General features: G+C 67.0%; 41 protein-coding genes, 1 pseudogene and 1 riboswitch. Of the genes and pseudogenes, 23 read left to right on the top strand and 19 right to left on the bottom strand.

Annotation, left to right across the window (positions count from 1 at the left end; all coding sequences use genetic code 11):
• Positions 1-35: 35 nt before the first annotated feature.
• Entirely contained in the window at positions 36-812 is a 777-nt protein-coding gene (locus ACIGKQ_RS18595; protein ID WP_396574649.1) for a crotonase/enoyl-CoA hydratase family protein, read from the bottom strand.
• A gap of 70 nt (positions 813-882) precedes the next feature.
• Here ACIGKQ_RS18595 and ACIGKQ_RS18590 point away from each other — a divergent pair, with 70 nt between their 5' ends.
• The gene (locus ACIGKQ_RS18590) at positions 883-2,166 is read left to right on the top strand and encodes an aspartate aminotransferase family protein (protein WP_396574648.1); all 1,284 of its coding nucleotides are present in this window, start codon (positions 883-885) and stop codon (positions 2,164-2,166) included.
• Positions 2,167-2,170: 4 nt separating this feature from the next.
• Here ACIGKQ_RS18590 and ACIGKQ_RS18585 read toward each other — a convergent pair whose 3' ends face one another.
• Positions 2,171-4,189 carry an OPT family oligopeptide transporter gene (locus tag ACIGKQ_RS18585; RefSeq protein ID WP_396574647.1) on the bottom strand — a complete coding sequence of 673 codons (2,019 nt, stop codon included), beginning with the start codon at positions 4,187-4,189 and terminating at the stop codon, positions 2,171-2,173.
• 207 nt (positions 4,190-4,396) lie between these two features.
• Complete coding sequence (locus ACIGKQ_RS18580) at positions 4,397-5,116, bottom strand: DsbA family oxidoreductase (protein ID WP_396574646.1); 720 nt, start codon at positions 5,114-5,116, stop codon at positions 4,397-4,399.
• A gap of 192 nt (positions 5,117-5,308) precedes the next feature.
• Here ACIGKQ_RS18580 and ACIGKQ_RS18575 point away from each other — a divergent pair, with 192 nt between their 5' ends.
• Positions 5,309-5,764 carry a MarR family winged helix-turn-helix transcriptional regulator gene (locus ACIGKQ_RS18575; RefSeq protein WP_287015856.1) on the top strand — a complete coding sequence of 152 codons (456 nt, stop codon included), beginning with the start codon at positions 5,309-5,311 and terminating at the stop codon, positions 5,762-5,764.
• Between the two features lie 120 nt (positions 5,765-5,884).
• The gene (locus tag ACIGKQ_RS18570; protein ID WP_396574645.1) at positions 5,885-7,432 is read left to right on the top strand and encodes an MFS transporter; all 1,548 of its coding nucleotides are present in this window, start codon (positions 5,885-5,887) and stop codon (positions 7,430-7,432) included.
• A gap of 15 nt (positions 7,433-7,447) precedes the next feature.
• Here ACIGKQ_RS18570 and ACIGKQ_RS18565 read toward each other — a convergent pair whose 3' ends face one another.
• On the bottom strand, positions 7,448-8,446 hold the full coding sequence (locus tag ACIGKQ_RS18565) for a LacI family DNA-binding transcriptional regulator (protein WP_396574674.1): 999 nt from the start codon (positions 8,444-8,446) through the stop codon (positions 7,448-7,450).
• 185 nt (positions 8,447-8,631) lie between these two features.
• On the opposite strand from ACIGKQ_RS18565, the gene ACIGKQ_RS18560 reads away from it, so the two are divergent.
• The 4 genes from ACIGKQ_RS18560 (at position 8,632) to ACIGKQ_RS18545 (ending at position 12,726) form a co-directional block, all read left to right on the top strand.
• A complete protein-coding gene (locus tag ACIGKQ_RS18560) occupies positions 8,632-9,813 on the top strand; it encodes a Gfo/Idh/MocA family protein (RefSeq protein ID WP_235722996.1) in 1,182 nt (393 codons plus the stop codon).
• 41 nt (positions 9,814-9,854) lie between these two features.
• On the top strand, positions 9,855-10,856 hold the full coding sequence (locus ACIGKQ_RS18555; RefSeq protein ID WP_328715552.1) for a sugar phosphate isomerase/epimerase: 1,002 nt from the start codon (positions 9,855-9,857) through the stop codon (positions 10,854-10,856).
• 30 nt (positions 10,857-10,886) lie between these two features.
• Entirely contained in the window at positions 10,887-11,759 is an 873-nt protein-coding gene (locus ACIGKQ_RS18550) for a sugar phosphate isomerase/epimerase family protein (protein ID WP_235722998.1), read from the top strand.
• Positions 11,760-11,853: 94 nt separating this feature from the next.
• Positions 11,854-12,726: an SDR family NAD(P)-dependent oxidoreductase gene (locus ACIGKQ_RS18545; RefSeq protein ID WP_396574644.1), complete on the top strand. Its 873-nt coding sequence runs from the start codon at positions 11,854-11,856 to the stop codon at positions 12,724-12,726.
• Between the two features lie 7 nt (positions 12,727-12,733).
• Here ACIGKQ_RS18545 and ACIGKQ_RS18540 read toward each other — a convergent pair whose 3' ends face one another.
• Both ACIGKQ_RS18540 and ACIGKQ_RS18535 read right to left on the bottom strand, forming a co-directional pair.
• Positions 12,734-13,960: a sulfotransferase family protein gene (locus ACIGKQ_RS18540; RefSeq protein ID WP_396574643.1), complete on the bottom strand. Its 1,227-nt coding sequence runs from the start codon at positions 13,958-13,960 to the stop codon at positions 12,734-12,736.
• Positions 13,961-13,964: 4 nt separating this feature from the next.
• Positions 13,965-15,044 carry a DUF1214 domain-containing protein gene (locus ACIGKQ_RS18535; protein WP_396574642.1) on the bottom strand — a complete coding sequence of 360 codons (1,080 nt, stop codon included), beginning with the start codon at positions 15,042-15,044 and terminating at the stop codon, positions 13,965-13,967.
• Positions 15,045-15,227: 183 nt separating this feature from the next.
• Here ACIGKQ_RS18535 and ACIGKQ_RS18530 point away from each other — a divergent pair, with 183 nt between their 5' ends.
• Both ACIGKQ_RS18530 and ACIGKQ_RS18525 read left to right on the top strand, forming a co-directional pair.
• Entirely contained in the window at positions 15,228-16,379 is a 1,152-nt protein-coding gene (locus tag ACIGKQ_RS18530) for an acyl-CoA dehydrogenase family protein (protein WP_396574641.1), read from the top strand.
• Positions 16,379-17,407 (top strand): acyl-CoA dehydrogenase family protein, encoded by a 1,029-nt coding sequence (locus tag ACIGKQ_RS18525; RefSeq protein ID WP_396574640.1) that lies wholly within the window; start codon positions 16,379-16,381, stop codon positions 17,405-17,407. The genes ACIGKQ_RS18530 and ACIGKQ_RS18525 overlap by 1 nt, the downstream gene beginning before the upstream one ends.
• Positions 17,408-17,428: 21 nt before the next feature.
• Here the strand turns inward: ACIGKQ_RS18525 and ACIGKQ_RS18520 are convergent, their stop codons facing one another.
• Positions 17,429-18,613 carry an MFS transporter gene (locus ACIGKQ_RS18520; protein ID WP_396574639.1) on the bottom strand — a complete coding sequence of 395 codons (1,185 nt, stop codon included), beginning with the start codon at positions 18,611-18,613 and terminating at the stop codon, positions 17,429-17,431.
• A 51-nt stretch (positions 18,614-18,664) separates the two neighbouring features.
• Here ACIGKQ_RS18520 and ACIGKQ_RS18515 point away from each other — a divergent pair, with 51 nt between their 5' ends.
• Positions 18,665-19,858, top strand: a complete 1,194-nt coding sequence (locus tag ACIGKQ_RS18515; RefSeq protein ID WP_396574638.1) for an ROK family protein — start codon at positions 18,665-18,667, stop codon at positions 19,856-19,858.
• 44 nt (positions 19,859-19,902) lie between these two features.
• Here the strand turns inward: ACIGKQ_RS18515 and ACIGKQ_RS18510 are convergent, their stop codons facing one another.
• The 4 genes from ACIGKQ_RS18510 to ACIGKQ_RS18495 form a co-directional block, all read right to left on the bottom strand.
• Complete coding sequence (locus tag ACIGKQ_RS18510) at positions 19,903-21,450, bottom strand: DUF222 domain-containing protein (protein ID WP_396574637.1); 1,548 nt, start codon at positions 21,448-21,450, stop codon at positions 19,903-19,905.
• Positions 21,451-21,665: 215 nt separating this feature from the next.
• A complete protein-coding gene (locus ACIGKQ_RS18505; protein WP_396574636.1) occupies positions 21,666-22,157 on the bottom strand; it encodes a glutathione peroxidase in 492 nt (163 codons plus the stop codon).
• 23 nt (positions 22,158-22,180) lie between these two features.
• Positions 22,181-22,909, bottom strand: a complete 729-nt coding sequence (locus ACIGKQ_RS18500) for a hypothetical protein (protein ID WP_396574635.1) — start codon at positions 22,907-22,909, stop codon at positions 22,181-22,183.
• Between the two features lie 24 nt (positions 22,910-22,933).
• Positions 22,934-23,626 carry a TetR/AcrR family transcriptional regulator gene (locus ACIGKQ_RS18495; RefSeq protein WP_396574634.1) on the bottom strand — a complete coding sequence of 231 codons (693 nt, stop codon included), beginning with the start codon at positions 23,624-23,626 and terminating at the stop codon, positions 22,934-22,936.
• A gap of 207 nt (positions 23,627-23,833) precedes the next feature.
• Between ACIGKQ_RS18495 and ACIGKQ_RS18490 the strand changes: the two genes are divergently transcribed.
• The 13 genes and pseudogenes from ACIGKQ_RS18490 (at position 23,834) to ACIGKQ_RS18430 (ending at position 37,756) form a co-directional block, all read left to right on the top strand.
• On the top strand, positions 23,834-25,057 hold the full coding sequence (locus ACIGKQ_RS18490; RefSeq protein ID WP_396574633.1) for an oxygenase MpaB family protein: 1,224 nt from the start codon (positions 23,834-23,836) through the stop codon (positions 25,055-25,057).
• Positions 25,058-25,099: 42 nt separating this feature from the next.
• Positions 25,100-26,005: a cutinase family protein gene (locus ACIGKQ_RS18485; protein ID WP_396574632.1), complete on the top strand. Its 906-nt coding sequence runs from the start codon at positions 25,100-25,102 to the stop codon at positions 26,003-26,005.
• Positions 26,006-26,028: 23 nt separating this feature from the next.
• Positions 26,029-26,430, top strand: a complete 402-nt coding sequence (locus ACIGKQ_RS18480) for a globin domain-containing protein (protein WP_396574631.1) — start codon at positions 26,029-26,031, stop codon at positions 26,428-26,430.
• Between the two features lie 69 nt (positions 26,431-26,499).
• A pseudogene (locus tag ACIGKQ_RS18475) lies at positions 26,500-27,542 on the top strand (NAD(P)-dependent alcohol dehydrogenase).
• 39 nt (positions 27,543-27,581) lie between these two features.
• The gene (locus ACIGKQ_RS18470; RefSeq protein WP_235723014.1) at positions 27,582-28,436 is read left to right on the top strand and encodes an LLM class flavin-dependent oxidoreductase; all 855 of its coding nucleotides are present in this window, start codon (positions 27,582-27,584) and stop codon (positions 28,434-28,436) included.
• 41 nt (positions 28,437-28,477) lie between these two features.
• Entirely contained in the window at positions 28,478-29,761 is a 1,284-nt protein-coding gene (locus ACIGKQ_RS18465; protein WP_235723015.1) for a competence/damage-inducible protein A, read from the top strand.
• Positions 29,762-29,829: 68 nt separating this feature from the next.
• A riboswitch (cobalamin riboswitch) is annotated at positions 29,830-29,974 on the top strand.
• Positions 29,975-30,105: 131 nt separating this feature from the next.
• Positions 30,106-31,143: a FecCD family ABC transporter permease gene (locus ACIGKQ_RS18460; protein WP_396574673.1), complete on the top strand. Its 1,038-nt coding sequence runs from the start codon at positions 30,106-30,108 to the stop codon at positions 31,141-31,143.
• On the top strand, positions 31,140-31,970 hold the full coding sequence (locus tag ACIGKQ_RS18455; protein WP_235723017.1) for an ABC transporter ATP-binding protein: 831 nt from the start codon (positions 31,140-31,142) through the stop codon (positions 31,968-31,970). The genes ACIGKQ_RS18460 and ACIGKQ_RS18455 overlap by 4 nt, the downstream gene beginning before the upstream one ends.
• Positions 31,967-33,055, top strand: coding sequence for an ABC transporter substrate-binding protein (locus ACIGKQ_RS18450; RefSeq protein WP_235723018.1), 1,089 nt, complete (start codon positions 31,967-31,969; stop codon positions 33,053-33,055). Before ACIGKQ_RS18455 ends, ACIGKQ_RS18450 begins: the two co-directional genes overlap by 4 nt.
• Positions 33,056-33,115: 60 nt before the next feature.
• A complete protein-coding gene (locus tag ACIGKQ_RS18445) occupies positions 33,116-34,249 on the top strand; it encodes a polyprenyl synthetase family protein (RefSeq protein ID WP_235723019.1) in 1,134 nt (377 codons plus the stop codon).
• Between the two features lie 54 nt (positions 34,250-34,303).
• Positions 34,304-35,146 carry a carotenoid biosynthesis protein gene (locus ACIGKQ_RS18440; protein WP_235723020.1) on the top strand — a complete coding sequence of 281 codons (843 nt, stop codon included), beginning with the start codon at positions 34,304-34,306 and terminating at the stop codon, positions 35,144-35,146.
• A complete protein-coding gene (locus ACIGKQ_RS18435) occupies positions 35,133-36,269 on the top strand; it encodes a glycosyltransferase family 2 protein (RefSeq protein ID WP_235723021.1) in 1,137 nt (378 codons plus the stop codon). The genes ACIGKQ_RS18440 and ACIGKQ_RS18435 overlap by 14 nt, the downstream gene beginning before the upstream one ends.
• Positions 36,266-37,756: an NAD(P)/FAD-dependent oxidoreductase gene (locus ACIGKQ_RS18430; protein WP_235723022.1), complete on the top strand. Its 1,491-nt coding sequence runs from the start codon at positions 36,266-36,268 to the stop codon at positions 37,754-37,756. The genes ACIGKQ_RS18435 and ACIGKQ_RS18430 overlap by 4 nt, the downstream gene beginning before the upstream one ends.
• A gap of 10 nt (positions 37,757-37,766) precedes the next feature.
• On the opposite strand, the gene crtI is transcribed toward ACIGKQ_RS18430, so the two are convergent.
• The 8 genes from crtI to ACIGKQ_RS18390 all read right to left on the bottom strand — a co-directional run bounded on the left by crtI (position 37,767) and on the right by ACIGKQ_RS18390 (position 44,798).
• The gene (gene crtI, locus ACIGKQ_RS18425) at positions 37,767-39,356 is read right to left on the bottom strand and encodes a phytoene desaturase family protein (protein WP_235723023.1); all 1,590 of its coding nucleotides are present in this window, start codon (positions 39,354-39,356) and stop codon (positions 37,767-37,769) included.
• On the bottom strand, positions 39,353-40,267 hold the full coding sequence (locus ACIGKQ_RS18420) for a phytoene/squalene synthase family protein (protein WP_235723024.1): 915 nt from the start codon (positions 40,265-40,267) through the stop codon (positions 39,353-39,355). Before ACIGKQ_RS18420 ends, crtI begins: the two co-directional genes overlap by 4 nt.
• A 5-nt stretch (positions 40,268-40,272) precedes the next feature.
• Positions 40,273-40,812 carry an isopentenyl-diphosphate Delta-isomerase gene (gene idi / locus ACIGKQ_RS18415; protein ID WP_235723025.1) on the bottom strand — a complete coding sequence of 180 codons (540 nt, stop codon included), beginning with the start codon at positions 40,810-40,812 and terminating at the stop codon, positions 40,273-40,275.
• A 124-nt stretch (positions 40,813-40,936) separates the two neighbouring features.
• Positions 40,937-41,092, bottom strand: coding sequence for a DUF6131 family protein (locus ACIGKQ_RS18410; protein ID WP_235723053.1), 156 nt, complete (start codon positions 41,090-41,092; stop codon positions 40,937-40,939).
• 103 nt (positions 41,093-41,195) lie between these two features.
• On the bottom strand, positions 41,196-41,630 hold the full coding sequence (locus ACIGKQ_RS18405; protein WP_235723026.1) for a nitroreductase family deazaflavin-dependent oxidoreductase: 435 nt from the start codon (positions 41,628-41,630) through the stop codon (positions 41,196-41,198).
• A gap of 32 nt (positions 41,631-41,662) precedes the next feature.
• Positions 41,663-42,385, bottom strand: a complete 723-nt coding sequence (locus tag ACIGKQ_RS18400) for a crotonase/enoyl-CoA hydratase family protein (protein WP_396574672.1) — start codon at positions 42,383-42,385, stop codon at positions 41,663-41,665.
• Positions 42,386-42,713: 328 nt separating this feature from the next.
• Positions 42,714-43,961 (bottom strand): HNH endonuclease signature motif containing protein, encoded by a 1,248-nt coding sequence (locus tag ACIGKQ_RS18395; protein ID WP_235723027.1) that lies wholly within the window; start codon positions 43,959-43,961, stop codon positions 42,714-42,716.
• Positions 43,962-44,309: 348 nt separating this feature from the next.
• Positions 44,310-44,798, bottom strand: a complete 489-nt coding sequence (locus ACIGKQ_RS18390; RefSeq protein ID WP_396574630.1) for an EamA family transporter — start codon at positions 44,796-44,798, stop codon at positions 44,310-44,312.
• Between the last annotated feature and the right edge of the window lie 123 nt (positions 44,799-44,921).

The raw sequence follows: 44,921 nt of genomic DNA, 5'->3' as shown, positions 1-44,921 counted from the left end.
TAGTAGCGGCGAACGGAGTGAGTGGCGTATCGAGATCACCGTTTCGCCCACCGCGCGACCCGCTCCTTGTGCTCGGTCGTCTGGTGCGCCAGCGGTTGCATCGCGGCGGCCAGATTGAGCGTCGAATCCAAGGAGCCGGTGCGCGACTCGGTGAGCAGCCGCTTCGCCATCCGCAGCGCATGCGGCGGGTTCTTGGCGATGCGTCGGGCGAGTGCGGTCGCCTCGTCGAGCAGGACGTCGTCGGAAACGACCCGGCCCACGAGGCCCCAGTCGAGGGCGGTCGCCGCATCCACTCGGTCGCCGGTGAAGGTCATCTCGGCGGCCCGTTCGTAGCCGATGGCGCGGTGCAGGAACCAAGAGCCGCCGTCACCTGGGATCAGCCCCAGCTGCACGAAGCTCTCCGCGAAGAACGCGGATTCGGCCGCCACCCGCATATCGCACATCATCGCCAGGTCGCATCCCGCGCCCACCGCTGCGCCGTTGATCGCCCCGATGACCGGGACCTCGCACCGATGTAGCGCCCGCGGGATACGTTGGATGCCATCGGCATAGCCATGACGTTGATCCACGGCCTCGAGGCCGAACAATCCCTGACCGTCGGCCATCTCCCGCACGTTGCCGCCCGCCGAGAAGATGTGTCCCGCCCCGGTGAGGATCACCACGCGCACCGCGGGGTCCGCGTTCGCCTCGTCCACGGCCCGTTCGAAGGCCGTGATCACCTCGGCTCCGGTGATCGCGTTGCCGACCTGCGGCAGGTTGATGGTCCAGACGGCCACGCCGTCGGCGATGTCGATGTCGAGGGGTTCGGGCACGTTGTCGGCCTTTCTGCGTCGAATGGTCTCGCTTGCAGCCTACGACCCGGCCGGCCGTACGGTGGGTGGCATGTCGAGCAACCCCACCCGCCACCTCGTCCGGTACGGCGGTTCGTTCTCTCCCGACCTGATCTCGCGCGCCGAGGGCTCGTACGTGTACACCGAATCCGGGCGGGCCTTGCTCGACTTCACGTCGGGACAGATGTCGGCGATCCTGGGCCACTCACATCCCGACATCGTCGCGACCGTCCGCGAGCAGGTCGGCACGCTGGATCACCTGTTCAGCGGCATGCTCTCGACACCCGTCGTGCAACTGGCACAACGCTTGGCCGAGTCGCTCCCGGAACCCCTCGAGAAGGTCCTGTTGCTCACCACCGGCGCCGAGTCGAACGAGGCGGCGGTCCGGATGGCGAAACTGGTGACCGGCAAGCACGAGATCGTGTCGTTCACCCGGTCTTGGCATGGCATGACCCACGCCGCCGCAGCCGCCACCTACAGTTCCGGCCGACGGGGCTACGGGCCGGTCGCCGCGGGAAACCTCGCACTACCCACCCCGAACGCCTACCGCCCGGACTTCACCCACCCCGACGGCTCGCTGGACTGGCAGCGTCAACTCGACTTCGGTTTCGAGATGATCGACGCGCAGTCGGTCGGGTCGTTGGCCGCCTGCATCGTCGAACCGATTCTCTCCTCCGGTGGTGTGATCGACCTACCGCCGGGGTATCTGCGTGCGCTGAAAGACAAGTGCGAGCAGCGCGACATGCTGTTGATCCTGGATGAGGCGCAGACAGGGCTGTGCCGGACGGGTGATTGGTATGCGTTCCAACGGGATCAGGTGGTCCCCGACATCCTGACGCTGTCGAAGACTCTCGGCGCGGGATTGCCTCTCGCCGCGACGATCACGTCGACCGAGATCGAGGCCATGGCCCACGAACGCGGGTTCCTATTCTTCACCACACACGTCTCCGATCCGCTCGTGGCAGCCGTCGGCAACACCGTGCTCGACGTACTGATCCGCGACGAACTCGATGATCGCGCCCGCCGCGCCGGCGCCTTGCTGCGCGACGGTCTGCTGTCCATCGCCGGGCGCCACGACGTGGTCGGCGACGTCCGCGGTCGCGGCCTGATGCAGGGCATCGAACTGGTCACCGATCGCGACAACAAGACCGGCGCAGACGAACTCGGCGCTGCGGTGACGCGCCGCTGCTACGACCTCGGCCTGCACATGAATGTCGTCCAGCTACCGGGCATGGGCGGCATCTTCCGTATCGCACCACCCCTGACCGCCACCGACGACGAGTTGCACTCCGGGCTCGAGATGCTCGATCAGTCCATCGCAGAGTGCGCTCACTAGGAACTCACGACGAGGATTGCTTCGCCGCGTCGGGTCCCGGCGTCTCCTTTGCCGCCCACTGACGCGTCCACCGGTAGAGCCAGGCGATCACGGCGACGAAGGCGACCACACCGAGGATCTCCGAGCCGGTCTCCCATCCGTCGCCGATGAACGGCAACGCCAGAATGGTGTCATCGCCGGTGGACGCGACGATGGCCGCGAACACCACATTCCACAGACTCTCGCCGACGATGAGGCCCGTAGCGAGTAACACGCCCATGCGCTTCTTGCGCTCGACGTTGCTGCCGGTCCCCTCGGCCCACTTGTTGTAGGCGCGCCCGATGAATGCGCCGATCGGGATGATCAGCGTCACCGACATCGGCAGGTACATGCCCATGCCCACCGCCAGTGGCGGAACGCTGAATCTGCTTCCGGTGCGGGTCAACACCTCGTCGACAATGATCACCACCGCGCCGATGAGGACGCCCACCCCGATCAACGCCCAGTCGAGGTCGCCGCCGAACACCCCCTCGGCCAGTGACGAGATCAATCCGGCCTGCGGCGCGGGCAACGCGTCCTCGCCGGCTCCCGGCGCACCGACGAACCCGAACGCGGTCTGCATCAGCTGCAGCACCGGCGGGATCACCACGGAGCCGAAGATGACGCCGATCACCAACGCCACCTGCTGTTTCCACGGTGTCGCACCGACCAGCTGACCGGTCTTGAGATCTTGCAGGTTGTCGTTGGAAATGGTGGCCACGCCGAACACTATGGCGGCGGTGAACAATGTGTAGGCGACCAGCGCCGCGGACTGTTCGTCATTCGCGCTACCGAAGGTGATCTTGATGACGACGGCCGCAACGAGCACCACAACGATCCCGACACCCGAGATCGGGCTGTTCGACGACCCGATCAGACCGGCCATGTACCCGCAGACCGATGCCACGATCAAGCCGATGAGGAACACGAAGATGATGCTCGCGGTGATGATCCCGGCCGCGCTGCCGTGTAACACGGTGTTGGCCGCGAAGTCCCACAGCATGAAACCGATCGGGATCAACGACGCCAACACGACACCGGAGACGATGGTGATCGGGATGTCCTGCTCGGTGAGGTCCACCGTCGAACCGGCGCGACGGGCGCGGGTGGAGACCAGCGCATCCTTGATACCGCGCACGATCGGCCCGATGATCTTGAGCAGCGTCCAGATCGCCGCGATCGCGATCGCTCCGGCCCCGATGAACCGCACATCGTTGGTGAAGACGTTGTCCACGACGTCGGCGATCGAGCCGGACGGGGGAAGATCGCCCCACGTCCGGATCGGCAGCAGCACACCGTAGGAGATGAACAGTCCGATCAGCATCGAGATACCGACGGTGATGCCGACCAGATGTCCGACACCGATCAACGAGAACAGCAGACCCGCACCGAATGTGGTGCCACCCTGACCGATCCGCACATACCCCGAGATGGTCCCGGCGATGAGCTTGGTCTGGGTGAGGATCGAGAAGACCGCAGACACAACGCCGCCCACCACGATCACACGCAGGCCGCGGCGGTTCTCCTCGGCACCCTGCGCGGTGTCACCGACCTTGAGGACCTCGGCGGCGGCCGCACCCTCCGGATAGGGCAGATCAGATCCCGTGACGAGCGCGCGGCGCAACGGGATCGAGTACATCACGCCGAGGATGCCGCCGATCAGACACACCGCGACCGTCGTCCAGTACGGGAACCCGGTCCACCACCCGATCATGATCAAGCCCGGCAGCACGAAGATGATCGCCGAGAGAGTTCCGGCCGCCGACGCGATCGTCTGCACGATGTTGTTCTCGACGACGGAGTGATCGGCGAAGTACCGCAGGATGCTCATCGAGATGACCGCGGCGGGAATCGCGGTGGCGAAGGTCAGGCCCACCTTGAGGCCCAGATAGACGTTCGCGGCGGTGAACACCAGGGTGATCAGACCACCGAGAATGATGCCCCTGATGGTGAGTTCACGCAGGCTCGCCGACGAACCCTTCACAGTGGAGCCTGGCGTGGACATGACAGCGACCCCTTACCCGACCGTGCTCGGCTGGCGACTCGCGCGAGATGGGATCCCGGCGAGTCTGCGGACTGGAGCTAACTCTAGGAGCGCCATGTTCGATCCGCAGGGATTCGTCGAGGCCCATTTCCGCACGTGTCGCGGCATTTGTCGTACTTGCCGGAATCATCGCCCGGGCCCCGGCCGTGCTGTCAGTGGCCCGCGGTCTCAGCTTGGGCTGGGTACGGCGCAACCGTCCGGACCGCATGCGGCGGCGTCTTGATCACCGACGATCGTGACGGGCCGCTCCTCCCACGCCAGTTGCAGTGCGCGCGCAAAGGTTTCGGTCGGCTGGGCGCCGGACACCGCATACTTTCCGCCGAATACGAAGAACGGCACACCGGTGACCCCGAGTTCGCGGGCCTGCTGCTCGTCGCGGCGGACATCGTCGGCGTAGGCCTCCGGGTCATCGAGCGTGGACCGCACCTCCGACTCGTCGAGGCCCGCGGACACCGCGATCGCGACGAGCCGCTCCCGGTCGCCGAAGACGGGGGTCGGGTCGGCGAAGTTGCCCGCATACAGGCCATCGAGCATGACATCCTGTTTGCCGTGCGCGGCAGCGAGATGTAGCAGGCGATGCATGTCGAAACTGTTGCCGTAGTCCCGGCCGCTGGCCTGGTAGGGCAGATCGATCTCGGCGGCCTGGGCTGCGATGCCGCGTTCGTTTGCCTGCGCCTGCTCCACCGGGATGCCGTACTTGTGCGCGATGTGTTCTTCGACGGTTCCGCTGGTGCCGGCGGGGATCGTCGGATCGAGTTCGAAGGACCGGTGCACCACGGTGATCTCGTCGCGATGAGCGAATTCGGCCAGGGCCAACTCGAAACGACGCTTTCCGAGGTAGCAGAACGGACAGTTGATGTCGGTCCAGATGTCGACGGCGACGGTCATGGTGGCGATGGTCCTCTCCGGTCGGCGCCTCTCGACCGACCACCGAGGTCCAACGCGGTATCGCTGCGTCGTGTTCCATTCCGTGTGCCATTGCGCTGCGGTCGGCGCCCAGACGCAGGGTCGGTAGTGTGTGATCGGTCGGGGTTCCACCACAACACCGATCACAATTCGCGGGGAAGGACCACGGCGCCGATGGGATCGGATCCGATCACCGACCTGGAAGCCGAGTTCGCCGACATCTGGCGCCGCGGCCGCATCCAGATGCGCGCACGTGCCCGTGCAATCCATCCTCGACTCGACCCGACCTGCTACCCGTTGCTGGTGCTGCTGTCCCGCCACGACGCGATCCGGATGTCGGACCTGCTCTCCGACCTCGGGTTGGAGAAATCGACCCTGACCCGGCAGATCGACTCGGTGGTTCGGCTACGTCTGGTCGAGCGCCATCCCGACCCGAACGACGCTCGCGCTCGCCTGGTCGCGTTGACCGACGAGGGGCGCTCACGGCTCGACGAGGTGGCCACCACCGCGACCGCGGTTTGGCGTGAGCGTCTGTCCCGTTGGAACCCGGACGATGTCCGTCAACTCGCTGACCTGCTACATCGCCTCGCCGTCGACACCGCTGACGTCTCCTCCGACCCCGAGGAATAACCCCAGATAGTTGAAGGTTGCAAGTACCAGCTAGATAGTTGCGGTACTCAACTATTCGTTGCGCGCCGCACTTCGGCGCACTCTCGCCCGCATCTCGCACTGATCGGCCTGCTGCTCGGGATGTTCGTAGCCTTCCTGTCCTCGACGATCGTGTCCAATGCGCTACCCGTCATCATCACCGACCTGCACGGCACGCAAGACCAGTACACCTGGGTGGTCACGGCGACGCTGCTGGCGTCCACGGCCACCACCCCCATCTGGGGCAAGACGTCGGATCTGGTGAACAAGAAGCTGCTCGTGCAGCTCTCACTGGTGCTGTTCACCCTCGGCTCGATCCTGGCCGGACTTTCTCAATCGGTCGGCATGCTGATCGGTTTCCGCGTCATCCAGGGCCTGGGCCTCGGTGGCCTGCAGGCACTGGTGGTGATCGTCATCGCGTCGATGTTCAGCCCGCGTGAACGCGGTCGCTACCAGGGGCCCATCGCCGCGGTCATGTCGGTCGCGACCGTTGCCGGACCGCTGATCGGCGGCGTCATCGTCGACACCAGCTGGCTCGGCTGGCGGTGGACCTTCTACGTCTGCGTCCCTCTCGCGGTGATCGCGCTGTTCGTCATCCAGCGCACCCTCGATTTGCCCCACGTCCGCAAAGACGTCCGCATCGACTACGTGGGCGCCGCACTGATCGCCGCCGGGGTCAGCACCCTGCTGATCTGGGTGACACTGGCCGGCAAAAGCTTCGACTGGGCATCTGGCTTCTCGTATGGCCTGGTGGCGCTCGGCGTAATCCTCCTGGCCGTCGCGGTGTGGACCGAGACCAGGGTCGCCGATCCGATCATCCCGCTCTACCTGTTCCGCGACCGCACCATCACCCTGGCCACCGTGGCCAGCGTCGCCGTCGGCGTCGCCCTGTTCGGTGGGGCGGTATTCCTCGGTCAGTATTTCCAGATCGCGCGTGGCTATTCGCCCACCGCTGCCGGCCTGCTGACCTTGCCGATGGTCATCGGGTCGATGGTGTCCGCATCGGTGTCCGGCTCGCTGATCACCCGCTACGGGCGATGGAAGATCTACCTCGTGGTCGGCGCGGCGATGATGACGCTGGGCTTCGGCCTGTTGTCGACGATCGACGCCCACACCAACATGGTGCTGCTGGGTGGGTTCCTGTTCATCCTCGGCGTCGGCATGGGCATGACCATGCAGAATCTGGTCCTTGCCGTGCAGAACAATGTGCGGCCCGACGATCTCGGCTCGGCCACGTCAACCGTCGCGTTCTTCCGCTCCCTCGGCGGCGCCGCCGGTGTGTCCGTGCTGGGCGCTGTGTTGTCGAATCACGTCACCGATCTGATCGCCCGAGGGTTGTCGGCGCTGGGGGTCGGCGCCGGCCAGTCAGATGGTGCCACGGCCGGGCTCGCCAACCTCAACGAGTTGCCCACACCGATCGCCGATATCGTCCGCGGCGCCTACGGCGACGGCACCGCACGCATCTTCTTGGTTGCCGCGGTGATGGCGGGCCTGAGTCTCATCGCCATCCTGTTCATCAAGGAGGTCGCGCTGAACACGCTCAGCGCCGATCAGCAGCGGATGGTCGATTCCCGTAATGCAGCAGACGTCGACGATGAGACCGTCGATCCAAGCTCGGGTCTGCCGGAGAGGGCTGCCGGCGCGACGTGAACGAGCCGGTAAACGTCATGGCACGCCGAGTTCGGACAAACGTGCCGGGCCACTGGTCGACCGCACGACGAGCTTGGGTACGAGCACTGACGACGCGCGGCGGGCGCGCCGGCCGTCGAGGCGCTCGACCACGGCCGCGACGGCCTGCTCGGCTTGCGCGCCAGGCTGCTGACTCACCGTGGTCAAGTCCACATTCGCGAGCCTCGCCAGGGCAGAGTCGTCGTATCCGGTGATCGACACCTCCCCCGGTACGTCGTAGCCGGCGCGTCGCACCACATCGAGCACCCCGACGGCGAGCCGGTCATTGGCACAGACGATCGCGGTGGGCATCGCAGCGCCGACCATGTCACGAGCGGCCGCCATCCCCGCGTCCTCGGTGTAGCCGCCGGCGTCGATTACGGCGCCACGGGGATCAAGCTGATGCCGTTGCATGGCGCGCAGAAAGCCGGTTCGCCGATCGCTCGCGATCACACCGGGCCCCGCCGCCACATGCGCGATCCGGCGGTGACCGAGACCGACCAGGTGATCGACGACCGCACCGATGCCGCGACCGTCGTTGGCGCGCACCACGTCGATCGACGCCGAGCTCATCCGTCGACCGACCACCGCAGTCGGCAGCTGTTCACCCAGTCCGACGATGTCTTTGGTCTCCAGCTCCGGACCGATGAGAAGCATTCCCTCACAGCGAAAGTCGATCAGCGTCTCGATGACCCGGCGCTCGTCGTGGGTGGGCGTGACCGCCCCCAGCACGGTCTCGTATCCGACCAGATCCGCCGCGGACACGATACTCTCGACGATCTCGGCGTGAAAACTGTTGCGAATCTGCACCACCACACCGAGCAGATGGGACCGGCGAGCAGTCATCAGCGCGGCCGCACGGTTCATCCGGTAGCCGAGGGCGTCGGCCGCAGCCAGCACGTCCTCGCGCGTTTTGTCGCCGACCCCTGGCGCCTTCCGGAAGACCAGCGACACGGTCGCTTTGGAGACACCGACACGATCCGCGACGTCCTGCATCGTCGGTCGGCTCGACCCGTTCGCCACCTCTGCACACTCCCATCCGATTGCTTCAGACCCGGGGGCTTGACACACCCCTGTGACTGGGCTCATAGTAGCGGAACTAGACCGGTTTAGTAGACCGGACAAGTTGAGACTTCGACCACCCGGCGAGGGAGCCGGAATCAGCACGAAGGAGCTGGCCAGTGACTGACAGAACGATCGGCGTCGCCGTTATCGGCGGCGGTATGGCAGGCCGCGCGCACGCCGCGGGCTACCGGATGGCGAGCACCCTGTTCGGCACCCACCGCCCCGACGTGCGGTTGGTGGCCATCGCCGACGCCAACAAGGCCGTCGCCGACGACACCGCCAAGCGCTACGGCTACGAACGCGCCGAATACGACTGGCAGGCCATCGCCGAGGCGTCGGACATCGACGTGGTCAGCGTCGTCGTCGCCAATCACTTGCACCGTGAGATGGTCGAGGGCCTGCTGGCCGCCGGCAAACACGTTCTGTGCGAGAAGCCCCTGGCCGGCTCGGCTGCCGATGCCGAGGCGATGCTGCTCGCGGCCGAGCGCGCCGACAGCCTGGCCGTGGTCGGTTACACCTACCGTCGCTCGCCCGCCGTGGAGCAGATCCGTCGTGAACTGGCCGCCGGTACCGTCGGCGAGTTGGTTCATTTCAACGGCCACTACTGGTGCGACTACGGCCTCGACCCGTCGTCGCCGATCACCTGGCGCCATCGCGGCGGACCCGGCACCGGGGCGCTGGCTGACGTCGGCAGCCACCTGATCGATCTCTCGGAGTTCGTGTGCGGACCGATCACCGAGGTCAGCGGCGCCACGTTCCACACGCTGATCACCGAGCGTCCGGTCCCGGTCGGCACCACCTACGGCCACACCAAAGCCGAGGTCACCGGCGAGATGGCACCGGTGGAGAACGAGGATGTCGCCACCTTCACCGCCACCTTCGCCAACGGTGCCGTGGGCACGTTCTCCGCATCCCGCGTCGCCCACGCGTTGCCCGACGGTCTCGGTTTCGAGCTCTTCGGCTCGCAGGGCTCGGCGTCATGGCAGCTGTTCCGGGCGAGCGAGTACGAGATCTCCGTGGTCGGCGACCGCCCCGAGCTCTCCGGTCCGCGTCGCGTGATCATCGGCCCTGATCACCCCTACATCCGTGGCGGTCTGCCGATGGATGCCGGCGGCGTCGGACACGGCAAGGCCGAGTTCTTCGCCTATCAGGCACGCGCCTTCCTCGACCAGGTCGCCGGAATCGACGGCGGCCTCGCCCCGGTCCCCGACTTCGCCACCGGCGTGCACAGCATGCGCACCGTCGCGGCGATCACCGAATCGGCCCTCGGTGGTGGCGCCACCGTCAAGGTCTCCTGAAATCCACTCGCTTCACACACTTTTCGAAAGGTTCTTGAACAATGAAACTCGGCGTCTACACCGCGATCTTGCACGACAAGCCCCTGCGTGAGGCCCTGGAGACCATCGGCTCCCTCGGTCTGACGGGCGCGGAGATCAATGCTGGCGGATTCCTGCCGACCCCGCACCTGCCGGTCGACGATCTGCTGTCCGGCGCGGTCTCCCCGCAGGAGTATCTGGCCACCTTCGACGGCACCGGCGTGTCGATCGCCGGACTCAACTGCAACGGCAACCCGCTGCACCCCGACCCCGAGGTCGGCCCCGAGGACGCCGAAGACCTGCGCAAGGCCATCCGTGTCGCGGGATTGCTGGGCGTGGACCGAGTGGTCACCATGTCCGGTCTGCCACAGGCCCATCCGGGCGGGCAGTGGCCGGCCTGGCACGTCAACACCTGGGATTCGGGCTATCTGGATTCGCTGGACTACCAGTGGGATGAGGTGGCCGTGCCGTTCTGGAAAGAGATCGACGCCCTGGCCCGCGAACACGACGTCAAGGTCGCCATCGAAATGCATCCGCAGAACCTGGTGTTCAACCCGCCGACGCTCAAGCGCCTCGTCGACAAGGTCGGCGCCACCAATGTCGGCGCCGAGATGGACCCGTCACATCTGTTCTGGCAGGGCATCGACCCCGTCGCCGCCATCGAGTGGCTGGGGCCGCTGGTGTTCCACGCCGCCGCCAAGGACACCCGGATCAACAAGAACTGCGAGATCTACGGTGTGCTGGACGAGCGGTTCACCCGTATCCCGATGTCGCAGAATCCGACCGGTCTCGGTGGCAAGCACGTGGTGAACAAGTGGCCGGAGGACTCGGCGTGGGATTTCGTCGCCGTCGGCCGCGGGCACGACGTCGACTTCTGGGCCCGTTTCCTGCAAGCGCTGGAGAAGGTCGATCCCGACATGTGGGTCAACATCGAACACGAAGATGTCGAATTCGGTGCGCTGGAAGGCCTACAGGTGGCCGCCGAGAGTCTGAAGTCGGCCAATTCCGTCGGCACCGCCCGCTGACACGCCGCCGAACAGTCAAGGAACCCGCTGATGAAACTCGCCCTCGACCCGACTCCGTTTCACCACAGCCACGAATTGTTGGAGTTCCCGGCACTGGTCGCCGAGCTCGGCTACGAGTATCTGCAGTTGACCCCGCACCGTGACTTCATCCCGTTCTTCAACCACCCGCGCGCCGACGACGATCTCGTCGCGAAGTTCCGCAAGGCCTGTGCGGATGCGGGGGTGGGTGTCGCCTCGGTGCTGCCGGTGCTGCGCTGGTCGGGACCCGACGAGGACGCCCGGGAAGCCGCGGTGCGCAACTGGAAACGCGCCATCCAGATCACCGTCGACCTCGGGGTGAACGTGATGAACACCGAGTTCTCCGGCCGTCCGGAACGTGCCGAGGAATCCGAGCGCGCGTTCTTCCGCTCGATGGAAGAGTTGATGCCGATCATCGAACGCGAGGGCATCGACGTCCGCATCGACCCGCACCCCGACGACTTCGTCGAGGACGGACTGGAGGCGGTCCGCATCATCCGCGGGGTGAACTCACCGAACCTCGGCATGGTGTACGTCGCCTGCCACACTTTCCATATGGGCGGCAACATGTCCGAGATCATGACCGCCGCCGGCGACAAGCTCCGCCTGGTTCACGTCGCCGACTCGATGGACCACCACCGGTCACACGGCTTGCGCTACATCACCAATCCGCCCGGCAACGCCGTGCGCGTGCATCAGCACCTCAAGATCGGCGACGGTGACGTCGACTGGGACGAGTTCTTCGGCGGTTTGGGGCGTCTCGGCTTCTACGATCGCGACGATACGGTGATGGTGTCATCGGTGTTCGCCGAGAACGAGAACGCCGCGGAAGTGTCGCGCTACCAACGCGACACGATGCTCGCCTACATGGGCAAGCACAGTTGATCGGTCTGGCCGCAGTTTCGGAGTCCGGCTTGGGGCCGGAACTGCGGCCAGAACTTGCAAGTGCGGCCAGAACTGTCAGCGCTACGCTCGTGGCATGAATGACCGACTCACGGCTCTCGCCGGACGACGTGTGGTCGTCACCGGCGCCACCAACGGACTGGGGATGGCCACCGCGCGGGCACTCGCACAGGCAGGGCTGCGCGTGGTGTTGGCAGTGCGCGACACCGACCTCGGCATGCAGCGCGCCGACCAGTTCGGCGGCGACTGCGAGGTGCTGCCGCTCGATCTCGCCGACCTGTCGTCGGTACGGGCGTTCGCCGACACTCTCGATGGTCCGATCGACTACCTGATCAACAATGCCGGAGTGTTCCCGCACCAGCATCGCCGCACCACCGACGGCTTCGAATTGGGTATCGGTACCAACTTCCTCGGCCCGTTCGCATTGACAAATCTGTTACTGCCACGCATCGAGCGGCGGATCGTGTCGGTGGCCTCCGACGCTCATCGCGGCGCGAAGTCCATCGATCCCGATGACCTCAACCTCACCCGGTCGCGGTGGAGCCCGCCGCGTGCCTACGCACGGTCCAAGTTGGCGGTGATGCTGTGGGGCCTGGAACTCGACCGGAGGCTCCGGACAAGTGGCTCACCGGTGAGCGCGATGCTGACCACGCCGGGCTGGGTGGCCTCGAACATCTCCAACAAACCGCACCTCGGTATGGCACACAAGGTGGTGCAGGGCGCCGCCGCTCGGTTCGCCAACGATGTCGATGCCGGCGCACAGACCACCCTGTACTGTCTCACCCATCCGATCGCACCGGGCAGCTACGTCGGCGTGGACGGCATATGGGCCCTGCGCGGCGAGCCCGTGCTGTTCGGACGATCTACCGCTGCATGCGATTTCGAGTCCGCCGCCCGACTGTGGGCCAAGGCCGAAACACTGACCGGCATCCCCTTCCCGATCTACTGAACGCGCGTCACAGGTCGAAGGCGGTGCGATAACGCGCGTATGCGGCGTTCACCTCATCCTCGGCGAGACCGAAATCGGCGAGCGCGTAGGTGTGGACGCCGTGGGCGTGCTGGGTGTGGCCGGCCCGGTGACGCTCCATCTGTGCCCGCGTGCCGTCGGTGAGGTCGACGCCCGCCGCGGAGTAGATCCGTGCGACCTGCGCCAGCGGATCGTCGACGAGGTCGTCGTAGAAGACGTCGACGAACACCTCGGGCCGTTGCCGGCGCACCTCGAGGGCGCGGTCGACCATCGCCGCGTTGCGTGCCAGCCAGTGCCGCGCGACACCTTCGGCGTCCACCTGGTCGCTGAACATGGAGTGCCCGTGAGCGAGCATGCTGGAGAACGACGCCGTGGTCCGCAGCGGGTCGCGGTGGGTCTGCACGATCACCGCGACCGGGAACACATCGAGCAGGGAGTCGAGATGTTCGAGATGAGCCGGCGTCTTGAGCACCCAGCGCGGTCGCGGATTCTGGGCGTGCAGGATCTGCAGCAGAGTTCTGAGGTATCGATAGGACGCGTGCATGTCCTGCTGCTGCAGCCACGCCGCGTAGGAGGGCACGTGCAGCATCGCCTCCGGCACCTGCGACAGAAGTGAATACTCTTGCAGCAGAACATCTTCCTCGGGTCCGTCCGCCTCCACCGCGTGGATGGCGAAGAATTGCGGATTCAGATAGCGCAGCGACCATTCGGCGACCCTTGTCTGCGCCACGCGCATCCTCGGCCGACCGGGCCTCTCCCGCCTGCGTGGTAGGAGGTGGACGACCTCCCAGGATCCGACCGCCCGCATGTCCGGGTCGGCCGCGATCAGCCTGTGCAGCATGGTGGTTCCGCTCCGTTGCAGCCCGGCGATGACGATGGGCGGCGTGATGGGCGTCTGCTCGATCGTCGGGTCGCGCCGCAGCAGGTCGGCCACCCGCAACCGGGTGGTGAGGATGCCGTGCAGCCGCGCCCGGATCACCAACGCGCCGAACAGACTCAGCCGGGCTTCATCGATGATCGAGGAACACAACATATCGAGAGCCTCGTCTGCTTGCGGATCGGCATCCCAGGGCAGGCCGGTGGCCCGTTGTGCGCGTCGTCGCAAGGTGTCCGCCGACAGGTCGACCACCGAGACGTCACGCGCCTGCAACATCTCGCCGATGCGGTTGGCCGCGCGAACCGGACGCCGACGAAACGGCTCGAAAGTACTCGACACGGGATCAATCCAGTTGCGCCAGGGCTGACAGCGTCACCACACGAGTCCGCGGCTGCGGATGGGTGGCTGCTTTTATCCAGCGAAACGTCATCGCGCCGCACTCGTGGCCGGCGGTGTCGATCCAATTGGGCAGCCCCGGGTCTCGGTGGGCGACGACGATCCGTACACTCCCGTCGTCGCGGTAGGTCGCTGTGTGCTTGTTGACGTGGATCTGGTGGTAGCGGTAGTCCAGCGACTCCAGCCAGTGATTGTCGAGCTGGAAGTTCCAGCCGTCGCACGAGGGGATCTCAGCGTCGATGACGAGCGCCTCGTCGGGGCCGAGCCGCCAATAACTGTGGTAGTAGATGATGTTCGGGTCGCCACCGGCCTTCGTGGACCGTTCGGGATCGAACATCGGCAATTCGTTGGTATGTTGGGCGAAGTCACGCGCCCACTTCGCGAACAGCATCGACGCCCCGGCCACGAGCAGGCTCGCCTTGCCGAGCCCCGCGTCGAGTTGGGCGGCGGTCAGCGGCGTCGGTGGAGTCGCACCATCGAGGAGTTCGATGTGCAGTTCGGCGGGAACCTCGGCGGTCCGGTCGGCAAAGGTCTGTCGCACGATCAGCAATCCGGTCTGCGGAGTCATCGGCAACCAGTTGCCCGGGTGTTCGGTGGCCGACAGGATGAGTTCGAATCGACCGTCGTCGTCGATGGCGAGCTCGGTGGCCTCGACGTATCCGGTGGTCGGCATTTGGCCGCCCTCACCGTAATTGCCTTCCTGGGTGCCGAATCCCAGATAGTCGACGGTGCCGCGGGTTCCGGTGATGCGGTACTCCAGCGATCCGTCGATGGTGGCGTTGAGATAGTGGTTGTCGGGATTGTCCGATCCCATCTTGGCGGTCTCGTGAATCATCCGACGCAATACCGGCGCGGTGGGATCGGCGTACTCGACGAAGGCCTCGAGGCCGGCCCGGGTGAGCCGGCTGAGGTATCGATAGCCCTCGGCCTGCGTGACGGGGTCGGTCGGCGTGCCAGGGAAGACGATTGCCGCCCCGGCTGCTTTGAGCGTGTCGCAGAACTCGTCCCACGACGTCCCGCTCGCCACGCGTTTTTTCGGCGACGCTGTCGGGCGTCTGACCGCGTAACCGCAGATACGCCACGCGCGCCTTGGTGAACTGCCTCAGTGCTGCCGTCGCGATCGTCCGCCCGTTCATCGTCCACCTCTCCACGCCGTCGGTCTCCATGAGACCACCGCACTCGCACTCCCCGACGGGTTATGGTGCAGGTCATGCCCGATCTCCGACTGGTCCCGCCGATCACCGACGATCCCGCACAGTTCGAACCCCTACGCAGCGAGGTCCGCGCCTTCGTCGCCGAGCAGCGCGCTGCCGGACACATCGGGCGTGAGGTCGACACCTGGCTGACCGGGTGGGACGAGGACTTCACCCAAGCGCTGGCGCAACGCGGCTGGCTGGGTATGACGGTGCCGGTCGAATACGGTGGCCGCGGGCGCGGGCATGTCGAACGGTTCGTGGTCACCGAAGAGTTGCTCGCCGCAGGCGCCCCGGTGGCCGCCCACTGGATCGCAGACCGGCAGGTCGTCCCGTCGCTGCTGAATTACGGCACGGAACAACAGAAACAGCGGTACCTTCCGCGGATCGCCGACGGCACCTGCTTTTTCGCGATCGGCATGAGCGAACCCGATTCCGGCTCCGACCTGGCCAGCGTGCGCACCCGCGCTACACGTGTCGACGGAGGGTGGTCGCTGTCGGGAACCAAGGTGTGGACCTCCGGCGCCCACCGGGCCGAGGCGTTCATCTGTCTGGCCCGGTCACAGGCCCTGGACACCGCGCACCGCCATGCCGGACTGAGCCAGTTCATCGTCGACCTCGACAGCACCGGGGTCGATGTCCGCCCGATTCGGTCGATGGACGGAAGGCACCATTTCAACGAGGTGATCCTGGACAATGTCTTCGTCCCCGACGAGATGGTCTTCGGCACCATCGGCGACGGGTGGACCCAGGTCACCTCCGAACTCGCCTTCGAACGCAGTGGCCCCGAGCGGTTCCTGTCCACCCTGCCGCTGCTCGCCGAGACCGCAGAACAGACGCGGGCGCACATGATTCCGCACCATCCGGACCTGGGACGCTACGTGGCCCGGCTCGCCGGGTTGCATCAGATGTCCACCGCGGTCGCCGGTGCGTTGGCGCGCCACGAGTCTGCCGACACCGCAGCCGCAGTGGTGAAGGTGCTGGGCACCAGCACCGAGGGCAACATCGCCGCGTTCGTCGACACGCTGAGCGACGGGCTCGACCCAGCCCTGGCCGAGCACACCCGTCTGACCCGGACCGCTTTGGTGCAGCGTCCGGGTTTCACCTTGCGCGGCGGCACCAACGAGGTTTTGCGCGGCGTCATCGCCCGCGGTCTGGGGCTGCGGTGATGATCGAGGTGGATCAAGGACTCGCCGAACTGATGTCGGCGGTGTTCGTCGAGCACCGCAGGAAGCGGTCCACAGCACCGGACCGCACCACGGTGCCGACCTGGGACTTGGCACTCTGGGAGCAGCTCGACGAGGTCGGACTGGCCCGATTGACCGGTTCCGAGGCCAGCGGAGGTAGCGGTGCCACCTGGTTCGCCGCCACCGAATTGCTGGATGCCGCAGCCCGGTTCGGCGTACCGACACCCGTCGTCGAGCATGATCTGCTGGCCGGCTGGCTCCTGGACGAGGCCGCCCTGCCGGTAGACGACGCGCGACGATCCGCGTGTGTCACCGACGAACACGGCATCGCGCGGGGAGTCGGTTGGGCGTCCGGCGCCGAGAAACTCGTCGTTGCCTGGCCGCACGCGGGTGGCCATCGGGTCGCCGACGTCGACATCGCCGATGTCGATGTGACCGCCGGCGTCAACATGGCGGGCGAGCCGCGTGACGTCGTCGCAGTTGCCGTTGATCGTCTCGCCGGCGTCGACGTCCCGCCGGGCGTGATCGACCGGTTCGGCCTGCGCGGCGCACTGGCCCGCGCGGTGCAATCTTGCGGGGCTCTCGATGGGGCTGTCGCCCTGAGTGTTTCCCATGCCTGTGCCCGGGAACAGTTCGGCCGACCGCTGGCGCGATTCCAGGCGGTGGCGGCGCTGGTCGCCGACGCCGCGGCCGAAGCCGCACTCGCGCGCGCGGCGACCGAGGCCGCGCTGGCCGCGGCGGTACACAGCGAGTGGTCGGCGCCGAACCTGGCGTTCCTGATCGCGGTGGCCCGGTCATGTGCGGGGCGAGCCACATCGACGGTGGTGCGCAACGCTCATCAGGTTCACGGGGCCATCGGGACAACACAGGAACACGGCCTGCATGAATTCACGCTGCCCGCGTTGGCGTGGTGTTCGGAGTTCGGCTCGGTGCACGCTTGGGAGCAGCGGATCACCGACGCCGCCGTGGACGCGGGCGCCGACGGACTCTGGCCGCTCATCGTCGGGTGAGGCGTGTCGGCGCTCCGCTCCTCAGGGCGCGAAACCCCGCCTCCCCATCACCGCAACCGTGAGCCCCGCGACCACCAGCGCGGCTGCCGTCACGCTCAACGCCAGGATGGCCGGCGACGACCCGAGGAACAGTCCGCCGAGCACGGCCCCGAGCGCGATGCCGAGATTGGAGGTGCCGTTGATCCATGCACCCGCCACCTCGGGCGCCTCATGGAACACGCGCACCGCAGCCGTCTGATACATCGACGGAACGCCGCCGAACAACCCGTTCCACAGGGCGATCGCCACGACGAGACCGACGAACCACGCGTGGGTGAGGCCGACCGCGAGGATGGTGGCGGCCAACAGCGCCAGCACGGTCAGCACCGTCGTGCGCGGGTGTCGGTCGATGGTGCGCCCGACGCAGGCGAGACCGGCCAGGCCGCACACTCCGCACACCAGCAGCAGCGGGCCGATCCAGGATTCGCCGGCGCCGCCGGTCAGCAGGATCACGCTGATGTAGGTGTACACCGTGTACTGGCCGATGAACGTGAGCGTGTTGGAAGTGACCACCACACCGAGCGCCGAGCGGGCGCCGGAGGTTTGGATGCGGCGGCCGGCGGGTGTGCCAGACACCGCCGGTAGGAACCGCAGGATCGCGACCAGGACACCGGCCGCGATCACCGCGAGCACCGCGAACGATCCCCGCCAACCAATCGCGGCGCCCAGTGCCGTCGACAACGGCACACCCAGTACGAATCCCGCGGTGGTGCCACCGGCGACGAGTGCCAGCCCTCGGCCCACCTGTCCACGTTCGACCAATCGCGGGACATAGCCGATGCACACCGAGAAGAAGAGCGCGTGCGCCACGCCGCCGACGACCCGGCCCGCGGCCACCACTGCAAAACTGGGCGCGAACGCGATGAGCAGGTTGCTGATCAGGTAGCCCGCCACCGTGATGAGGATCAGCGGCTTGCGGGGATATCGGCGCGTCGCCACGGTCAGCGGAACCGCGAACACGGCGACCATCACCGCGAACACCGTCACGAGCAGGCCGGTGACGGCGTCGTCGACCCCGAACGCGCCGCCGATCGCCGGGAGCAGGCCCACGGGCAGCATCTCGGTGGTGACCGCGAGGAACCCGGCCATCGCGAGTGCGGCCAGCGCAGGCATGCGTTGCCGAACGCCCTGGCGGCCGTCGGGCGCAGCGGTCGGGGTCGTGAGCATCTCACGAATATAATCGGTGTTCGAGTTTAATGTAAATGCCACAATGTCCCGGTGTCACTCCCGTCTCCCGGCCCGGGCGCCGCGCGTTGGTCGACACCGGCACGGTTGATCGATCTGGTGCGTTCACGCCCCGGCGTCACCCGCGCGGTGGCGGCGCAGGAGTTGGGCATCGGCAGTGGGGCGGCCACCGATCTGATGGCTCGGATGCGCCGACTGGACCTACTCGACGAATCACCCGCGCCGGCGCAGGGTCGCGGACGCCCCACGACGATCCTCGAACCACATCCCGCTGGGCCGCTGGTGGTGATCGCGGAGTTGAGCCCGACCGGGTGGCGGGTGGCCACTGCGGATCTCAGTGGCGAACCCCGGATCGAGGCCGCGGCGGGCCGGTTACGGGGTGGGCCGGATCGGGTGCTCGCCGACATGGCAGACGCGATCGGCGCCGTCGTTCAACGCGACCCGTCACGGGTTCGGGCAGTGTCGGTGTCGGTGGCCGGTGCGGTACTCGACGACCGACTGGTCCAGTTCACGCCGCTGGGCTGGACCGACGTCGACCTCACCCCATTGACCGCGAACCTGTTGGCAGACAGCGACATCCCGATGCTGGTGGCCAACGATGCGACCCTGGCCGGGCTGGCCGAGGCCCGCACCGGGTCGGCGCGCGGTGTCGGCACGGCGTTGCACCTGATCATCGCAGTGGGCTTGGGTGGCGCCCTGGTCGTGGACGGCGTACCGGTTGTCGGCGCACATGGCGGCGCCGGTGAGTACGGGCACGTACCCTTCGGCGATCCGGCCAAGCAGTGTCCGTGCGGTGCGCACGGCTGCTGGGATCTCACCATCGACGGGCGCGCATTGGCCGAGCACCTGGGAGAACCGCCGCCGGACAATGCTTTTGACTATGCCCATGAGCTTCTTCGGCAGCATTCGGCCGGCGCGTCCGACGAACGCCACCAGCGAGCATTCGACCGCGTGGCCGCCGCACTCGGCCGCGGCATTGCCGGCCTCGTCTCGATACACGACCCCGACATGGTCACCCTCGGCGGGCTCGCGACCCCCCTGAGGGCGGCCGCCCCCGAACCTTTCGAGGCGGCCTACCGAGCCGGGTTGATGTCGTTTCGCAAGCACCTGCCGTCACCGGTCGTCGATGGAATCCACGGCGATGACGGGCCGCTGCACGGCGCCGCCCTTCGGGGCGTCGACCACGTCACCACTGTCGACGCGTTGGCCCAATGGGCGCAACGCTGAGCAAGACTCGCTCTTGACGACGCCACTTGGTGCGTCTGCCCGCGTTAGAACGGTGGTGGGCCGGCGTCGGTGACGCGTTTGCGGTTGCGGGCGCGTTCGGCGCGTCTGCGGGCGTGTTTGTTCGCCACCCGTGTGTTGACGCGGGTGCTGCGTTCGATCGTGGAGCCGGTGTGCGGGGGTGGAGCCTGCGCGGGTGCGGTGAACCGGATACGGCGCAGCCCAGGGAACAGATCCTCCTGGGTTTCGGCTTCGCCGGGCACCACCAGGCCTTCGGGGGTGATGTATTCGGTGACCAGCCGCCCGTCGGCATCACGCCACTGATCATCCACCCAGTCGCCGAACGTTTTCAGCAAGTGTCCGGGACGGCATTTCGCGTTCAACCCGACCTCAGTGGTCTGCCCACCGTTGTGCGGACACGCGTGGTCGTACTCATCGACATGGTCGAGGTCGCCACGCCACGCCGAGGTCAGGCATCCAGGTTCGGTGCAATAGCCGTCGCGCAACCGGATGAAGGTGTCCAACGCGGCCGACGGCCGATACGGATCCGACGGCAGATGCGCCGGCAACGTGAACGTGCCATCGGGTTCCGGTTGCGTGTTCGGCGCCACCAGATAGGAGACCTTGGTGTCGGCACGAGCGGCGATGTCGCGCACATGCTCGCCCGAGATCACGCCATGGCCGTCCATGAAACCGGCGTTGTTCGCCATCCCTTTCACGGTGGCCTCGTCGGCGACCACATGCAGCACCGCCCGGCTGTCCACCGGCGGCACCACCCCGGGCTCCGGGATGACCGCGGTGCAATCCTCACTACCGCAGTCGCATTCGAACATGGTGCCCGACAACAGGCAGAACATCGCATCGGATTGTCGTTGCGGCTTGGTGCGCGGATCGTAATCACACACACTGTCGGCCAATGCGGCGACCGCGGCGGCGGCGATGCGTACGTTCTCCGCCGACATCACCCCGGTGATCTCGGCGGTGCCGTCCTCGCGCGGGTGGGTCCACATCCGGCGGTCATCGAGCGCCTGCTGGCGACGTTCACGCACCGCGTCGGGGTCATGACGAAACACGATGCGGTCTATCATGTCGCGGAACCTGGCTTTGCTCCACGTCCCGCGTTTGGTGCGTAGTGTTCGGGCGATGTCGGCATCCACCGCCGGGGCGGCTGATGATTCGGCCAGCAGGTCGGTACGGCTGACCGCCTTCTGGGCGTGCCACGGCCCGATCACGCCGTCACGCAAACATTCCGACACCTCCGGCAGCCGGTCCCGCAACGCGACCGCATCATTGAGCAGTGTTTCCGCGGCGCCACGAGACGTTCCGCGGAGCTTGGCGATACGTGCCGCGGCGTCCGCGAAGCCATCCACCACGAAACCGTCGGTGTCGTCACGCGCAGCGACAAGACGGTCGTAGAGTGCGGCCACCGAACGGTATTCGGCGTAGGCGAGGTACGCACGGCCGCGGTCGAGCTCGGCCATCCCGAGCAAGATGTCGTTGGTGGGGTCCTCATCCGGGTAGGCCGCATCCACACCACCGAGATAGTCACGCGGCAACTGCGGCCACGGCGACGGCGAGGACAACACGGACGACACGAAAGACCCTTCACGGACTCGACACTGATCACAACCAACCGATGCAGGATCTTCTTCGATATGCCACCCGCCATGAACGACACCGACCCCGAGGCCGAATGTCAGCGAGTTCGCGCCCACCCGTTTCGCATCAACTCATCCTGCTGCAACCACGCTACGACACAGCACCGACAAATTTATCTGCGCAGGCCAGAGTGCCTATTTTCGACCGGAAGTCAGAGCACTTTCCCGATGGCGCCGGTCAGCTTCTCCGGCTTGGTCGTTGGGGCGAACCGGTCCACCACGTTGCCATCGCGGTCGATCAGGAACTTGGTGAAGTTCCACTGAATTCGGCCGCCGAGCAGACCGCGCTTCTGTGCCCGCAGCCACTCGTAGAGGGGATGTGCGTCGGAGCCGTTGACGTCGATCTTGGCGAACATCGGGAACGTCACGTCGTAGGTCAGCGAGCAGAAGTTCTTGATCTCCTCGGCATCGCCGGGCTCTTGATGAGCGAACTGGTCGCAGGGAAAGCCCAGCACCCGCAACCCTTTGTCCGCGAACTCGCGGTTGAGTTGTTCGAGGCCCTCGTACTGCGGAGTGAAGCCACACTTCGACGCCGTGTTGACGATGAGCAGCGGCAGCCCCGCGTACGTGGACAACGGCACCGGAGTGCCGTCGATGTCGGTGGCGGTGAAGTCGTAGGCGGTCGTCTTGTCGGAGCTGGTCATCGGTACCCCCCTGTCGATGCCGGTCAGGTGTAGGCCGGCGTGCCGAGAATCTGGTCACATGCGGTGACACCTTCGACAATGCCACGTTCAAAGGCCGCGCCGCGCTCGGACCCACTGCCATGCGACGTCCGCTCTGGCAGCGAGTACATGAACGCCGTCGCCTCATCGCGTTCGGCAGCGGTCATCTCGCCGCGCCGCACGAACCACGACCACGCCGCCCCCGACCAGCAATCGCTGGCCCACTCGAGTCGCCGCAGCGCGTCGGGGGGACCGAAAACGGTCACCGACACCGGCTTCAGACCGATGGCCTCCTGCACGCCGTGGCTGGACTCGTGTACGAACGTGGTCAACGCCCGCGCCGGCGTCCGGATCAGCGCCGCATCGGTGACCCAGTTGACGAAGGTGATGGTGTTGCAGTGGTGCAGACCGAGATTGAGCACCGTACCGACTTCGGCGTAGACGCACACATCCCGGTTCTGCGGATTCCACGAACCGCCCAGTGCTGGATTGCTCACCGCCACCGTCCGACGGACCGCCGTGGATCGTCCGGTGTGATCGAGCCACTCGCGGGTCAGTGCGACCGCACAGGCCACGTTGTCTCGCGGCAGTTGCGCATTCCGGCACAACGAGCGGTCGCCGTTTATGGTCACCGTCCCGGCGGGTGCGGGCGCCGCGGAAACGCCGGGCGCACCGCTCATCCCCGTGAGCACGAACGCCCCGACCACCACCAGGAGAAGTTTGCGCCCGACCATGTCGTCACCGGTGTCCGGACGTGTTCACGGTTTCGGTGGATTCAGCATCGGTACCAGGTACCGGCGCGCAATGGCCGCCAACTGCTCGTCGTCGTGCACGTCGACGAGTTGACTGGGCACGGTGAGGAACGAGTTCGAGAATCGGACCATCATCTCCGCGGTCAGCTCGGTGTCGAGGTCGGCGGCGATGTTGCCGGCCGATTGCTCCTTGCGCAGTTGCTGGGCGAGGAACTGGCGGACCGCTGCGAGCATGCGGCCGTCGTCGGCGCCGATCGAACCGGCGAGCAGGGTCGGTTCGGTCTCGATGAGGCCACCGATGAGGGGGTTGCCGAGGATCGATCGCAGCGAACTGACGAAGCCGAACACCACGCGTTCCTCCGCCGTGTCCGCCTCGCCGATGTCGGCGAGAAAGCGCAGGAAATACCGCCGAAACTCGCGCAGGATGACCTGCTCGACCAGCGCATCCTTCGTGTCGAACTTCCGATAGATGGTCACCCGGGACAACCCGGCCCGCCGGGCGACCTCATCCATCGACGATCGCTGGATGCCCATGCGGCAGAACTGGTCGAAGGCGGCGTCGAGCAACCGGGCCCGGGTGGGGTCGTCGGGCTCGTCGAAATCGCCACCCACCACCGCCACATAGGCCCGCTGCAGCAGGGATGGGGATTGCGGAGGCGACTGGATGCCCGGCGTCGCGGCAGCTTGGCCTGGTTTCACTCTCACTCCTCGCCAGTCGTGCGCGAAGCATACCGCGAGGCCTCTGCGTTAGCCGTCAGCACGTGTGACTACACCTGTGACCACTTTGCCTTGTGAGTGGTGTCACACTGTGATAGTTCTATGTAACAGAGTTACAGCCTTTGTTACATCGCTTCATCATGATCGGGGCGTCATCGAGTCGGGTGGCGAAGACGGGAGCCAAGAAAAATGGAGAATCTGAGCAGGCGGAACATGTTGAAGGCCGGCGGCACGGTGGGCGCAGTGAGCGCTCTCGCGACCGTCAGCCAAGCAACACCGTGGACGTGGTCACCGGCGGGTTCGGTACCCGGACGGGGCAGCGGCGCCAACCCCCAGGGGGTCTGGGACGACGAGGCCGACCCCGTCGTGGCGAAGCTCTTGGAGCGCGGCCAGGTGCAGCGGGTCAATGAACTACTCCGCGGATGGACCAAGAACGGCCAGCCGTTGCCGGCCGGTCTCCCGAACGAACTCCGTGACTTCATGGAACACGCGCGTCAACTGCCATCGTGGACCGACCGCGGCAAACTCGAGACGGCGGTGCGGTTCAACCAGAAGCGAGGCACGTACCTCGGCGTCCTGTACGGCTTCGCCAGCGGCATGATGAGCACCGTCATCCCCCGCGAAGCCCGGGCGGTCTATTACTCGCAGGGTGGCGCGGACATGAAGGACCGCATCACCAAGACGGCCAAACTCGGTTACGACATCGGTTCGCTCAACGCTTATCGACCCGACGGCGAGATGATCGTCACCTGCCTCAAGACCCGACTGGCCCACGCATCGGTGCGCACTCTGCTGCCGCAGTCGCCCTGGTGGAACCACTCGGCGCAGGAGAAGATCCCGATCAGCCAGGCCGACATCATGGTCACCTGGCACAGCCTGCCCACCACCGTCATGCGCATGCTGGAACGGTGGAACGTGCCGATCGCCGCCGACGAATCGGACGGCTTCCTGCACTCGTGGCAGATCACCGCACACATGCTCGGCGTCCAGGACCAGTACATCCCGAACTCCTGGAACCAGGCAGATGCGCAGGCCCGGCAGGTGTTGGACCCGATCCTCGCCCCGACCCCGGAGGGCAAGAAGCTCGCCGACATTCTGCTCGATCTCGGCATGAACCTCGACCTGAGCCTGTTGTCGCGCGGCGTGCTGGGTGCGCTCACCCGGTTCATGTTGGGTGACAAGATCGCCAACTGGCTCGAGATCCCGCGTGAGCCGGTGTGGAGCCCTCTACTCGAGACAGCCTGGGGGCCCTACGTTCTCGTTCGCGAAGGACTGCTCCAGGTGGGCATGCCGAAGGAGGCGTACTGGCTCTTCGACGAGTTCCTGCGCCAGTTCGTGCTGTTCTACATGTCCGAGCTGCGGATGCCGATCAACATCACCATCCCGGTGGCCAACAACCCGCGCTACAACTGAGGCCGGTACCGCTGTACACCAACGAAAGTCGGGGGAAGCACGATGACCGTGCGCGGCTGGTTCGTGGTGCTTGTCGTCGTGGTGGCCGGATTCGTCGTACCGGCCACTGCGGCGGCGGTTCCTGCGCCGTCACATCACGCGAAATGTCCTGACCTGTACGTCTTGGCCATTCCGGGCACCTGGGCCGACGCCGCCGCCCCCGGGATTCTGCGTGAGATCACCAGCGATCTCGGACCCCGGACGCTGGTTCACTATGTCGGCTACAGCGCGACCGCCTTCCCTTGGGAGACAGCCATCTACGGTCGATCCAAGGCGCAGGCGGTGGCCAACACGACCGGCTTGGCCCGTGCCATGGTGCGCCGCTGTCCCGGCACCAGGTTGGCGATCACCGGCTATAGTCAGGGCGCCGACGCGGCCGGGGACGTGGCCGCCGAGATCGGCACCGGCCGTGGCGCGATCCGGCCAGAGCAGGTGGCCGGGGTGGTTCTGATCTCCGATCCCCGCCGCTCCCATCGGGACAACCTGGTGGGCCCACGACTGACGGGCCAGGGCAGCGGCGGACCGCGGTTGTCCGGCATGGGCTACCTGAGCCCACGCACCTACAGCATCTGCGCGCCACGGGACCTGTACTGCAACACGCCGCGCGACTATTACGTGACCCGGATCGTCGGGTATCTCGCCGAGACCAGCGACCCCACCCCGAGTCAGATGGGTCAGTATCAAGCCGAAGCCGGCGCCATCCTCGACGAACTGCTCGCCCAGGGTGGCATCGGCGCGGTCGGCCGTGAGGTGAGCAATCAGCGTGCCCGCCAGCAGATCACCGTGTTCAACAGGTTTCTGCAGTCCGGCGTGCACACCAACTACGCGGCCTTCGTGGTCGCCCCCGGAGTCAGCGCCGTGCAGTGGGCGCACAACCATCTCGCAGCCCTGGCCTCCGCTCATTCCTGACCCATGATCTGGAGCACCGTGTGATGGACAAGCAGATTCTCGAAGAAAGCCTGGCGTCGGTGGACCTCCCCGACTACGGCCTGACCGTGCGGTTCTACGAAATCCTGTTCGAGAGATATCCCGACGTCGAGCCGATGTTCCAGCGCGACAACAAGGTTCAGGCGGCGATGCTGCGCACCGCCATTGTGTCGGTAATCGACAACCTCGATGACGGCGAGTGGTTGACCACCAACCTCGAGTCCCTCGGACAGCGGCACGCCGCGATGGGTGTCACCGCACCGATGTACGAGGCGGTCGGCGAATGCATGATCGCGGCGATGACCGAGATCGGCGGTGACGCGTGGACGCCGGCGATGACGAGGGAATGGGGCGAGGCGCTCAGCGCAGTGTCGGCGCTCATGCTCGCCGGATACCCGCACACCTGACAGCCACGTTTCGGTCGCCGGTCACCGGGGAACACCTTGGGTGAACACGCATACAAAAGGTGTGAACGTATGAAGGCCATCCAAATCGTCAAGCCCGGCAACGAACCCGAACTCCGCGAGGTCGACAAACCCACGCCAGGTCCGGGCCAAGTACTGCTGAAGGTGTCAGCCACCGGCGCCTGCCATTCCGACGACTTCGTGTTGAACATGCCGGCCCACGGTTTTCCTTATTCGCTACCGATGACGCTAGGACACGAGGGCGTCGGTGTGGTCGCGGAGACCGGCACCGGCGTGGACAACGTCTCGGAGGGGACCGCGGTGGCGGTATACGGACCGTGGGGATGCGGAGTGTGCCACTTCTGTTCGCGTGGGATGGAAACTATTGCAGTCGCGCAGCCGAGCTGTCGATCACCCCACCCGGCCTGGGCGTCGACGGTGCGATGGCCGAGTACATGCTCGTCGACGACCCGCGCCATCTGGTGCCCATCGGCGATCTCGACCCGGTGCGCACCGCACCTCTCACCGACGCCGGACTCACCCCGTACCACGCGATCAAGGCGTCGCTGCCCAAGCTCGTCGGCGGCACCACCGCCGTGGTCATCGGCGCCGGCGGACTCGGGCACGTCGCCATCCAGTTGCTGCGTCACCTGACCCCGTCCCGGATCATCGCGCTCGACGTGACCGAGGACAAGCTGTCCTTTGCCAAGGAGGTCGGTGCCCACGAGGCCGTCCTGAGCAACGACGATGCCGTCGACAACGTCCGCGCGATCACCGGCAAGGACGGGGCGACGGCGGTTTTCGACTTCGTCGGCTTTCAACCAACCCTCGACATCGCGATGGGTGTGGTGGGCACCATGGGTGACGTCGTCATCGTCGGCCTCGGTGACGGCGCCGCCACCGCCAAGGTCGGCATGTTCACCCAGCCCTACGAAGTATCGGTACGCGCACCCTATTGGGGTTCACGCAGCGAACTGATGGAGGTACTCGAGTTGGCGCGCGATGGAGTGCTCGACGTGTCCGTGGAGAAGTTCGCCCTCGACGACGGCCTCGACGCCTACCGCAAGCTCGCCGCCAACGACCTGCGCGGACGGGCGGTCGTGGTGCCGGGCTGAATTCGGTCCCACACCACACTCACTCGGTACGGTCAGTTCATGCGCTACGGAATCTGCATCCTGCCCGACCAGCCGTGGACGTCGACCCGACCGCTGTGGCAGCGTGCCGAACAGATGGGCTTCGACCACGCCTGGACCTACGATCACCTGGTCTGGGGCGGACTTCCGGATGCACAGTGGTTCTCCTGCATTCCCACGCTGACCGCCGCGGCCACGATCACCGAGCGCATCGGGCTCGGCGCTTTCGTGGTGTCGCCCAACTTCCGGCATCCCGTGGCGTTTTCTCGTGAGGTCCAGACACTCGCCGACATCTCCGACGACAGGTTCCTGCTCGGCCTCGGTGTCGGTGGTACCCCCGACGACACACTGCTCGGGCAACCCGAGGTCACCGTCGGGCGGCGCGTGGACCGCTTCCACGAGTTCACCGATCTGCTCGATCAGACTCTGCGCGTCGACCACGTGACCGCCGACGGCGAGTTCTACCGGGCGCGCGACATGCGGTTGGTCGGCGGCAGCGTGCGTGAGCGGGTGCCACTGTTGTTGGCGGGCAACGGGCCCCGGAATGTGCGGTTCGCCGCCGAGCGTGGTGACGGCTGGATCACCACCGGTACATCGGCATCCTCGCTCGACGAGTGGTTCGGCGGCGTGGCACGGATGTGTCGTGTGCTCGACGAGGCGCTCGCCCAACGCGCACGCGCCGACTTCCCTCGGTATCTCAGCCTCGACGCCTCCCCGCGCAATGCGCTGGAAAGTGTGCACCTGTTCGACGACATGGTCGGGCGTGCCGCGAACCTCGGATTCACCGATGTCATCGTGCACTGGCCACGCGACGATGAGCCCTACCGTGCGCCACTCACCGTGCTGGAGGCACTGGCGGCCCGCGGTCTGTCCTGACTCCGACACCGCGACCGCCGGCCGTCGATAGACTCGGCCGGGTGAGTGTGCGTGCGGGCATCGTGGTGACCGGGACCGAGGTGTTGTCGGGGCGGGTGGCCGATCAGAACGGGCCGTGGGTGGCCGATCGCCTCCTGACGATGGGGGTCGACGTCGCCCACATCACCGTCTGCGGTGACCGGCCCGCCGACCTGCTCGCGCAATTGCGTTTCCTGGCCGCCGACGACGTCGACCTCATCGTGACGACCGGTGGGCTCGGCCCGACCGCCGACGACCTCACCGTCGCGACCGTCGCCGACTTCTGCGGACGCGCCCTGAATCTCGACGCCGAACTCGAGGCACACATCACCGCGATCATCGACCGCTGGATGAAGCGCCGCAACGCCCAACCGGACAGCTCCCCCCTGCGCGCCGGAATCCGCAAGCAGGCACTGGTTCCCGACGGTGCCGTACCGATTCCACCCACCGGTACGGCACCCGGTGTGGCGATCCCGGTCGACGGGGCCGGCATGCCGACGATTCTGGTGCTGCCCGGACCGCCGCGTGAACTGCAGGCGATGTGGCCGACCGCGCTCGACACACCACCTGTCCGCGATGCGTTGGCGGCGCGGATCGATCACCGCCAGGAGGTGATTCGTGCCTATGGGCTGTCGGAGGCCGATCTCGCCGAGACGTTGCGCTTGGCCGACGACACGATCAGCGGTGTCGGCGATCTGGAGGTCACCACCTGCCTTCGGCACGGTGAACTGGAGATGGTGACACGCTTCGTCGCCGAGGCGGCACCCGCCTACGCCGAACTGGCCGCGCTGATCGCCGAACACCATGGGAAGCAGGTTTTTTCCACCGATGGATCGACCATCGACGACCAGGTCGTGGCCGCGTTGTCCGGTCGGACCATCGCGACGGCCGAATCCTGCACCGGCGGCATGGTCGCGGCCCGGCTCACCGATCGCGCCGGGTCGTCGGCCTATCTGGTGGGCGGTGTGGTCGCCTACGCCAACGAGGTCAAGTCCGGGCAGCTCGGCGTTCCGGCGGCGATGATCGCCGAGCACGGTGCGGTCAGCGAGCAGGTGGCGGCCGCGATGGCCGACGGCGCCGCCGACCGGCTCGGCGCCGATGTCGCGGTCTCCACCACCGGGATCGCCGGACCCGGTGGTGGTACGGACATCAAGCCGGTGGGCACGGTGTGCTTCGGGGTGGCCGTGTCCGGCCGGCCCACCGCGACCTGGACGCGATATTTCCCCGGTGATCGCGCCAATGTGCGGATGCTGTCCACAGTGGCGGCGATGCACCTGGTGGCGGGCGTGCTGGACGACCCTTCGTGACGAGGACCGAGGTACCGAACGCCGCACCAACCGGATAGCTGGGCAGTAGCCGACAGATCCGGCTTGATAGCCTGCACGCAGAGAACGGTGCCCATCCGCGGTATGCGGATGTCAGGGAACCCGGTGAGAATCCGGGACTGGCGCGCAACGGTGTGGGAAGACGAGCTTCGTCCATCCCGAGTCCGACTACCTGCCGTTCTCGTATGAGTCCACCGGGTATCTCGCGCACAGATCCCCCGACATCACGAGGTAGCCGTGCACAACGCTCACCGTCATCACCCTCCCATGTACGAGACGACACCTCGGTCACGGTGGTGACCGCCCGCGCGGCGACCCCACCCGATCTGTCGGCACGCCGGTTGTCGCCCGCCCCGCTGGCCGTGGCATTGGCGGCACTTACCGCCGTCAGCATCGTCACGTCGGTCGCATTCGGTTCCGAACACATTCCCGTAGCCGACGTGTGGGACACGGTCCTGGGGAGGCTGACCGGCGACACCACCGACACCGCGTACTCGGTCATCATCTGGGACCTGCGGTTGCCGCGGTCGGTGCTGGCCGCCATCGTCGGTGCCGGTCTGGCGTTGGCGGGCGCACTGATGCAGGCGCTGGTGCGTAACCCCCTCGCCGAGCCCTACCTGCTCGGGGTGTCGGCCGGTGCGGCGGTGGGCGCCACGTCGGTGATGACGATGGGAACACTCTCGGCACTTGGCTTGTGGGCGCTGTCCGGCGGCGCCCTGCTCGGCGCACTCGCTGCCACTGTCACGGTCTATCTGGTGGCCCGCGTGCAGGGCGGTCTCACCGCGATTCGACTGATTCTGTCCGGAGTGGTGCTCTCGTCTGCGTTCATGGCGCTGTCGTCGCTGATGGTGTTCACCGCCGGCGACCCGCAGGCCGCCGAGAGCGTCATGTTCTGGATGCTGGGCAGCGTCGCGGGTGCCACTTGGGCGAAGGTGCAGTTGGCCGGCGTCGTCGTGTTGGCCACCCTGCTCGGCATGGTGGTGATCCACGCCTGGCTCGACGCCTACGCTGCCGGCAACGACACCGCGTCCTCGCTCGGCGTGCCAGTGGCTGCGCTGCGCACCGCGCTGTTCGCGGTGCAGGGGGTTCTGGTCGGCGTACTCGTCGCGGTGGCCGGCGGTATCGGCTTCGTCGGCCTGATCATTCCGCACGCCGCCCGCCTGGTGGTCGGTGCGACCCACCGGGCGATGCTGCCGGTCGCGGTCTGCGGTGGAGCGTTGTTCCTCGTGTGGGTGGATGTGTTCTCGCGCGTCGCCGCGGCGCCGCGGGAGATGCCGTTGGGCATCGTCACCGGCCTGATCGGCGCACCTATCTTCCTGTTCTTGATGGGTCGTCGGCGTTACACGTTCGGACCCACCGAATGAGCGTGCGCACCGACGCCGCGTCCTACGTCGCCGACCTCCGGGCCAACGGTGTCGCGTGTCGCCGCGGATCGCGAACGATTGTCTCCGGCGTCGATGTGACGATCCCCGCCGGTACCCGGATGGCGGTGGTGGGGCCCAACGGCGCCGGCAAGACGACGCTGCTGCGGGTGCTGGCCGGCCTCGAGTCACCAGCAACAGGCGCCGTGTACGTCGGCGGCGCCGATCTGCATGCGATGCGCGCGCGACAGCGCGCACGGACGGTCGCCGTCGTCGCGCAGGAGGAGCAGCCGTCGGCGGAGTTGACAGTGGCCGAAGCGGTCGGCCTCGGGCGCACCCCGCACCGCAACCCGTGGGCGGCCGGCGCGGACGCCGAACGCGAGATCGTCGCCGACGCTCTGGAGATGGTGGGGCTCGGCGACGCCGGCGGACGTTCCTGCATCGCGCTGTCCGGGGGTGAACGCCACCGGGTCATCCTCGCCCGCGCGCTGGCGCAGCAGACCCCGATGCTGGTCCTGGACGAACCCACCAATCATCTCGATGCCGCCTGGAGGCTCCGGCTGATGCGCATCCTCGACAAGCTCGACCGCACCATCGTCGCCGCGATGCACGACCTCGACCTCGTCCTGCGACATTTCGACAGCGTTGCCGTCATCGCCGACGGTCGCCTCGTGACCCACGGCCCGCCGGTCGAGGTTCTCGACAACCGCGTTCTCCGTGACGTCTTCGCCGTCGACGGCGACATCATCACTCACCCCCGCACCGGCAGGCCACACCTGCTGCTCACCGACGCCACGCCGTCGCCCCCTCCCGGAAGGACACTCACATGATGCCCACCTTGCGTCCCGTCACCATCGGGATCGCTTCCGCCGCAGCAATTCTGGGCCTCACCACAGCCTGCGGCACGACGGACTCCACCGATGCCGATGCCGTCGCCGGCGACCACGTCACCGTCACCAACTGCGGCGCCGACGTCACCTACCCTCAGCCCGTGCAGCGACTGTTCGTCAATGACGGCGGCATGATCGCGATCGCCTTGGCCGCCGGGGCGCACGACCAGATCGTGGCCGTCAGCTCGATGGCCCGCGACTCCGAGGTGCTGCGGCTGGCCTACGGACCGCAGGTCGACGACCTCCATCAGGTCTCCCCCGATCAACCCACCCTGGAGAACATCGTCGGTGCCCGCCCGGAGGTCCTCTACGCCGGTTACAACTACGGCATGAGCGAGTCCCGCGGAATCACCCCGGAGATCCTCGCGCCGCACGACATCGACGTGTACCAGCTGTCCGAGGCCTGCCGACAGGTTGCCGGTGAGAAGACCCGCGGGACCATTGATCCGTGGGTCGCGCTCGACACCGACCTCCGCAACATCGGCACCATCACCGGCAATGCCGACGTCGGGGCGCAGGCGGCCGACGACGTCGCGACGCGACTCGACGCCCTGCGCGCAGCTCCCCAAGCCGCCGACAAGCCGACCATCTTCTTGTTCGACAGCGGCACCGACACGATCTTCTCCTCCGGCTCGTACGGCGGCCCGCAGGGCATCATCGACGCCGCAGGCGCACGCAACGCCACCGAGGATGTCGCCGACACCTGGACCACCGTCAGCTGGGAACGCCTGGCGACGGCCGACCCCGACCTGATCGCCTTCGTCGACTACCCCGGACAGACCGTCGACGAGAAGATCGCCGCGCTCAAGGACCACCCGGCGAGCAAGGATTTGGCCGCCGTGCGGGAGAACCGATTCATCAACCTGCCGTACGCGATGTGGGTGTCGAGCCCTCTCAACATCGACAGCGCCGAGACCCTACGCGCGGTGTTGGAAGATCACGGTCTGGCGCCGCAGAGCGATGTCGAACCCTCGCTCGATGTCTCGCAGCTCCGGCTCGGCGGCAACGACTGGCTGGCGAGCTGAGCAAGACGCGCCGGCGACCTGCGGACACATCCGCCCCGGCGACGGCTCCGAAGAAGGGGTGTGACCCCCACCCACACCGAGTCCGCACCGCAGGCGTCGGGCCACGCAGCCGACCTGGATCGGCGGGTCCGTGAACTCGCCGACAGCGATATCGCTCAGGTCGGCAGCGTGCTCCGGACACAGCTGGCCGACCACGCCGCGGTCCTGACCGGCGTCCATCCCGACCTCCGCCCGGTGAGCGCCGTACTCGCCCGCGCCGGCAATCGCGGTAAACGGCTACGCGCGTCGTTCTGCCTGTGGGGCGCACGCGGCGCCACCCGCGGCGAGTTGCCGCCGGGCGCCACACAGATCGCCGCGGCCGTGGAACTGTTTCACCTGGCCGCGCTCATCCACGACGACATCATGGACCACAGTGACCAGCGCCGCGGTCTGTCAACGATGCACCGCCACTTCGCCGACGAACACCGGCACAACAGCCGGATCGGTGACGCCGACGCCTACGGTGAGGCGGTCGCCGTCCTCGCCGGCGATCTGTGCCTCACCTGGTCCGACGACATCCTCGCCGAGGGCACCGCCGACCTCGACCGGACCACTCGGCGTCAGGTGCGGCGAATCTTTTCGGTGATGCGTGACGAAGCCATCGCCGGCCAGTTCCTCGACGTCGACGGTCAGACCCACGCCGTGACCTCCGCGACGCGCGCGGAACTGGTCCTCCGGTTCAAGAGCGCCAAGTACACGATCTCGCACCCCCTGCGACTCGGCGCCGCCGTCGCGGGTGCACCGGCGGATCTGCTCAGCGCCTACGACGCAATCGGTATCGCGGCCGGCGAGGCCTTTCAGCTGCGCGACGATCTGCTCGGAGTTCTCGGCGACCCGGCAGTCACCGGCAAACCGACGATCGACGACATCCGAGAAGGCAAGCGCACCCTGCTGATCGCCTGGGCCGAGGAGAACGCCGACCGCATACAGCGGCGCGTTCTGGACCAACATCTGGGCAACCCCGAGGTGACCCACGACGGCGTCCGGGAGGTGTGCGAGGTGCTCCGGGACACCGGTGCGGTGCGGCGGGTGGAGAACCGGATCGCGGAGTTGGCCGCGCAGTCGACCGAACTCATCGACGCCTCACCGGTCGACGAGGTCACCCGGCATGCGCTTGCAGGTCTCGTCGCCCGGTGCGTGTGGCGTGCGGCCTGAGCCGGCGCATTACCCGGCCGTCCGGACCGGCGGCCGGTACGGTGAACGAACATCATGAACCCGTTCGCATCTCGTGCGACCTTACTGGCCCCGCCGTACGTCGACCGGCGGCGGGTCGCGGTGCCGTGGGTGTTGTTCGGATGCGCATTCCTCACCCAGACAGCGTTCCCCTTCACCGACGGCGGTACGCGCGCGCTGACCACGGCCAGCGTGCTGTTGCTGACCGCGGCGGCGGTGGCACATGTGGTGACCAGCCGCGGCACCCGCCCGGCGGTGATCCTGGTGGTGGTAGCGGGAGGTGGCGGTCTGCTGGCCGAAACCGTCGGTGTGCACACCGGTTTCCCGTTCGGCACCTACGAGTACACAGGCAGTCTGGGCCTGCAGGTGTTCGGTGTCCCGGCTCTGGTGCCATTGGCTTGGACGATGATGGCATGGCCGGCGCTGGCCGCCGCACGACAGCTCGTCGGTGCCCACCGGCTGGTGACCCCTCTGGTCGGTGCGTGGGCGTTGACCGCCTGGGACGTGTTCCTCGATCCACAGATGGTGGATCAGGGGCACTGGCGATGGTCCTACCCACAGCCGGCGCTGCCCGGCGTGGAGGGTATCCCGCTCACCAACTTCGCCGGCTGGTTCGTGGTGTCAGCGATCATGATCACCCTGCTCGACCGGTTGATCCCGGCAGCTCCCGAGCACCCCTCCGATGCCGACAGCTGGGGTGGGGCAACAGATCTGCTGCCGGTTGCGGTCTATTTGTGGACCTACCTGTCGTCGGTGATCGCGCATGCGGCGTTCTTCGGTCGTCCACCCGTGGCGCTGGTCGGCGGCCTCGTGATGGGTGTGGTGGCCGTTCCGTTGGCGGTCACTGTGATGCGGGGTGCGACGCGTGCGCAGCGCTGAGGTCCGGCGGGTCGCGTTACGCGCCGCGAGCGTGGGTGCGGCGGCGTCGTTGGCGCTGACGCTCGACAACGCCCGCCGAATCCGACGTCCCGATCCGACGGCGATCGCCAACCCCGAGCCGCTGAACGTCCTGTTGCCGGTCCGCGACGAGATGGACGAGATCGCAGGCTGCCTGACCGCCCTGCGCGCCGCCGCCGACCGCTGGCCGGGCCGAATCCGCCTCCTGGTCCTCGACGACGAGTCCACCGACGGAACCGGTCGCCTACTGGACGAGTTGGCGCGCACCGACGAACGCATCGAGGTTCTGCACGGAACACCGACACCATCGGGGTGGCTCGGCAAATCATGGGCCTGCGAACAGTTGTCTCACAACGCCGACCACGACGGTGTCCTCGTATTCGTCGACGCCGACGTCCGGCTCGCACCCGATGCGCTGGTGGCGTCCGTTGCGCTGCTGCGCACATCCGGGCTCGACCTCATCTCGCCCTACCCGCGCCAACACGCGACCGGCCCGGCCGAGCGGCTGGTGCAGCCCCTGGTGCAGTGGTCGTGGATGAGCACCCTGCCGCTTGGGCTCGCCGAGCGTTCGGCGCGCCCGTCGATGTCGGCGGCGAACGGCCAGCTGCTCGTCGTCGACGCGGCCGCTTACCACCGCGCGGGCGGGCACGCGGCGGTGCGTGCCGACGTGCTCGAGGACATCGCGTTGTTGCGGGCGGTCAAGCGCTCCGGCGGACGGGGCGTGGCCGCGGACGGGAGCGCGGTCGCCGACTGCCACATGTATCACGGGTGGCGCGAGGTGCGGGCCGGCTACCGGAAGTCGTTGTGGTCGGCGTTCGGCTCGCTACCCGGCACGGTGGCGGTGGTGGCGCTGCTGAACCTGCTGTACGTGGTGCCGCCGCTTGCGGCACTGCGGGGTTCGCGGGCAGGGGTGCTCGGGTATCTGCTCGGCGTGACCTCCCGGGCGGTGTCCGCGCGGAGCACCGGCGGGCGGGTGTGGCCCGACGCGCTCGTCCATCCGATGTCGATCCTCGCGTTCACGGCGCTCACCGTGGATTCGGTGCTCGCGCGGCGCACCGGTCGGCTGTCCTGGAAGGGCCGCGCAATCTCCGAGACGACGCGATGAGCAGCATCGTGGTGGTGGGTGCCGGTGTGGGCGGACTGGCCGCGGCGCTGCGGCTGCAGGCGGCCGGACATCGCGTGACGGTGTTCGAGCAGGCACCGGAGGTCGGCGGGAAGCTCGGCGTGATCCGGCACGACGGTTTCATGTTCGACACCGGCCCGTCGCTGGTGACGATGCCGCATATCCTGGCCGAGTTGCTCGCGTCTGCCGGCCGGCGCCTCGAGGAGGTGTTGCCGTTGTCCCGTCTCGACGTGGCGGCGCACTACCGATTCCCTGACGGCACGGGCCTGGACCTCCCCGGCGAACTCGCACGGATACCTGCGGCGCTCGACGAGGCACTCGGCCCCGGCCGCGGGGACCAGTGGATGGCGTTTCTCAGTCGGGCCCGATCGATCTGGGCGGCGTCGCGCGGCCCGTTCCTGGAATCTCCGATCGACCCGCGCATCGTCGCCCGACGGGGCCGGCCGTCCGATCTGGTCACCATCGCTCCGTGGCGTACGCTGCGCGGTCTGGGAGGTCGCTACCTCGATGATCCACGCCTGGTGATGCTGCTCGACCGCTACGCCACCTACACCGGATCCGACCCGCGACGCGCTCCCGCCGCGCTGGCCTCGGTGCCCTGGACCGAACAGGCGTGGGGTTCGTGGTACGTCCCCGGCGGCCTCGGCCGGATCGCAGAAGTGCTGCGCGACAGCTTCATCGAACACGGCGGCGCGATCGAAACCGGAACCGCCGTCGATGGGATCGAGACCGACCCCTTCGGCCGCGTGAGTGGGGTGACGCCGGCAGACGGATCGTTCCGGCCGGCCGACCTGGTGGTCGCCAACGCCGATGCCCGCGAGGTGTACGGCCGCCTGGTGGGCGCGGCGGCCGCGGATCGCGCCGCCGAGCGCACACGGCGCACGACACCGTCGCTGGCAGGCTTCGTGCTCCTCCTCGCTCTGGACGATCCGCCGCCGTGGACGCCGCATCATCAGGTTCTGTTCGCCGACGATTACGACGACGAGTTCGATTCGGTGTTCGGCTTCGGCGGTCCGGCGCGCCCGGTGCCGGCTCCGACCGTCTACATCTCGGCACCCGACGATCCGGCGATCGTCCCCGGCCCGGGTACGGCCTCCTGGTTCGTGTTGGTCAACGCCCCACGACACGATCCGGATGGGGGCGTCGACTGGGACACTCCGGGCCTCGCCACCGATTATGCCGACCGGATTCTGCGGTTGATGGCCGACCGTGGAGTCGACGTCCGATCGTCGATCCGCCACCGCATCGTGCTGACACCGGCCGACCTCGAGCGCCGCACCCGCACGCCGGGTGGGTCGATCTACGGGTCGTCATCGAATGGTCCGCGCGCCGCATTCCTGCGCCCGCGCAACGCCTCCCCGGTTCCGGGGCTCTATCTGGTCGGTGGTTCGGCTCATCCCGGCGGCGGACTGCCGTTGGTGATGCTGTCGGCCAAGATCGTCGCCGGGCTGATCGGACCTGCGGGCTAGCCGCGTCGGTTCACCGGGTTGGTAGCGGCCCCACCGAGCGGTCGCCGCGAACCCGTTTGAGTACCAACTCGGCGCTGATCAGACACATCGGCAGACCGATGCCGGGGGTGGTGCTCGAGCCCGCGTAGTAGAGTCCCTCCACCTTGCGCGACGTGTTTCCTGCGCGCAGAAAAGCACTCTGCCGCAACGTGTGTGCCGGTCCGAGCGCGCCACCCGACCACGAGTTGAGGTCGGCGACGAAGTCACCGGGCCCCATCGTCCGGCGTACCACGATCCGCTCGGCGAGGTCGGGGATCGACGCCCAGTCGGCGACCAGTTCGATCGCCCGATCCGCGATCTGTTCGATGACCGGGGCACCCGCTCCGTCGACGCCACCGGAGCCGAGTAACGGATCGGCCGGTATCGGCACCAGGAGGAAGAGATTCTCGTCGCCGTCGGGGGCCACCGAGTCGTCCGACGCCGACGGCCGGCACACATATAGCGAGGCGGGGTCGGGTACCCGGGTGGGCGACTCGAAGATCGCGTCGAAGTTGGTGCCCCAGTCGCTGGTGAAGAACAGCGAGTGATGGGCCAGTTCGGGCAGCCGGCCCCGTACCCCGAGGAAGACCAGTACCGCGCCGGGGCCCGATGTCGCTTTGTCCCACCATTTCTGCGGGAAGGACTGTTGGTGCGGCGGCAACATCGTGGTCTCGATGTGGTGGAGATCAGCGGCGCCGATGACGAGGTCGGCGGGTAGGTCGCATTCGACGCCGGTACTGTCGCGGGTGCGCACCCCGCTCACCCGGTCGCGGCGTGAACTCCATCGTCTTGTCGGCTGCCGCGGCTCGGTGAGGATGGCGGTGGCAGCGGTTCCGGTGTGTATCCGCACGCCGTTCTCGACGGCCAGTTTCTCGAGCACCTCGGGTAGCCGCACGAAACCGCCGTCGGGGTAGCGGACGCCGTCGGCGAGGTCGAGCCAGCTCATCAGGTGATACATCGCGGGCGCCCGATCCGGGGATGCCCCCAGGAACACCGCAGGGTAGCCGAGGATCTGGCGAATGCGGTTGTCCCGGAACCGGGAGGCGATATGCGCATCCAGCTTCGCGGTCAGCAGGCCCACCAACTGCCGAGCATTGGCCAGTACCCGACGACCCGCGAAAGCGTCCACGGAGTCGAAGTTGGTGTAGAGAAAGCGTTGCACTGCGATGTCATAGGCACTGCGCGCGGAGGCGAGATAGTCGTCGAAGGCCGCGCCGGCCCCCGGTTCGAGCGACTCGAACAGCTCTCGGTTGCGGGCCTCGTCGCCGGCGACGTCGACGCTGTCGGCAACGCCCTCGAAGAACACCCGGTAGCCGGGTTCCAACCGCAGCAGATCGATCTGTTCGTCGGTGGAGGTGCCGAGTAGTTCGAAGAAGTGATCGAACACCTCCGGCATGAGCCACCATGAGGGTCCGGTGTCGAACCGGAATCCGTTGTGTTCCCATGATCCGGCACGACCCCCGGGGCGATCGTTCTTCTCGACGAGGTCGACCTCGTGGCCATCCGCGGCCAGCAACGCGGCACTCGCCAGCCCGGCGATTCCGCCGCCGATCACGACGATCCGGCGAGCGGTGGCCGTCATGCGTTCACCGCCGTTGTGGCGCGCCGCGGCGCTCCGCGGCGAAGGGCTGCCGCTGCGGCGATCCGCGCCTTCGCCGGGCCCGGCACGCGGACCCGGTGACGGCACGCGTCCTGCGGCGGGGTGGCCCGGAGTCGTCTCGCCAGTTCGGCGAACAGGTCGTGCGCCGTGCACACCGCCACGCGGGTTCCACTGGGCAGCAACGGAATCGCTTGCTGGGCGCAGGCCAGGTCGTCGTCGATGTCGTCCAGCCAGTGATGCCATGCGTCGGCGGACGGACGTTCGGGGTCCAGACCCACCAGGTATCGGCGCCCCAACTCGGCGCTGTCGGCGCCGATGTCGCGCAGGAAGTTGATTTTCTGAAATGCCGCGCCGAGCCGACGTGCACCCGGTGCGAGCTGGTCGTACCGCGCCTTCCGGTGCGGTTCGTCGGCGAGGAAGGCATGTACGCACATCAGTCCGACAACCTCAGCGGACCCGTAGATGTAGGTGGCCAGGCTCTCGGCGTCGTGGCTCGACCACTCCAGGTCCATCCGCATAGAGGCGAAGAACGGTGCGGTGAGCGACTGGTCGATTCCGGTGCGCCGAGCGGTGCGGGCGAAGGCGTGCACCACGAGATTGGTGCTCGTGCCGGTCGCCATCGCCGCGTGCGTCTGCTTCTCCAGCGCATTCAGTTCGGCGCGACGCTGGTCGACCGTCTGCCCGGGGCGCGGCGCATCGACGATCTCGTCGGCGACCCGCACCAGGGCGTAGATGTTGTGGACGTCGCGGCGGACCGGCGCGGTGAGAAGTCGGGAAGCCAGTCCGAATGACGATGAGTAGGAGCGGATCACCAGCGCAGCCGTCTGTTCGGCGACCTCATCGTAGTGGTGGTAGGGCAACGCCTCGGTGTCGCGGCCAGAGGTCGATGTCATCGCGATCACGCACCGATCCCGCGGTAGGGATCCGAGCCGAGTGCGTGAACCTGGTCGACGAACCAGGGACTGAACACCCACGGTGTTCGGAGCGCCGACGCCCAGACGTCCTCGATCGGTGCCCAGACCACATCCATCACCTCGTCCGGGTTCGGGATTGGTGAACCGCAGGGCCGTGCCCGATAGACCGGACACACCTCGTTCTCCACCATTCCGCTCGCGTCAACGGCGCGGTAGCGGAAGTTCGGCAGGACGCAGTGCAGGTCGGCGACCTCGAAACCCAGTTCTCGCGGCGCATAGCGCCGCACGGCGTCTTCGACGGGCTCGCCGGGTCGCGGATGTCCGCAGAACGAGTTGGTCCATACCCCGGGCCAGGTGCGTTTGCCCAACGCTCGGCGCGTCATCAGGATCCGCCCGACGTCATCGACGACATGGCAGGAGAACGCGAGATGGAGTGGGGTGTCGTGGCCGTGCACGCTGCCCCGCGGCGCCGTGCCGCGGGGCCTGCGCTCGGCGTCGACGAGTACCACCAGATCATTCGTCACCGGCCGTCCTCCGTTCGCTGGGCGGTGATGCAGCCGCTGCCGCATACGCTCCATTCTTCGTCACCACACGCGAATCGGATGGATCGGACGGCCAGATCTCGTGGCGCCTCGTCGAGGAAACCTCTCAGTAGAAGTGTTTCCGACCGCCGACCGCGCGTCCGGTTGCCCCGAGAACCGCCAGAATCGCTCCGACGACGATGAGAATGATGCCGATCGTCCAGAGAATCGGGATGCTGAAGATGAATCCCAGGATGAGCAAGATGATGCCGAGAATGATCACGGCCAACCTCCGATGTTCGGCGGACGGGCTGCTCGACGCTGCTGCAAGCATGTCCACCGTACGCGGCGTCCCGGTTGCCCATGTCCGATTTCGGAACCCGTGATCACGCCGTGTCCGGCGTGAGTTCGACGATCGCGAGTGGCCGTGACGTCTTCTGCTGGTAGGCGTGGTATCGCCCCTTGTTCACGCCGTCGACGAGGTCGAATCGCCGCGTGTAGTCGGGGTCATCGGGGAAGGTCGGCCGGGCGGTGACGGCCAGCCGGCGGCGCCCGACCTGGATCTCACACGCCGGGTTGGCCGTGATGTTGCCGAGCCATGCGGGCGGCCTCGGCGAGCCGCCGTTGGACGCGACGACCAGATATCTTTCCCCGTCGACGGCGTAGGTGAGGGCCGAGGTGCGCGACCTACCGGTGCGGCTGCCGATATGGCGGAGCAGCAAGGTCGGGTTGCCCATCAGTAGCCGATGACCGAGCAGCCCACCGGAGTGCTCGTAGATCCACTGATGGGTCTGCAGCGTGCGGACGAACAGGCTGGACATGCCCGCAGCCTAGCCGGTGTGCCGTTGCGTTCTCAGAGGTCCGAGAAGTCGCCGTGCCGTCCGGCTCCACCCGCAAACCGGGCAGCACCGGTGTGCCCGTCGGAATTCAGCGACTCGATGCCTACCGCGATTTCGAACGCCATCGCATCCGCTTCACGGCACCCCGCTTGTTCCTGCACGGATCGGCGGTCGTTGCGCATGCACGTCTGCGGGAACTGCCTGATCTGCTGCGCCAACTGCCGCGCTTCCGTCAGACTCATCCCCGGTTCGACCAGGCGGTTGACCAAGCCGAATCGCTCCGCCTCGAAAGCGTCGACCGGTCGACCAGTGAGGATCATGTCCATCGCGCGACTGGAGCCGATGAGCCGAGGCAGCCGGACCGTGCCGCCGTCGATCAGTGGGACGCCCCATCGTCGGCAGAACACGCCGAACGTCGCGTCCGATGCAGCGACCCGCAGGTCGCACCAGATCGCCAATTCCAGGCCGCCGGCGACTGCGTAGCCTTCGACTGCCGCGATGACCGGCTTCGACATCACCAGGCGTGTCGGCCCCATCGGCCCGTCTCCGGTCGGTGCCACCTCGTTGATCCGTCCGGTTCCGACGGCCTTCAGATCCGCCCCGGCGCAGAAGTGTCCACCACTTCCCCACAGCACGGCGACATCGGCCTCGGGATCGGAATCGAACGCTCGAAACGCCGACGCGAGTTCAGCTGCCATAGGTCGGTCGACAGCATTGCGCACCTCGGGCTGGCACATCGATATGGTGGTGACCCCTTCGAAGGTCTCCACCCCGATCGACGTGTACTCGGCTGCGGCGGAACCAGGATTCGAGCCCACCTCTCGGACTGTAGTCTCCTCGGCCGCGTCGCGGATGCCGAAGGGGATGCACAGTTCGACTCCACTCGGCTTTCACCGAGTACGCGGCGCCGCAGGGTCGCATACCGCGCACCGTCGCAGCCGAACGCTGCAGTCGCCGTCGGGTACGCGACGCCTGGGGCGCCATCGCGCAATCACGCTATGGAGTTCTCAAGGGACGGTTGCGGTCCCGACCGGGGCCGGGTGCGTGGGAAGTGGTCAGCGTGGCTCAGGCGGCGGCGGGTAGGTTGCCGAGATTCATCGTGCGTCGGTTGTAGGTCGGTATCGGCCGACGTGTCGGGTCGACAGCGACGGGTGGGATGAGCCAGGGATGTCGGTCGTGACCCATGATCACCTCCCAACCGTTGTGGTGGATGTCGGCATGACACGACGGGCACAGCAAACATCCGTTATCCAACACCGTGATTCCACCATCAGCCCAATGCACGAGGTGATGGCCCTGGCAGCGGGAGGCCGCCACGCCGCATTTGATGCAACACTCGTCGCGTTTGTGCAACGCCTTACGCAGATGGGCTGGGAACAGGCGCTTGTCTTTACTCATCTCCATCGGCACCGCCTCACCGTCGACGATCGCGACCGTCGCGGTGGTGTCACAGGTCAGGGTGCGCAGCATGGCTTCGGTGATCGACCCCATGAACGGTAGTTCGGCCAGATCAGGAGTATCGGCGGGCACCGACACCAGCATCTGGTGACGTGGTGCGGACGCCGCATCACCGCTGCGGGCGGCGATATCCAGGAGCGCTTCGAGGGCGTCGGCATGCCGGCGCTCGGTGGAACGCGCATCCGGTGAGCCGTCAGGTTCGGGCCGCGGTGCCGCCAACTCTTCCATTGCCGCCGAGAATTTTTCGCCGACTTCGGTGTTGAGGTCGGCGCGCACTTGCAGGCGTCCGTCACCGTCGACATCGTGGGTGAGCGTGTTGAGGTTGCGGTCCTCGGATGCCGGTAGCCCACCGGTGTCGGCGGCGGCCTGGTTGCCCAGACGACGCGCGCGTTTACCGATGTCGGCGGGGGTGGCGCCGGAAAAGAATTGGGCGAGAAGTTCGGTCACGATATTTAGACGCGCCACATCGTCGATCGGTTCCGCCGATCTTTTCCCGACATGATCGACACCTTTACCCACCGCGTCGACGTGTTCGGCGGAGATCGCCCCATCGGCGGCATGCGCGGCCAGAGTGGGGAGCTGCGCACGTGCGGTGGCGATACGGATCAGGCGGGAGGCGACCGCCGGGGCCAGGCCCATCACGATCAACAGTTCACTGAGTTTGCGGCCATGATCGCGGGCCACGCCGAGTCGGTCCAGGTGGCCGACCACCGTCGCGGCGTGATGGTCGATCAGACTACGCAACGTGACCAGAGCGGTCATCGCATCGAACGCTGCCCGACCGGACAAGTCGTCGTCGAAGCGCAGCTCACGCAGTGAATCAGTAATGGATGTGAGATCCCCCGAAGTTCTCATGATTCCAAGGTAATCGAAAGAATGTTCGATGTCAAGGAGCTGAGCGTGAGAATTGCTCTGGGACAGAGGCTTTGGATAGAGAGGCAGTGAAATATGGACTATTCAGTAGACTTTGGTGAACAGGAGTCACAGGAGTTACGCATTCTTGGGTAAAAATCACCGCGAGAAGACAATTTGATGGTCTCGTGATGACGCGCCGCATCGATCAGCCACCGCGCTCCGTCCGCGCCGAACGCGCACAGGTGGCTGACGACGCACCGCCGCTCGCCCCAAAGGAGGACCCACTGCCGACGGGCGAGTATGAAGATCGCCCGAGCTGTTCGGCCTACGCGATGGTTTCGCCGCTCGTCAGCCTCCGTGCCGCGATGCTGCAGGCCGACGACTGAGCTCCGCCGGCGAGTCCGTTTGTCGGCGCCGCATCCGCGAGGCCGTCACCGTGGTGCCGATGCTCGCGAGGATCACCAGCATGATCGCGGCGAGGCGCACCGGCCCGAGCGATTGGTCGAGCAGTAACCATCCCGCGATGGCGGCGACGATCGGCTCGAGACTCAACAGCACGCCGAACACATGCTTTGGCAGGCGGCGCACGGCAGCGAACTCGAGCGAGTACGGGATCACCGATGCCAGCAGCGCCACGACCGCGGCCAGCGCGAGTAGGTGGAGGTCCTCGAATGCTGCGCTCGCCCCGGCCCCACCCAGCGGCATCACCACGACTGCGGACACCACCAACGCAACCGCCAGACCGTCGTGGCCCGGCACCAACCGCCCGGCGCGCGCACTGGTCAGGATGTAGCCGGCCCAGAACGATCCCGCCAACAGCGCGAACGCCACACCCACCGGATCGAGGCTCTCGGCGCCGGTGATGCTCTGTAAGGAAGGTTAGGTGAGGTGGCGTCGCTGACTGGCGTCGTGGGCGCTGGGTCGGGACGGTTTCGGGTCAGGACGCTTTCTCGAGGTGGA

It is taken from the genome of Gordonia sp. NPDC062954, assembly GCF_044543825.1.
Lineage (GTDB): Bacteria > Actinomycetota > Actinomycetes > Mycobacteriales > Mycobacteriaceae > Gordonia > Gordonia tangerina.
This window is presented reverse-complemented; position numbering and strand designations above follow the sequence as displayed.

Excerpts from the sequence above, each read along its gene's own strand:
- ACIGKQ_RS18585 (WP_396574647.1), bottom strand. The coding sequence starts at position 4,189 with ATGTCCACGCCAGGCTCCACTGTGAAGGGTTCGTCGGCGAGCCTGCGT.
- ACIGKQ_RS18455 (WP_235723017.1), top strand. The coding sequence starts at position 31,140 with ATGAGCGTGCGCACCGACGCCGCGTCCTACGTCGCCGACCTCCGGGCC.
- ACIGKQ_RS18530 (WP_396574641.1), top strand. The coding sequence starts at position 15,228 with ATGCCCGATCTCCGACTGGTCCCGCCGATCACCGACGATCCCGCACAG.
- ACIGKQ_RS18405 (WP_235723026.1), bottom strand. The coding sequence starts at position 41,630 with ATGTCCAGCCTGTTCGTCCGCACGCTGCAGACCCATCAGTGGATCTAC.
- ACIGKQ_RS18395 (WP_235723027.1), bottom strand. The coding sequence starts at position 43,961 with ATGAGAACTTCGGGGGATCTCACATCCATTACTGATTCACTGCGTGAG.
- ACIGKQ_RS18565 (WP_396574674.1), bottom strand. The coding sequence starts at position 8,446 with ATGCAGGACGTCGCGGATCGTGTCGGTGTCTCCAAAGCGACCGTGTCG.
- ACIGKQ_RS18485 (WP_396574632.1), top strand. The coding sequence starts at position 25,100 with ATGACCGTGCGCGGCTGGTTCGTGGTGCTTGTCGTCGTGGTGGCCGGA.
- ACIGKQ_RS18450 (WP_235723018.1), top strand. The coding sequence starts at position 31,967 with ATGATGCCCACCTTGCGTCCCGTCACCATCGGGATCGCTTCCGCCGCA.
- ACIGKQ_RS18590 (WP_396574648.1), top strand. The coding sequence starts at position 883 with ATGTCGAGCAACCCCACCCGCCACCTCGTCCGGTACGGCGGTTCGTTC.
- ACIGKQ_RS18490 (WP_396574633.1), top strand. The coding sequence starts at position 23,834 with ATGGAGAATCTGAGCAGGCGGAACATGTTGAAGGCCGGCGGCACGGTG.
- ACIGKQ_RS18500 (WP_396574635.1), bottom strand. The coding sequence starts at position 22,909 with ATGGTCGGGCGCAAACTTCTCCTGGTGGTGGTCGGGGCGTTCGTGCTC.
- ACIGKQ_RS18470 (WP_235723014.1), top strand. The coding sequence starts at position 27,582 with ATGCGCTACGGAATCTGCATCCTGCCCGACCAGCCGTGGACGTCGACC.
- ACIGKQ_RS18400 (WP_396574672.1), bottom strand. The coding sequence starts at position 42,385 with ATGTGCCAGCCCGAGGTGCGCAATGCTGTCGACCGACCTATGGCAGCT.
- ACIGKQ_RS18580 (WP_396574646.1), bottom strand. The coding sequence starts at position 5,116 with ATGACCGTCGCCGTCGACATCTGGACCGACATCAACTGTCCGTTCTGC.
- ACIGKQ_RS18550 (WP_235722998.1), top strand. The coding sequence starts at position 10,887 with ATGAAACTCGCCCTCGACCCGACTCCGTTTCACCACAGCCACGAATTG.
- ACIGKQ_RS18555 (WP_328715552.1), top strand. The coding sequence starts at position 9,855 with ATGAAACTCGGCGTCTACACCGCGATCTTGCACGACAAGCCCCTGCGT.
- ACIGKQ_RS18575 (WP_287015856.1), top strand. The coding sequence starts at position 5,309 with ATGGGATCGGATCCGATCACCGACCTGGAAGCCGAGTTCGCCGACATC.
- ACIGKQ_RS18520 (WP_396574639.1), bottom strand. The coding sequence starts at position 18,613 with ATGCTCACGACCCCGACCGCTGCGCCCGACGGCCGCCAGGGCGTTCGG.
- ACIGKQ_RS18440 (WP_235723020.1), top strand. The coding sequence starts at position 34,304 with ATGAACCCGTTCGCATCTCGTGCGACCTTACTGGCCCCGCCGTACGTC.
- ACIGKQ_RS18570 (WP_396574645.1), top strand. The coding sequence starts at position 5,885 with ATGTTCGTAGCCTTCCTGTCCTCGACGATCGTGTCCAATGCGCTACCC.
- ACIGKQ_RS18430 (WP_235723022.1), top strand. The coding sequence starts at position 36,266 with ATGAGCAGCATCGTGGTGGTGGGTGCCGGTGTGGGCGGACTGGCCGCG.
- crtI (WP_235723023.1), bottom strand. The coding sequence starts at position 39,356 with ATGACGGCCACCGCTCGCCGGATCGTCGTGATCGGCGGCGGAATCGCC.
- ACIGKQ_RS18505 (WP_396574636.1), bottom strand. The coding sequence starts at position 22,157 with ATGACCAGCTCCGACAAGACGACCGCCTACGACTTCACCGCCACCGAC.
- ACIGKQ_RS18545 (WP_396574644.1), top strand. The coding sequence starts at position 11,854 with ATGAATGACCGACTCACGGCTCTCGCCGGACGACGTGTGGTCGTCACC.
- ACIGKQ_RS18420 (WP_235723024.1), bottom strand. The coding sequence starts at position 40,267 with ATGACATCGACCTCTGGCCGCGACACCGAGGCGTTGCCCTACCACCAC.
- ACIGKQ_RS18525 (WP_396574640.1), top strand. The coding sequence starts at position 16,379 with ATGATCGAGGTGGATCAAGGACTCGCCGAACTGATGTCGGCGGTGTTC.
- ACIGKQ_RS18480 (WP_396574631.1), top strand. The coding sequence starts at position 26,029 with ATGGACAAGCAGATTCTCGAAGAAAGCCTGGCGTCGGTGGACCTCCCC.